This window comes from Providencia sp. PROV201 (genome assembly GCF_028479545.1).
GTDB lineage: Bacteria > Pseudomonadota > Gammaproteobacteria > Enterobacterales > Enterobacteriaceae > Providencia > Providencia huaxiensis.
This window is the reverse complement of record NZ_JAMPNW010000007.1, coordinates 57,672-115,342: the sequence shown is the minus strand read 5'-3', so window position 1 is coordinate 115,342 and position 57,671 is coordinate 57,672. Positions and strand designations below refer to the sequence as shown.

The window sequence follows — 57,671 nt, the reverse complement described above, 5'->3', positions numbered from 1 at the left end:
AGTAGCCTGCACGCATCATATTGATGACCATCGCATAACCGACAACGACAATCATACCACCCGCAATATTAAGGCCGTCGGTAACAACTTGTGGGATAGAATCCAACATTTGTTGTACTTCTGATGTACCAACAGAAATGGCGACAATTAACGCAGGTATTGCGATACGCATCGCTTGCAGTAATAAAGCTGAAATATGGATAAAGCCAATAGCAGTTAGATTACCATTGAGGGCGGCTTTATCAGCAGCATGTTGGAATGCAACCGTTACAGTACGAACAATAATGGTTAATACCTGTCCTGCTGCTGCGAGTGGGATGGCGATGGCAATACCTGCACCAATGCTTTGCCCACCAGCAATAACGAGGATCGTTGAAATGATGGATGCTAAAGCGGCATCTGGTGCAACGGCAGCACCGATATTCATCCACCCAAGTGCGATCATTTCTAATGTACCACCGATGATGATACCTGTTTTCATATCTCCCAGAACGATACCTATAAGCGTACAGGCAATGAGAGGACGGTGAAATTGGAATTCATCAAGGATTGATCCCATCCCCGCGATACACGCGACGATGAAGACCATTACTATTTGAACAACGGTAAGTTCCATTGTTTAATCTCCTGTAACCAAAAGTTTTAAAATCTGTTTTGAGTAATGGATTAAAATTAATATAAAAATTATTTTTTGAGCTTATTGATCAAGTCCATCATATAAACTTTGCTATCTGATGAGACTTTCCTAACTTCAAGTTCAATATTTTTGTCGTTCAAATAATTAAATGCATCAATGTCTTCTTGGTTGATAGATACGGCATTTGTGACCATGGTTTTGCCATCATGGTATGCCATACCACCAATATTAACGGACTTAATATCAACACCTTCTTCGACGATACGTTTAACATCAGTTGGATTAGTGAAAAGCAACATAACGCGCTCACCAGCGTATTTCGGGTTATTGTAGACGCGAATACATTTAGCCACATCGACAACATGCGCGGTGACACCGGGTGGTGCGACTTGCTTCAGCAATGTTGAACGAACTTGGTCTTTAGCTACGTCATCACTGACTACGATAATGCGCTTAACTTGGGTTTCTTTCGTCCAGCGTGTTGCGACTTGTCCGTGAATTAAGCGGTCATCAACACGAGCAAGTGCGATCACCATATGTCCACCGGGGCCGGCTTTCACTGGTGCTGGGGCGGGGGTGCTTGATGCGACAGGAGTCGGTTCTACTTCTGTTTCAGCTTCTTTGAATTTAAATGAACGAACACCACCGCGACCCGTTTCGAGTGCAACAGAGATAAGTTCATTCAATGATGGGTCATCATCACGGCACATGAAGGTTTCAACTAACATTGGAACATTCACACCAGTGATAATGTCATAATTATCATGCTCATTAACAATGCGACTAGCCGCGTTAAATGGACTGCCTCCCCATGTATCAACAAGGAATAAGACACCCTTTGATGTATCTAAATCAGTTAGCTTTTGGGTGTACTTATCAAATAGGGTGTCTGCGTTTTCCCCAGGGATAAAGTCAATAAACGACACATTATCTTGTTCGCCTATTAACATTTCGGTTGTTCGAAGAAGCTGCTCTGCAGCGACTCCGTGTGTACCAATCATAATAGCTATACTCACTATTTTTCCCTCATAGATAGATAAAACAAAACATTATCTGTCGATAAAATGGACACTTAAGTTAGGCGCCTTTTTATCAGTTTCCCCTGTATAATAATTTTAGCTGAATAATTACAAACATCTCATAATATTCATTAACTAGCTCATGGTGTTGTTAGTATCAATTACATTATTAGCATATCATCTTGCATTATCCTAAAAACTTGTTTCGCGTCAGAAAAATAAGAATATACCTAAAAATTGATATTGAATTGCATTTTGCTGCTGTTTATTTCAATTCAATAAAATTAATAATCTGAGTATTTTGTTTTTGTTAGTTTCTTGCTGTGTTATCGGTAACAAAAAAAGCAAATAAAATAGTGCGATATTGATTTTTAGAGCAAAAAACAACCAAATTTCAGTAGTGATTAGCTATCTCTTGTTCAGCTCAAAACAATCTTTAGCACAAAATAGTATTAATTTCGTTTTGATGTAACTTGTTGAATATAAGAAAACTGAGTTAATTCAATGGAAAAATTATGGGTAATTGATTAGGTGAATTGGATCATTTAGGAAGATAAAGGTGACTAAAGAATAACAAAAACTTTTTAATGCATATTAAAAAAGCACCCTCAAAATACTGTTTAAAGTGATAACAGAATAGAAAAGGGTGCTTAAGGCTTAAATTAATTGAGAATAAAATTAGTCACATTGTACTTTGATGGCTAACCCGCCTCGGGATGTCTCACGATATTTCGCATTCATGTCTTTCCCTGTTTCGTACATAGTTTCAATGACTTTATCGAGTGAAACCCGCGGCTCACTTGTTCTGCGTAGGGCCATACGTGTGGCATTCACCGCTTTAACGGATGCGATGGCATTACGCTCAATACACGGAACTTGCACTTGGCCTGCGACAGGGTCACAAGTTAAACCTAAATTGTGCTCCATACCGATTTCTGCAGCAATACACACTTGCTCAGGGCTGCCACCAAATAATTCGGCCAGACCAGCTGCGGCCATAGAACATGCCACACCGACTTCACCTTGGCAGCCTACTTCAGCACCTGAAATGGACGCATTCATTTTGTATAAAATACCAATAGCGCCTGAAGCTAAGAAATAGCGCATATATAACTCTGGCGTTACAGGTTCAATGCAATGATTATAATAAGCTAATACCGCTGGTACGATGCCGCAGGCACCGTTAGTTGGGGCAGTTACGACACGGCCGCCAGCTGCATTTTCCTCATTCACGGCTAAGGCATACATATTGATCAGATCAACCACATTCATCGGGTCATTAGATAGCTTACTTGATGAAGTGACCATTCGATTAAGTGCCGGCGCACGACGGGGCACACGCAATGGGCCCGGTAAAACACCTTCGGTGTTTAAACCGCGTTCAATACAGGCTTGCATCGTCTGCCATACATCAGCGAAATAGGCTTCAATCTCTTCTTTGGTATGAAGGTCTAACTCATTTTTCATCATTAAGCTAGAAATTGAAAGACCTGATTTTTTACAATTTAGTAGCAGCTCTTCCGCAGAGTTAAATGGATAAGAGACCGGTTTACTATCAAGCGCTGACTCGCCAAAATGCTCTGCATCTACAATGAAACCACCACCAATGGAATAATAGGTTTTGGTGTAAATTTCATCATTACCTGCAAAAGCATGGATTGTCATGCCATTTTCATGCAATGGCAGGTTGTCTTGACGAAAATTCATACCACCTTCATTAGGGAAGTCTACGACCTGAAGACCATTCGCTAATGATAACTTTTCTGTTTCTTCTACATTTTTGATAAAAGTTGGGATGGATTCAATGTCGACAGTGGCAGGTAAATTACCTGCTAGCCCCATAATAATGGCAATATCAGTATGGTGCCCTTTTCCAGTAAGCGATAATGACCCATAAACATCCACTGAAATACGAGTGACATTAGGTAATAGATTTTTGCTTACTAAATCATCGACAAATTCTTTCCCAGCCTTCATTGGACCAACGGTATGAGAGCTTGAAGGGCCTATGCCCACTTTAAACATGTCGAAAACGCTTATCACGCAGGACTCCTTAAAAAAAAGATGAAAATGTAGTGCATTATTTTAAAAGGCGCTACTTTACTGTTATTTAGTAGTGTTAACCAGTAAGTTTAAAGTATTTTTTGAAATAAGGTAGTTGCTGAAGGGTAATTGATTGTAAATAGCACAAAATGTCTGTGATGTGCTCAAAAAAGCAACAGGTGGTAGAGGTATATTTTGTCATATATGACGTCATATCTTGTTATCTTAAATAGATTTTACTGCAATACTGGCATCGTATGGTGAAAAGTTGTGTTAAGCGTTAATCCAATTGCAACGCAAGTTGGTGAATAATAGAGGCGGTTAGTCCCCACACTAAATGGCCATTATACCAATAGAAAAAGATGCGATTATGTCGCCCTGAACGCTTAATATCGACATACTTATGACGTTGTAATGAAAGCGCATCAAATAAGGGAACTTCAAAGATAGCGGCGACTTCACTCGGGTTGGCTTGGTATTGAATGTTATTTGGCACTAAGCCAACGATTGGCGTGACTTCATAGCCACCGTAACTTTGTAAGGGGCTTAACTGACCCAGTACTGTGACTTTTTCAGGGGGGATGGCCACTTCTTCATAAGCTTCACGCAAGGCGGTATTGACGAGCGTGCCATCTTCTGGGTCACTAGCGCCTCCCGGAAAGGCGACTTGGCCTGCATGGGAGCGTAAAAAAGGAGAGCGTTGTGTGAGAAGTAGCGTCGGATTTGGTTTATTGATAATAGGTAAAAGAACAGCCGCCGATTTACCCGCCTTGCGTTCAGACTGGCGGGTAGCCGGTAAAGTAAACTGAAAACGACTGATAAAGTTATTCAGTTCAGTCATCGGTATTGAGCGCTCCTAATAACGGTAAGATCAGGCTTAATTTATCAAAAGTTTCTTGATACTCTTTGTCTGCTTGGCTATCTGCAACGATACCGCCGCCAGCCCAGCAATAAACCTGCTTTTTATACGTCAGTAAAGTACGGATAGTGATATTGCTATCCATATTACCACTGAAACTAATATAGCCGATTGCGCCACAATAGCCATGTCGACGATGGGGTTCTAACTCTTCGATAATTTCCATTGCGCGCACTTTAGGTGCTCCGGTTATTGAACCGCCAGGAAAGCATGCACGTAACAAATCAGTTGCACGGTATGGGCTCTCGAGTTTTGCCGTGACGGTACTGACTAAGTGATGCACTGCAGGAAAAGCTTCAACAGCGAATAATTCAGGAACACTGACCGTGCCTGGTTTTGCAACGCGGCCAATATCATTACGTAGTAGGTCGACAATCATCAAGTTTTCTGCGCGGTCTTTTACTGAGTTCGCCAGTTTTTCTGCTTGTGCAAGGTCATCTTGTTCATTATCTAGGCGAGGTAGCGTACCTTTTATTGGGCGGGTTTGAATATTCCCATCTTGTAAACTGATAAAACGCTCAGGCGAAATACTGATAATTGCATTTTCTGGGAGGCGTATAAATGAAGAAAAAGGAGCTCCATTACGCTCAAGTAGCGCTAAAAATGCATTCCATTCATCGCCCTTATATTTGGCCTTGAATCTTTGCGCTAAGTTGATTTGATAGCAATCACCATTATGTAAATAGTCATGGATACGGGCAATATTATGATGATATGCCTCTTCTGACATATTTGATTGCCATGAGGTCGTTAATTGGAATTTGTTTTTACGGGGCTTCTTTTGGGCTTGTAGCCAAGCAAGCCGAGCTTCAACATCATCATAACTAATGAGTGTGGTGGTTTTATTATGATGGTCAACAATGAGTGCCCACAAGTAGATGCCAACTGCCATATCTGGAAATTGCAATTCTGTTGTTGCAATTTCAGGTAATTTTTCAATGCGTCGACCTAAATCGTAACTCCAAAGACCGAGGGCTCCGCCATTGAAGGGACATTCAGTCTCTTCCTGATGTTTCGGTTGGTATTTATCAAGCAATCCTTGAAGAAGTTCAAAAGGATCTGATTCAGAAACGATAGGAGCCTGATTTGGCTCTGAGATGGTTGTTTCAAGCTGATAAGTCGTCAGTGTTGCAATGGGGTCAGCAACAATAATGTCATACCTATTATGGGCGTGTTTTGCATTACCTGAATGCAGTAACATCGCCCATGGCTGGTGTGCCAGAGGGGTAAAATAATCAATGGCTGTGTTTGGGCTATAAGGTAATTGGATTTTTTTGATAACCATAATGATGAGTCTAAATTTCCGCAAGTGAATCAATACAGATTAACATATATTCTTATCTTAATAGTCGAAGAGATGTTAAAATCTTAATCATTGATTTTAGTCTTTTATACATGAGGTTTAAACCATGTTTTCTGGTATGCCAGCACTTAATCACCAAGAACAGCAAGAAGCAGTTGAAAAAATTCATCAATTGATGGCGGAAGGGATGAGTAGTGGTGAGGCAATTGCATTAGTCGCTCAAGAAATTAGAGAAAAGCACCAAGGTAAAGAGCAGATCCATGTTCGTTTTGATGATGAAAATTAATAATCCGTAAACATACTATTAACATCCATACATAAACCTGATAGATTAATATTAGTTAAGTCATTCTATTTATCAATGAAGACTAGGTAATAACCAGAAGATAACTGGTATCTAATAGGCTGAAATAAGCCGCTAAACTAATCAAAAGTCTTTACCTATTAATAGGTATCGGAGGATGGTATGGAAGCGAATCAAAAAATTGCTGTAGTTTTAGGTGCTTGTGCGCTGGTTTTTAGCTCTTTTGCGTTAAGCGCAAATAGTGAAGAAGGTAAAGCTGCACCTTTCGTCAGTTGTGGTACGTTAACTGAGCCACAAATTGCAGCACAAGTGAAAAGCGATTTTATGCATAATCGTTTACCTCGCTGGACGGATGAAAAAGCGGCTTTAGGCAAGAAAGCGGTTGCATGGGTCAATGATAGTGAAGTCACTAAAACCGAAACAGGTTACAGGGTACCGCTAGTTGTTCGTGGTGCAAAATCTGACTTACATTATTCAATTGCGGTAGACTGCCAAAATAACACCGTGACATATAATACGACGAAATAAATTTTTTAATCTTGAGAATCAAGGGGTAACCATTCAGGTTATCCCTTTTTTGCATCATTTTTTGTGTGTTCTTGGGGCTAGCGATTTCGCGGCTCATAAGGCATACGTGCAAAATTCTGTGATAGCTGGCGGTAGTATACTAGTCGCTCCCTGAAGTATTCTCTTAAATGTTCAGGTTGTTCTCGCTCAACAGCTTCAGCGATGATGGCAATATTATAGCGCTCTTTAAATGCAACACCGGAAGCCAAAAGGTCGACATTGACCTTATCCATTTCATCTTTAGGCAATAAAGCAAGATTGTGACTCATATTTGATCTCTACGGTTAAATTCATCCCTTATTATTGTAACTGGATAATGAGAAAAAATCTCAATACATTAATTGGAATAATGAAAAATAAGGGTTAAATTTATCCATTTATATATTTAGTTATTAAGAAAAAACAGGAAAAGATAATGAGATTGATTATTATTGTTTTTAACAAAAGTTATTAATTATCAGTAAATTGGATTTTTTTGTTTTAAGATTGTTTTAGGGTTTTAATTATTGTAATACTGTGCATAATATACTCATCAATGATTAACCGATAAGGCATAAATATGTTAACTACAGATATGGTCAAAAAATTAAACGAGCAATTAAACCTTGAATTTTACTCTGCAAACCTTTATTTGCAAATGAGTGCTTGGTGTAGTGACAAAGGCTATGAAGGCGCTGCTGCGTTCTTAAAAGCACACTCTCAAGAAGAAATGGAACATATGCAGCGTTTATTTGATTATCTTAGTGACACAGGTGCATTGCCACTGTTAGGGCAAATTGCAGCGCCACCAGTTGATTTCAAATCAATTAGCGATGTATTCAACCAAACGTACGAACATGAGCAATTAATCACCCGTGAAATTAATAAATTGGCTCATTTAGCAATGACAACACAAGATTATTCTACATTTAACTTCTTACAATGGTATGTTGCAGAGCAACATGAAGAAGAGAAATTATTTAAATCAGTTCTGGATAAACTGGATATGGTGGGTGAGTCTGGTAAAGCACTCTTCTTGCTAGATAAAGACTTAAAAAACCTGTCAGCAGCAACACATGTTTAATCGAAACACCAGTAAATAGAAACATCGTTTTTATTTCAACTTGATATAAAGCTCCCTAGACTTATGGACATGAATACGGTAATTCAATGTTCATAAGTCTTTTTCTTTTCATTTTGTGTGAAAACTCACAGGATAGGGCGATAAAACCCATTTTTAAGCGGTAAAATGGTTTGTTTTCCGTATAATGATTGGCAATTATTCTAAATTCACCTGCAAATTAAGAGGTTACTATGCCAATTAACCCTATTAAATCTTCATGGCGCAAACTCAGCGCAGTTGCCGTTCTTTTTTTAGGAATGTCTTTCCAGCAAGCATTTGCACATGCGCATTTAAAAGACCAGCTTCCTGCTGAAGGTACAGCAGTAGAACAAGCGCCAGAGTCTATCTCATTAAGCTTTTCTGAAGGTATCGAAGTTAATTTCACTAAAGTCAGTATTATTGGGCCTGAAAATAAAATTGTGAAAACGGGTAAAGCAATATTAGACCCAAGTAACGATACAAAAGTGATCGTTCCTGTTGAAGACAAGCTCATTGCTGGGAAATATGATGTTAATTGGAGCGTTGTTTCTGTCGATGGACACAAAACAAAAGGAACGTATAGCTTTACAGTGAAATAATATGTCACTAGAAGCTTTTTACACACTTATTCGCTTTGTTCATTTTATCGCTGCAATATTGATGTGCGGAATGTCAATATTTGCAGTGGTGCTTAGTCGCGGGTCATTTAATTATTTACTAAGCCGCTATCTGAATAAAGGCATTTTCTTCTGCGCCATCGTTACAGTGTTAACGGCCTTTAGCTGGATGCTTGCGCAAGCAGGTTTGATGGGTGATGGTTGGGAAGATAGTATCGACTGGGAGATATGGCAAGGGGTATTAGGGACGTCATTTGGTCAAATATGGCGTTGGGAACTTTTGTCATCCGTTTCATTACTTTTGGTTTTATTTGTAAAACCTATCAAATTACGATTAAAGTTAATATTGCTCTTTTCGCTAATCCTACTCGGTCTGCATGCTTTTATTGGGCACGCGGCGATGCATGATGGCGCAATCGGAATGCTTCATCGTATTAATCAGTTTGTTCATCTTATTAGTTCTGCCTATTGGTTTGGTGGTTTGTGGCCTTTTTTAATTTGCATTCAATTTTTACGCAATAAAAAAGAGATGGCTGAAGGGATGGATAAACAAATTGTGAATACCATGATGCGTTTTTCGCGTTTTGGCCATATCGCCGTTGCACTGGTTATTATAACGGGGATCATCAGCGCAGTAACTCTCTTGCCAGGCTGGCCATTAAACTACTCTGGGTCAGAATACCAATCACTACTTTGGTTTAAGATCATTTTAGTGGGGGGAATGCTTTTGTTAGCTATTATCAATCGCTACTACATTGTTCCGATCATTAGGCAAAAAGGGCGGGTAAATTACCTAATCATTAACAGTTGGGTTGAGTTACTGTTAGGCACTATGGCGATCCTTTCTGTGGCGATTTTTGCAAGCTACCAACCAATCTAGCTAAACTTTTATATTTAATTGATAATATGCAACGATATCTTCAATGTTTAATAAGGTCACTACCATGAAACTTAAACTCATTATTTGCTCTCTATTATTGGGTGGAACTGTGAGTACAGCTTTTTCTGCACCGTTAACATCCGTGAGTAAAAAACAATTTGGTGCTGATTGGCCATTTACTCGTGAGGAGGTCATGTTAGAGTGCCGCCATAATGGGGCTTTGGTCGTCATTAACCCGGCCACATTAATGCAATATCCACTCAATGAAATAGCGACTGAACTGATGAATAAGAAAGAGATAAAAGCGCAGCCTATTGATGTACTACTTAAGCCTATTGATAGCGCCAAGTCAGTAGAGGAAAGAATCTTGCCTATAAAAGAAGCCGCTGAAAAATTGTGTGTGGTCAATTAAGTGTATTGCCAATTAAAATTATCAGCCTATAGGAAAGTGGGGAATTAGAAAATTATCAATATTATTCAATATGTTGATTGATTGAAAGGTTTGAGTTATTGCATGCATAGGTTCAACCTATTAAACAAATAGTTCAACTTTAGAAAATTAAGAAATAAATTGTGTTAATAATATGTGAAATTATTGATAATAAACATGGTAAGAACGTGCATTGAAAGCTAGTATTAGAGTGTACTTTGTTACGTCTCAATGGCAATTTTAGCGCACGGCTCTGCCAGAGCCATTTCCCAAGGCCCGGTAATCGGAATCTACCAGGCCTCTTTTTTTGCCTATTATTTTGTTCGTTCTCATTTCATATCAGCTTATTAGTTCCTGCTCATTTATATGCTTAGCCACTCGCCTAAGTTTTAGTCACTCACCTAAGCATAGTAACAAAACGATTAAGCCAGTTTCATCACCCAATGATGATTTTCTTTGTCATAGCGATCACGGTAGAGTAAGACTGGTTTCTCATCTAAAGTTGCCGGAATACTTGTATGTTCGTCCCACCCATCAAGTTGCATGCAGAAGTCAGTATCAGAATCACATGGAATACTGACGGTATCGCTTTTGTGGGAAGCCATAATCGCATCATTAATTTCATAGGAAGATATTTTCAATTTCACAATACACATAACTGCACCTCACTTTATCCATTTTAACCATATATAATCAGCCCAACGAAGTTAAGCATAGTATAAATGGAATTAATTTCCAAAATAATTTTTATGGTGTGTGTTAGGAAAGGGTGCAATATGTGGTTAATATGCACCCTAATAGTGGTTATTTTTTAGGGATAGACGTTCCCCACGCCATGTAATCTTTAGGGGGTTCTAATTTTAGGATGAAATGCTGTTCAGGTTTAGCTTGTGGGGCTAAAGGCACTGATGGCGGTGTTGCAAGGGAGATACCACCACGCACAAACTGTTTGAACGTTCCGCTTTTGGCAACGCCACCCGTTAAGCCAAAGGAAAAATTAAAACCGGAGGATTGCCAAAACTCGGTATTGCTGCGAATAAGATATTGGTATTCCTTCCCAATACGTGTTGCAACATATACGCGATCGGAAAGCTCTCCCAAATATAGACCTGTAACGACACCGACTTCTAATCCTCTAAACAAAATAGGCGTGCCAACCTGAATGGCCCCGACATCACTAGCATCAAGGTAAATAGTTAAACCGTCGAGATAGCGCGAGTCTGTAATATTGGCGGTTTGTAATTCAAACTGATAACGGGTTTTATTATTCCGTCCCGGTTCTGCGCTAATATATGGTTGCAATATACTATCTAAATTATTTAAACCAGCGGGAGATAGTTCAGGGGTTACAACAGCGAAGCGACTTCCTAGTTTAGTAAAAGTACTGACATATTCAGGGTATAGGATCGCCTTTGCTTGCACTTCACGTTTATCAGATGACAATTTTAATGATTCAATTTGGCCAATATTTATACCTAAGTAACGGATTGGCATACCTTCGGAGAGTTTTGATGCATCAAATGTTGTCAGAGTAATGATGCTTCCTATTGCTTTCGCAGAGGTCTCATTTGGATAAAGTGTATGCTGTCGAGCAGTATTGGCGACGCTACCATCAAGGTTATCAAAGCTAATTGCACCGCTAATGGCTCGGCTCAGAGGGGCCGCTTGAACGGTTAAACCGTTACTATTAAGTTGAACTTTTGCGCCACCTTCAGCCCAAAACACACTGTTCTCAGTGAGTAAATGAAGATATTCATTTGAGATATTTACATTGATCGCAAACCCGACTTTGGTCGGTTTAATTGCAATGATTTTGCCGACGGCAAATTGGCGATAAAGAACAACAGAGCCAGCTTGAATGTCTGGTAATGTAGTCGTGTTGAGGGTGATAGTGGTGGGAGGTAAAGCCCCTAAAATACCCGCTTTTGCATTATCATCACTACGATATAAAGGAAACGTTTCGGGGAGTTTCTCTTTACTTTGTCCTGCAATTAGATGGATGCCGCCATCTAGCCATTCTTGAGGAGTAGCACCTTGGAATTGCACCCCATTAAGACCTAATTGGATATCCACCCGGCTATTAGCAACAAATTTACTATCTTCACGCACAAGGTGTTTGAACTCATCATATATCAAGATACTAAAATTGACTTTCTCAGTAGCCAAGTGACGCTGTAACACCTCGCCAATTTGAATGCCTTTATAAACAATCGGTTGACCTTTATCGACACCGTAAGTGTCATGTGCCCAAAGTGCTACCGTAAGGGGGGATTTACCGTCTTCCTCTTCGGTTTTGATTATCTTTTTGCTACTTTGTAGGACAAATTGTTGCCCTTCTTCTGCTTGTGGGCTGTTTTGCGGTGAATCAAAGGCAATAGCGCCATTGATAACTGCAGAAAGGCTTTCCATTTTTAGACTGGCACCAGACTTAAGGTCAAAATTGCCTTGAAGCCCTGATACATTCCAAAACTGGCTCTCTTTGCGGACTAAGTTAACATAAGGCTTTTTTACTACCGCAGAAATGGAAACACCCTTGTTATCAGGCAAAATAGTGTAGTCCGAAATATAACCAACAGGCACTTTCCGGTAATAAATAGGGGAGTTTTCATTCAATGAGCCTAGATCTGGAGCTGTAAGGTGAATAAGTAACTCACCTTTATCAATATTGAGTTGTGGGGGCGTATCTTGTGCAACAAAAGAGAACTGCTCTGTTCCTGTGCTGGGTAACATGCCAATGTAATTTCCACCAACCAGAGCATCAAGGCCAGAAACGCCAGCCAATGATGCTTTGGGGGTGACTAACCAAAATTTAGTGCCCGAATTCAAAGCCGGTCGCATGTCTTTATTCACACTAGCGGTCACAATAATGGTTTTCATATTTTTACTGATAGCAACAGATTGCACTAAACCAACTTCAACACCTTGGTATCGGATAGGCGTTCGATTGGCGACAACACCAGGTGCAGAGGTAAACTCAATCGTGATATCTGTTCCTCGTTCAACCCAATGCTGAAACAAAAGCCAGCCCGCAATGAAAATAGCGACTAAAGGCAGCAGCCAGAAAGGCGAAATTTGCTTGCGTTTACGTAATATGGCTTCTGATATTTCTTCAGAAGGTTCATTTTGCGGGGTTTGATTTTCCATAAGAATCCCAAATTAAACGGCTATCTAACCACTCAACAGCCAAAATAGTTAAAATAACGGCTGAACCAAAATACAGAGCAGCAGGCCCCATAGTAAAAGACATCAGCTGATCTCGATTAACGAGTGTCATCATTAAAGCAATGACAAATAAATCTAGCATGGACCAACGACCAATCCATGAAACAAACTTAAGTAATTTCATACGTAGAATAGGGTCAGTATTGCTTTTGAAATGGATAGAAAACAGTAGCAATATCATGATAATAATCTTAATAAATGGAACTAGTATACTGGCGATGAATACAATAATTGCTATTGGCCAGTTGCCTGTATCAATTAAAGAAACGACCCCAGAATAAATGGTGTCCTCTAAGCGCTGTCCATTGAGATAAAAAATAGAAATTGGCATTAAATTAGCAGGAAATAATAACACCATGGCTGCAATTAGTGCGGCCCAGGTTTTTTGTAAGCTATGAGGCTCCCGAAAATGTAGAGGACGATGGCATCGTCTGCATTTCCCATTCCAATTCGCAGGCCCAGTGTAATGACAGGCAGTGCAGGCTAGTGTGCTATCTTGCGCTTCTTTATTATTAGTGGGATAAAATTTGTGCCATAACTCATCTAGGTTCATATGGATGAGAATTAATAAACTGAGAAGAGACATAGTAATAAAAGCGACTAAGCCATGGCCAATAAATACACTCGCGTAATCTTGCATTTTAATGGCGGCAATACCCAATGCTATCAGGTAAACATCTAACATAACCCACTCTTTGATATGTCCAAGCACTAAAAGGATCGGCCGGAGATTCAAATTGATGCGCTGACCAATAGGTAACAATAAAATTAAAATTGGTAATAATAAGGGGGCGGCAATAGCACAAAAAGCCACTATACTGGCGGTAAATGGGTCCCCTTGTTGATTAATTAAGCGAATACCTTCAATGACATTTGCGTTGATTTGGCTTCCTAATAAATGAATTGAAATGAGAGGTTGCCAAAATGCAATGGGGGCAAGCATCAATAATGTGATAGCCAGTATTGATAAACGATTAAGTGACCAAGATCGCCCATCATTAAGTTGGCTAAAACAGCGAGGGCAAACAACGACTTGCCGTATGCTGAATTGAGGCGTTAGTAGCTTCTGATTGCAATGATTACAGCGTTGAAAAAGCAAATCAGTGTGATTAGTGTGGCTCATATTGACTCATTTTAGGTGGTTACCTAGATGTAATCTAGTGTAAAAGAATTTACCTCAAAGTGACAAATTGGTAATCTTAGGGCTATGCTTACAAATATTTGATTAATTGCTTGATTATTACAAGAAATAATTATGGATAAAAAGAAGTATTATCTTGAACTTTCAGACAATCTCTCTGCTCTACTTGCAGGTGAGTATGATTTAATTGCAACCTTAGCAAATACCAGCGCATTATTATATGAATGTTTAGAAGGTGTTAACTGGGCTGGTTTTTATCTCAGTAATGGGCAAGAATTAGTGTTGGGTCCTTTCCAAGGTAAAGTTGCATGTGTTCGGATCCCTTTTGGTAAAGGCGTTTGTGGAACAGCCTTTAGCAATAACCAAGTTCAGCGTATAGAAGATGTACATGCATTCCCAGGTCATATTGCCTGTGATGCAGCAAGTAACGCAGAAATTGTCTTTCCTTTGGTAGTTAATGGGCAAACTATAGGGGTTTTAGATATCGATAGCCCAAATATTAGCCAGTTCGACCAGGAAGACGAAAAAGGGTTACAACACCTTGTAAGCCAGCTGTGTCAACACTTGGCAATGTGTTCTATGCCTAAATATCATTAAATAATGGTCAGTTAAATTAATAGTAACGTGGCAATTGTCAGCAACACGATTATAATGTCGGCTTGTTCATGCCCGTGAGGTTGGCAAAATCGTTGTTATCAGGAAATTTCATGGAAAATCAACCTAAGTTGAATAGTAGTAAAGAAGTTATCGCATTTCTAGCAGAGCGTTTTCCTCGCTGTTTTATCGCTGAAGGCGAAGCACGTCCGTTAAAAGTCGGAATTTTTCAAGACATCGTAGGGTGCTTAAAAGAAGAAGATGGTATTAGCAAAACGCAACTGCGTTCTGCATTACGCATGTATACTTCTAGCTGGCGTTATCTTTACGGTGTTAAAGAGGGCGCTAAACGCGTTGACCTAAACGGTGAAGATTGTGGCGAATTAGACGCAGAACATATTGCTCATGCGCGCCAACAATTATCTGAGGCTAAAGCTCGCGTTCAAGCACAACGTGCTGAACAGAAAGCACAGAAACGCCCAGTTGCACAAAAAACGGGTGAAAAAACACCGCGTACTCAAGATGCAACTAAAGAAAGAGCACCTCGCCGCCGTCCAACAGAGAATAAAGAACGTCCGCAAAATACATCATCTAAGAACTCTCGTCGTAATACACCAGCTCCAGAGCAAAAACTGAAATCAGTGACTGATATCAACGCACTACAGATTGGCCAAACTTTGAAAGTGAAAGTGGGCACTAGTGTGATGGACGCCTCTGTGCTGGAAATTGCAAAAGACGGTGTTAGGGTTCAATTGCCAACAGGGCTGGCAATGATTGTACGCGCGGAACATTTAAAGTTCTGATACGGAGGTCAATCAGGTCATGAACAAACTTCTTAAAATTGCACTGGTGGTTAGTCTAGCGACTTTCGGCAGTGCAGTCGCTAATACTCAAGCAGTGGCTCCGGTCACTGCGGCTCAGTTACCTGTCTTAAAACAGAATGTACAACACGGTACAGTGAGTGAAAGAGTCACATCTCGGTTTACTCGCTCACATTATCGTCAATTTGATTTAGACAATGCGTTTTCTGGGAAGATATTTGACCGTTATCTTAATATGTTAGATTTCGGTCATAATGTTTTACTTCAATCCGATATTGACCAATACGCCAAAGATAAAGGCAAAGTCGGTCAATGGCTTGAGGATGGCAAATTAGATCCGTTTTATGACCTGTATAACCTGTCTCAGGAAAGACGTTTCGAGCGTTTTAAATATGCACTAGCTCGTTTAGAGCAACCCATCGATTTAAATGCGACTGATTCAATTGAAGTTGACCGTTCTAAATCACCATGGCCCAAAGACAAGCAAGAGCTTGATCGTCTTTGGGACCAAAAAGTGCGTTATGACTGGTTGAATTTAAAACTATCAGGGAAAGATGACAAAGAAATCAAAGAGAAACTGACAAAGCGTTATAACTTTGCGTTGAGGCGTTTAACGCAAGCGCAAAGTGAAGATGTGTTTCAATTGATCGTTAACTCTTTCGCTCGTGAAATCGACCCGCACACAAGTTATTTATCGCCTCGTAATACAGAACAATTCAATTCAGAAATGAGTTTATCATTAGAAGGAATTGGTGCGGTATTACAGCAAGATGACGAAAATACAGTTATCAACTCGTTAGTTGCTGGAGGCCCTGCGGCTAAAAGTAAAGAGCTAAAAGTTGGTGATAAAATTATCGGTGTAGGCCAAACGGGTAAACCGATTGTTGATGTGGTTGGCTGGCGTCTTGATGATGTGGTTGCTTTAATCAAAGGCCCGAAAGGAAGCAAAGTTCGGTTAGAAGTCGTTTCTGATACTAAAGGGGCGAAGCCACATATTGTCACCATAGTTCGGGAGCAGATCCGGCTAGAAGACCGAGCAGTCAAGCTGACAATCAAACAGCAAGGTAAAGATAAAGTTGCTGTTTTAGATATTCCTGGTTTTTATGTCGGCTTAACAAATGATGTTAAAACCCAATTACAAAACTTGGCAAAAGATAATGTTTCCGCATTGGTTATCGATTTACGCGGTAATGGTGGTGGTGCATTAACCGAAGCGGTTTCTTTATCTGGCTTGTTCATTCCGAAAGGGCCAATTGTGCAAGTTCGTGATAATAACGGCCAAGTTCGCCAAGATATCGATGATGATGACGTTGTTTACTATAAAGGTCCTCTTGTTGTTTTAGTCGACCGTTTTAGTGCATCCGCATCAGAGATCTTTGCTGCGGCAATGCAAGATTACGGTAGGGCGATGATTGTCGGTGAACCGACTTTTGGTAAGGGAACCGTTCAGCAACACCGTGGTTTAAGTCGTGTTTACGATCAAATGCTAAAACCAGAATGGCCTTCATTAGGTTCCGTTCAGTATACCATTCAGAAATTTTACCGAGTTAATGGTGGAAGTACACAGCGTGAAGGGGTGACTCCTGATGTGGTCATGCCTACAGGCCAGGATCCAGCTGAAACAGGTGAAAGTTTTGAGGACAACGCATTGCCATGGGATAGCATTCCACCGGCAAAATATACGCCTGTTGGTGATGTTTCTTCTGATTTATCGCCAATAAAAACGCAGCATTTGGCGCGTATTAGCAAAGATCCTGAGTTCAACTATATTGATGAAGATATTGCGCGCTATAAAGTTAACAAAGAGAGTAAGAATCGTATTTCACTCAACTATGCTGAGCGACAAAAAGAAGATTCAGAAATTGAAGCGACAAAATTGAAACGTATAAATGAACGTAATACTCGAGAAGGTAAACCATTATTGAAATCAATTGATGATTTACCTAAAGATTACGAAGGGCCAGATCCATACCTCGATGAAACGGTTAAAATGGCGGTCGATTTAGCGAATCAACATACTAAGTTATTATCAAATAATAAATAATTTCCTCTTATTATTTGTCAAATTAAGCCAGCGCCTAAGCTGGCTTAATTTTTTAAGTTTTCCTGTACCATCTTAATAGCTATCGCAAAATATAAGCTAAACATTAATGTATTGTTAATATGATATTTTTAGTAAATAGTCCCCAAATTAATGCAGTTTTATGCTTTGTTTACTTTATTTTTTAAAATGACTAACTGAAATTAATAATTAACTATAGGTTTCTTTACCTTTACTTAATTTATCCTAAACTTTTGGTATAGTTTCCTTATCAATGAGGCATTACCATGCGTAAATTATTTATAGGATTAATGGCTGTTAGTGTGATGATGGTTGCATCTATTAATACAGCGAATGCAAGAAATTACCCTTGTTCTGGAAGTAAAGGAGGAATTGACCGTTGTGACGGGGAGAAGTTTATCTGTAATGACGGGTCAACAAGCCGTTCAGAGCAAGTGTGTACGATAGAATTAAAAAACGATATTAACAGTAAAGCGAAAGCGGCTGGAGCGGTGATTGGCACAGGCGTTGTCAAGCAATCAAGTAAATCATCGGTTTCTGACTCAATAAAAAACAGTAGTGACAAAGCCAGTAAAACCGTTTCTGATAAAGCAGACAAGGCAAGTGATAAAGCATCTGGCACAGCTAAGACAGTAAAAGAGAAGGCCAGCAAAGCTGCGGATAAAGAAGTTAAAGACGTAAAAGATAAAGTTAGTAAAGGGACAGACAAAGAATCGGCAAAAGCCGTAAAAGAGAAAGCAACAAAATCGACTAAAGAGAAAACTAATTAGTTCGAAAATAAAACTGCAAATTACAATAAAACATAATAGTGCCACTTAATGTGGCATTATTTTTTAATAAAATAAAAGTAAAATTGAATATTCATTCATTTGACAAGCAAAGTGGATGATAAGATAGATAAATACACTAAATTGTTTTTGGTGATTGACAAACTAGCTTTATCGTTTCAATGAAAAATAACTTTAAATTTAGATGGTTATAAAATGAACCTAAAAAAACAAATGGTTAAAAATTTCACCATCAAAAGTTATCATTTAATTAGCAGATACCAATGAGTTTTGCATGTAGCTATGTAAAGTTATGTTATTTTTTAGGGTTTTCGCGTTAATGCACTTGAAAAAGTGTGAAAAAACCTTATTTATAAAGTAAATTCTACGTATATTTGTTTTTACCAAGGAATACATAAAAAATGATGAGAATTGCTTTATTCTTACTCACAAACTTAGCAGTTATGTTTGTGTTTGGGATAATCCTAAGTTTAACTGGGATCAGAGGGAGTAGTGTCCAAGGTCTTATGATCATGGCTGGTCTGTTTGGTTTTGGTGGTGCTTTCATATCACTATTAATGTCCAAATGGATGGCTCTGAAATCAGTGGGCGGTGAGGTTATCGAAACGCCACGTAACCAAATGGAACAGTGGTTAGTATCAACCGTTGAGCGCCAAGCACAACAAGTTGGTATTAAGATGCCACAAGTGGCTATTTATCATGCACCAGATATCAATGCGTTTGCTACGGGCGCGCGACGTGATGCTTCGCTTGTCGCGGTGAGTACCGGGTTATTAGAAAATATGAGCCGTGATGAAGCTGAAGCTGTAATTGCTCATGAAATTAGCCATATCGCAAATGGCGACATGGTAACGATGACCTTATTGCAAGGTGTGGTGAACACGTTCGTTATCTTTATTTCACGTATTATTGCACAGGTTGCGGCAGGTTTTATGTCCAACAGTGATAACGAAAGTGAAAGTAGCAATGGTAACCCAATGGTCTATTTTGCGGTTTCCATGGTGCTTGAAATCGTCTTTGGTATTTTGGCGAGCATCATTACTATGTGGTTCTCTCGTTACCGTGAGTTCCACGCGGATGCTGGCTCGGCAAAATTAGTGGGGCGTGAAAAGATGATAGCGGCATTGCAACGGTTAAAAACGAGCTATGAACCACAAGAAGAAGGTCGTTTGATGGCATTTTGTATCAATGGTCGTGGTAAAGCATTCAGTGAATTATTTTTATCGCACCCACCATTAGACAAACGTATCGAAGCATTACGTTCAGGTGAATATTTAAAGTAGCCTAAATAATCGTCTAAAGTTAGCTTTAAGTAGACAATAATTTTAGTATCTGCCCAGTAATTGTTTAATTACTGGGCTTTTTTATTGAAACAGTATGTGACACATATCCCCTCAAAAATATCAACCCATATTCAATTAACTCAATTTTAATGACGACTCGCAATTAATTGTATTTATAACTGCAATTGATAAATCACAAGTGAGCTTACTCACAATCTTTTATTTTAAATGATGAATTTTAGAAATTTTGTTCGCTTTTATTCTACTTTTAATCTTTATTAGATTGATAAGGAAATGTTATGAATTTTATTGATATGTTAATTGATATGAATTAATTGGGGGTAGGATGGATTTGATAACGACGTGGTTAAGTGAACTAAATGGTGTGGTGTGGGGAGTACCAATGCTTGTTGGGATCTTAGGCGTTGGCATTTATATGCAAATTCGGCTTGCATTCCTACCGATAAGAAAAATTGGAACAGGCTTTAAGCTATTGTTTCAAAAGAATGAGTCACGAGGTGAGGGGCAAATATCACCTTTTAACGCATTAATGACAGCGTTATCGGCCACTATTGGCACGGGGAATATAGCTGGGGTCGCAACTGCGGTCGTCATGGGAGGGCCTGGCGCGTTATTTTGGATGTGGATGACGGCTTTGGTCGGAATGGCAACTAAGTACTCCGAAGCCGTGTTAGCAGTTCGTTTTCGTGAAGTGGATAAATATGGTCAGTATATTGGTGGCCCAATGTACTACATTAAAAATGGGTTAGGCCCTAAATGGATTTGGTTAGGAACGCTGTTTGCCTTTTTCGGTGCATGTGCTAGCTTTGGTATCGGAAATACGGTACAAGCTAACTCTGTTGCAGATGTACTAGAAAGTAACTTTGGTGTGCATAAATGGTTGACGGCGGGGGTATTAGTTTTATTAGTCGGTGCGGTATTGATTGGTGGATTACGACGTATCTCTGATGTTGCAGGAAAACTTGTCCCATTTATGACTGTGGCTTATTTTGGCGCAGGTGTCATTGTGCTTGGTATCTATTTTAAGGAGATCCCAGGTGCGCTCTCTTTGGTCGTGACCTCAGCTTTTAACCCTGTCGCTGCTCAAGGTGGGTTTGCAGGTGCGGCGGTATGGGCTGCAATACGTTTTGGGGTTGCACGAGGCGTGTTTTCCAATGAAGCGGGTTTGGGAAGTGCACCTATCGCCCACGCTGCTGCAAAAACACAAAATCCTATTCGCCAAGGGCTTATTGCGATGTTAGGGACATTCATTGACACTATCATTGTGTGTTCTGTTACAGGATTAACCATCATTATTACTGGTGGCTGGCTGACCAGTGAAACCGGAGCGACACTAACCGCATCATCATTCCAAACAGCCATTCCAGGTGGAAATTACATTGTTGCTATTGCATTAGCCATATTTGCATTCACCACCATTTTGGGTTGGAGTTTCTATGGCGAAAAATGTGTGCAATATTTATTCGGGTTGCGAGCAATAAAACCGTACCGAGTTTTATGGTTAATAGCTTTACCTATTGGTGCAACGCAATCACTTGATTTTGTTTGGTTATTAGCGGATACACTAAATGCTATGATGGCGATCCCTAATTTAATTGCTCTGTTACTTTTAAGCCCTGTTGTTTATCGGTTAACACGAGACCATATAAAAGATGTGAACGCAGATAGCATTGATATGGCAAAACAGTTGTACGACAATAAATCATAATCGATTGATAATAAGCTTCATTTTAATGATGAAGCTTATTATTTCTTCAATATCCCCCTCTTATTCATAAAGCTTATCGATGGGTAATATATAAATCATCTATTTTTATCGGTAAAATTACAGAATGGCGTTAAATGCGCTATGCTTAGAAGAGAAGTTGTAAACCATGCGTATTTTATAAATTAAACAAGGGGATAGAATGGATATTCTGGAGAAAACGTTATTGTTTGGTAATGAATTTTTGACAACGACAAACCCCGCTAGGTTAGTTCCATTTAAATTTGAGATCTATCATTCTGAGCAAGGTTTTTACCATCGAGTCTATAAGCAAGTTGGCATGTCAGGGGCTAACTTAGGGCAAACATTTCAAGTGTGGGCTTTTGAAGAGCAGAAAAGCTGGGATAAACAAACCGCTGATACGACAGTTGATGAATATATTCAGCATTGCCAAGATATTTATAAGCGGAATAATGCATAAGTTGTAGAAAAAAAAAGCCCCCTTCATAGGGTTCTGAAGGGGGAGCTAAATGAATAAAGAATGGTTTAATTCATGAACAAAGATAGATGATTTTCATGATTAAAACTTAGTTATTTGTGCAGTTTAAACCACTCAATAGTATATATATCCTTAAAATAGCATTTATCGCTAAATAATCTATTGGCGATACCCTGTTTTTATTTGTTCTAACGTGTTTTTATAGGTTTCTGCCTGTTTTTCGTCTTCCATTTGTGCAATTTCACGTTGCATCTTGATTAAAATTTTACCTGCATCAGCTTGGCCGATAGCTTTTAACATATGCGTCAGTAAATTTTTTAGACAAGTAACTTCATCCGCTAAAGTATTAACGTTAGGTTCAGTAGGAAAATGGTTTTTCATTAAAAAGGTCCTTTAAGCATAAAAAATAATAGCAAGATTGTAGCATAGAAAGTAATACTATGTGTTTTCAGATAACTGAATGTTATAAATATTCAGATTAATGCGTTAAATTTGAACGAACGATTAAATAGGATGTAGGAGGCGCTAATAATTACTAGGCCCGCTGTTTTTCTTGCCAGTAGGTAGGAAGGAGTCTTTATGAACAATAAAAAATTGTGATACAATTCACAAAAAGAGTTATTGGCAACAGAGGTTGCTCAGTAACGACTCAATCCTGTACTAAATACCAATGTCTTTTTGCAGCAATTTTTACATCCAATTAAGCTGTTGGTATCTGTTATTTGTGGGAAAGTGAAGGCTAAAAGAAATATGACGCAAGTTTCTAGAAAAACAGCTTGGATCCGTGTAATAGCATTAGCGGTTGCTGCATTTGTTTTTAATACAACAGAGTTTGTACCTGTTGCATTACTCAGTGATATTGCAAAAAGCTTTGATATGACGGTCGCACATACTGGTTTGATGATAACAATCTATGCGTGGGTTGTGGCTTTGATGTCGCTACCTTTAATGTTATTAACCAGTAAAATAGAGCGCCGTAAATTATTAGGCTTCTTATTTGTTATCTTTATTATTAGCCATATTATTTCTGGTTTTGCATGGAGTTTTGATATTTTAATTGCAGGACGTATTGGTGTGGCTTTATCTCATGCTGTATTTTGGTCAATTACGGCATCGTTGGCTATTCGGGTTGCCCCCGCAGGTAAAAAAGCTCAAGCACTTGGATTATTAGCGACGGGGACTGCATTAGCGACAGTATTAGGTCTTCCCCTTGGCCGAGTGGTTGGGCAATTCTTAGGTTGGCGAGCGACATTCTTAGGTATCGGTGTTATTGCATTGTTTACTATGGTTGTCTTGATCCGTTTTTTACCTCGGTTACCAAGTGAACATTCCGGTTCGTTAAAAAGTGTGCCTATGCTATTTCAACGGCCGGCACTCGTTGGAATGTTTGCATTAACGGTGTTAGCAGTAACCGCACATTTTACGGCTTACAGTTATATTGAGCCTTTTGTTCGAGAAGTTGCATTACAAAGCCAAAATTTTGCAACTTTACTCCTGCTGATTTTTGGTGGAGCTGGTATTGTTGGCAGCGTCATATTCAGTCGCTACAGCAGCAAGTTTTCATTATCATTCTTACCCGCAGCAATCGCATTTATGACGATTTGTTTATTATTGCTGATGCCATTAGGCAGAGATGTTTGGTCTTTGGTGATGTTATCCGTGTTCTGGGGAATGGCAATGATGTGCATTGGTTTAGGGATGCAAGTTAAGGTGATTGATTTATCTCCAGATGCCACCGATTTGGCAATGTCAATTTTCTCTGGAATTTTCAACATCGGTATTGGTGCAGGGGCGCTGCTAGGTAATCAAGTTATTGTCCATATGGGGATGACTCAGATTGGTTACATTGGTGGTGTGATTGGTCTTATAGCTTTCGCATTATGTGTCTATTTATTCAGGCGCTATAGTGACACCCTTAGCGATAGAATAGGCGCTGCTGCAAATCACTAACTCGCATTTCATTATGACGTAAAGATGAAAGCTCTGTGTTATTTTAATGATAAACAGAGCTTTTTTGTTGTTACCTGAGTAACTCATTCTAATAATAAGGAAAGACAATGAAGGGTCTAGGTTTCTTATTGATGTCTATTATTGCTGAAGTCATTGCAACGACAACATTAAAAGCATCTGATGGTTTTAGTCGTTTTTGGCCGTCTTTGATTGTTATTATCGGTTATGCAGTCTCTTTTTGGGGGCTTTCACAGGTGGTGAAAACCATGCCATTAGGTATTGCTTATGCAATTTGGTCAGGTTTGGGAATTGTGTTGGTTTCCATCGCTGCAATTTATATTTACAACCAAAAACTCGATTTACCTGCAATTATTGGTATGCTATTAATTATTATTGGTGTCTTAGTCATCAATTTATTTTCAAAAAGTGGTGGGCACTAAACCGTTGGTGCAGGATATTCAGGCAGCATGATTGGGGAAACAAAAATGAGGCATCGGGTTAGTCAATTTTTAAAACCAGTAATAGCAATGTCACTTGCTGGGGTGATATCTGTCATGCTATCTGCGTGTGGTAGCTCAAACGTAGATAAGTCTGTGGAACATTCCGCGAGTCAGTATGCCCAGCAAGTGGTCAATTTAGGGCCTGGTGCGCAAGAAGCTTGTGTGTCAGCGGGGGGCTTACCTGCATTGACATTAGAATTAAATGGTTCACAAACTGCCGTATGTCAATTTGCGAATGGTAAACGTTGTGCTGTTGACATTATACAATCGGGCTCTTGCATATAACTCTTCTTTTTATGAAGTTAATTAACCTCCTATTAATTATTAATAAGAGGTTAATTAACGCTATATTCCCATTCTAATCTATTCTATTTTAATATTCCTATATTTCATTTTATTAATTATGTTTTTTATTAATCATATATAGGCCGTCTAATTATGAGCATCTATTTAGGTGTTTATTTTAATTATTGATATTTAATGACGAAATTACTAATATTAAATAATAAAGAATATTTTAGATAATTATAAAAGCACATATAAAGACGTTTACATTTATTAAAGAGTAATGCCTAATGAAAAAGAAAATTGAAGAGTATGATGGCCCCGCTGCAGGTTGGGGGGCTGTAAAAGCAGTTGCAGAAGCGTTACGCGGCCAAATGAAAGTCGGGCACGATATCATTGCGATGTTTGAAATGAATAAGGTGGACGGTTTTGACTGCCCTGGCTGCGCGTGGCCTGATCCTGTACACACAGCGTCATTTGATATTTGTGAGAATGGGGCAAAGGCAATTGCTTGGGAAGCGACATCTAAAAAAACAACCCCGGAATTTTTTTCTAAATACACCGTTACAGAATTACTTGAGTGGGATGACTTCCATTTAGAAGATGAAGGCCGTCTAACTCACCCGATGAAATATAATTCACAAACCGATAAATATGAACCTATCGAATGGGAAGAGGCCTTTCAGCAAATAGGTACGCGTTTACAAAGTTATTCAGACCCAAATACTGTTGAATTTTATACCTCCGGTCGAACTTCAAATGAAGCCGCATTCTTATATCAATTGCTGGCTCGTGAATATGGAACAAATAATTTCCCTGATTGTTCAAATATGTGCCATGAGCCAACGAGTGTTGGTCTTGCTGATTCCATTGGTGTTGGTAAGGCGACAGTATTGTTAGACGATTTTGATAAAGCGGACTTAGTTATTTGTATAGGTCATAACCCGGGGACTAACCATCCAAGGATGTTGAGTTCATTGCGCGAAGTTTCTAAACGCGGCGCAAAAATCATTGCAATAAATCCTTTGAGAGAACGCGGTCTTGAGCGTTTTGCCTACCCGCAAGACGTGGTAGAAATGCTAACGCTAGAGTCTACACCTTTAGCAGGGCACTATTATAAGGTTCGTATCGGTGGAGACACAGCTTTACTTAAAGGTGTCATGAAGTTGTTGATTGAAAAGCACCAAGCCGCTGTGGATGCAGGAAAAGAACCTATTCTCGATACTGAGTTCATATCAACTCATACACAGGGTTATGAAGCTTTAAAAAATGACTTACAGACAACAAGCTGGAAAGATATCTTGAGGGTTTCTGGTTTACCTCGTGAGTCTATTGAAGAGATTGCCGACCTTTATATTGAGGCAAAAAGCACTATTATTTGTTATGGCATGGGGATCACTCAGCACGAACATGGTACGCAAAATGTGCAGCAACTCGTTAATTTACTGCTACTAAAAGGTAATATTGGCCGCGAAGGTGCGGGTATTTGCCCATTGCGCGGCCATTCGAATGTTCAGGGTGACAGAACGGTTGGCATTACAGAGAAACCGTCAAAAAGCTTTTTAGACAAAATTGAACAACGATTTGGTTTTAAACCACCAAGTGAATTTGGCCATGCAGCAGTGGCTAGTATGCAAGCAATTTCTGAAGGAAAAGCCAATGCGTTAATTTGTATGGGTGGAAACTTAGCAGTTGCAATGCCAGATAGAGACGCTTGTTTTTCAGGTATGAAAAAGCTTGATTTAGCCGTCCATACAGCAACTAAACTAAATCGTTCTCATTTATTAACCGCTAAGCAGACATTCATATTACCTGTATTAGGGCGTAGTGAGATAGACAGACAAAGCAGTGGTGTGCAATGCGTTACGGTAGAAGACTCCATGTCGATGGTTCACGCATCAAAAGGTTTACTTAAACCTTGTAGCCCTTATCTTAAATCCGAGTGTGCGATTGTTGCAGGGATAGCGAGAGCGGCAATACCGCAGAGTAAAGTTGAATGGGATGATTTTATCGGTAATTACGACTTGATCCGCGATGCGATGGAAGCGGTACTGCCTGGTTTTGATGATTATAACGCACGTATTAAAATACCTGGAGGGTTCCATCTGACTAACGCTGCTTCTGAGCGTCGTTGGTTAACGCAATCAGGTAAAGCTAACTTTGTACCGACAGAGGGCGTTATTGAAGACCCGAATTCAGCGGTAAATAGCGAATTGATTTTGGCGACATTGCGTAGCCATGATCAGTACAATACAACAATTTATGGGTTAAATGACCGATACCGTGGTGTGTTTGGGCAGCGAGATGTTGTTTTCATCAGTGGTGCAGAAGCCCAAAAACAGAAGTTAGAGGCGGGGGATAAAGTTAATCTCATTGCATTAGATCGTGAGCAGAAACCGACAAAACGCCGTTTAGATAACCTCACTGTCGTGATTTATGATATGGCAGACCGCAGCGTTGCTACTTATTTTCCTGAAGCTAATAATCTAATTTCGTTAGATAATTTCGACCCGCAATGTGGTATTCCTGCGTATAAAAATATTCCCGTGAAATTAGAACGAGTTATTCAATAAACAGATTTAAGTTTTAGAAACCCCAAATGTTGAACGTAACATTTGGGGTCTTAAAGATTATTTTTTGGCTGGGAAGAACTGGCTGATGATAACAATGATGGCAACTAAGAGATAAGCCGCGAAGATGCCAATTAACCATTGTGGCATATCCAGCCCTAAGAATGCCCACTGCCTAACAGCACAGTCACCTGTCGCTTCAAACACTGCAGGTACCCATTCTTGTAATGGTAACCAATCAGGGAAATTAACGAAAAAATCACAAGAGGCAAATGGGGAAGGATAAAGCTGTAGCATGGTATGTTCCCATGCAAGATCTAAACCGCGCCAAGCAGAGTAAACCCAAATAAGCATGGCAACCCAGCGTATCACCATGTTTCGCGGTGCCACTGCGCCAATTATGCCAGCAACCATAATCCCAAGTAATGCAACGCGTTCATAGATACACATAACGCATGGTTGTAGCTTCATAACATGCTGAAAATATAAAGCAGCACACTCGAGTATAAAGGCAATAAAGGCCATAAGTAGCCAAGCGCCTCTTCCTTGTGAGCAGTAGTTAAAAAATCTGAACATACTTAGTATCCTAATTGAGTGATGCGCCCATTTTGCCTCTATCAGACCGATAAAAAAAGTAATTAAAGTGAAATAATGCAATTTTAGATAGGGCTTTACCTAATATTACAATTAGCCGTATTGGTGTACGGCTAATTGTTTTAAAGTATGGTTATTGAGCGAATGTTATCAACCCAATACTTTCCATCCAATGCGTGATTGGTACTAGCCAGAACTCTACCCCTAATAGCCCAACAATTGTCATTACGATGGTATATGGCAGCGCCATCCAAACCATACGGCCATAAGATAAGCGGATCAGCGGTGATAACGCGGATGTTAATAAAAACAAGAAGGCAGCTTGGCCATTAGGTGTTGCAACTGAAGGCAAGTTAGTCCCTGTATTAATTGCCACGGCTAAAAACTGGTATTGTTCCGTTGACACCAAACCGTCATTTGCCGCTTTTAAAGCCTCAGTAATATAAACTGTCCCTACGAAAACGTTATCTGATACAGCAGAAAGCAGGCCATTAAAGAGATAAAATAAGGAGAGTTGCGATGATTCAGAGGATTGCAATACAAACTGAATAAATGGGGTGAATAATTGCTGGTCAATAATAACAGCAACAATACTAAAGAAGACAGTTAATAAAGCGGTAAAAGGTAACGCTTCCTCGAAGGCTTTACCCAATGCATGCTCTTCTGTGATGCCACAAAATGCGGTAGCAAGTACGATAACGGATAGACCAATCAGACCAACTTCAGCTAAATGGAAAGCAAGGGCGACTATCAACCAAATACCAATTAATCCTTGAACAACTAACTGTGCAAGATCTCTTTTGGTACGTTTAGCCGTCTGTTTTTTATCGTGCTCAGTTAAAATTTGGCGTACAGAGTCTGGAAGCTCAGCACCGTAGCCAAATAGTTTAAATTTTTCAACGACAAAACAGACGACTAAGCCACAAACAAAAACGGGTATGGTTACAGGAGCCATACGGATATAGAAGGTAATGAAGTCCCAATTGACATGTTTTGCAATGATAAGGTTCTGTGGTTCACCCACCATGGTCATGACACCACCAAGCGCTGTACCAATACCTGCATGCATCATCAAGCTTCGTAAAAAAGCCCTAAACTGCTCGAGGGTTTGTTTTTGCTCTGCATTGTTAATGAAACCATCGTTTTGTAGGTCAGTGTTGCTGGACTGGTTAGAGGCATACTGGTGATAGATAGAATAAAAACCAATTGAAACGCTAATGACCACAGCAATAACGGTTAATGCATCTAAAAATGCAGATAAAAATGCACTCGCTATACAAAAAGCAAGGGAAAGAATTCGTTTAGAACGCACATTTATCAACAGCTTGGTAAAAACAAACAAAAGCAATTGCTTCATGAAATAGATACCCGCTACCATAAAAATCAGTAACAAGATAACTTCAAGGTTATTGCTAATTTCATGTGAAATTTGAGCAGGGGTCGTCATGCCAATGAGAACGGCCTCTATGGCTAAAAGACCGCCGGGCTGCAATGGGTAACATTTAAGTGCCATTGCTAATGTGAATATAAATTCAGCAACTAATAGCCAGCCTGCAACGAAGGGGCTGATAAAGAAAAAGACAATAGGGTTAATTATTAGGAATATAATAATTGCTAATTTGTACCAATCAGGCGAATTTCCCAGAAAATTTTTCAAAAAAGCTGTTTTTAAACTAAAATCCATTATGGTTCGTTATCCTCTTTTATGCGGATGTCGTGTACTGTGTTATACATACTACTCTTATCTCTTACAGATTTTAAGCATATTTGCTAATTGAGAGCGTATGAATTATATGGAAATTATATGATTTGCTTCACCCTTTATTTTTAGTCTAACTATATCAGGTGATGACAATCTGGTATGATTTGCTCAATATCCGTCTAAATGTTTGGAATAATAAAAATATGGTTATTAAAGCTCAAAGTCCGGCCGGTTTCGCGGAAGAGTATATTATTGAGAGCATATGGAACAACCGCTTTCCACCAGGTTCAATTTTACCCGCTGAGCGTGAGCTTTCGGAATTAATTGGTGTGACCAGAACAACCTTACGAGAAGTGTTACAGCGTTTGGCTCGTGACGGTTGGTTAACCATTCAGCATGGTAAACCAACGAAAGTGAATAACTATTGGGAAACGTCAGGTCTAAATATTTTGGAGACACTGGCTAGGCTTGATCACGATAGAGTGCCGCAACTCATTGATAATTTATTGGCAGTACGTACCAATATTGCGGCAATCTTTATTCGCACAGCCTTTCGGAATAACCCAGAGAAATCAATAGAAGTGTTAGCTGGGCGGGAAAAAGTGGAAGATAATTCAGATGCATTCAGTGATTTGGATTATAACATTTTCCGTGGGCTTGCATTTGCATCTGGTAACCCAATTTATGGTCTGATTATTAACGGGTTAAGAGGGCTGTATACCCGTGTTGGCCGCTATTATTTTTCGAACCCTGAAGCGAGGCGCTTAGCGTTGAACTTCTACCAACAATTAAGCCATCTTTGTCGTGAGCAAGCCTATGACCGTATTATGGATTGTGTGCGTACTTATGGAAAAGAAAGCGGAATGATTTGGCATAGTATGCAAAGTAATATGCCTTCAGATTTAGCACAAAGCCGCTAGTTAACTGACATTAATCCCATAAGGCCAGCATGTTGTGTTGTATCAGTATGCTGGTTTTTTATCATTAATCATTGACAGATTTTAGCCAAATAGCCATTGTTCACTTGAATGAAGTGAAAAACCAATCTTTATTTGTTTATTGGTATTTAATACCATCAAACGTCCTCTTCTTAGTTTAATAAAATAAATTGATTTTATTGGGCGCCTCACGTGAATCGATAGAAAATTCTAAATTAAGAAATAACTAAGAATTCATTTTTTTTATCCTATTGAATTTAAGTTAATTTATTTTTTGTTTGAATTTTAAGCTGGAATTTAATATCGACATGTAAAGAAAATGTGACCAAATTTAAATTTTTTAACTGTATTGTTAAAAGTGTTAATTCACCACATTGGCAAATATTTCCTAGAATATTATCCTAAAAGAAATGGTGCAGACTTTTATTTTGTGGGGAAGCGATGAAAATTCTAGTGTTAGGCGCAGGCGTTATCGGTGTGACAACCGCGTGGTATTTAGCACAAGAAGGGCACGAAGTGCTGGTGGTGGATAGGCAACATGATGTGGCAGAAGAAACAAGTGCCGCCAATGCAGGGCAAGTATCCCCTGGATATGCGACCCCATGGGGTGCACCTGGGATCCCTCTTAAAGCGGTGAAATGGATGTTTGAAAAACACGCCCCCTTGGCGATACGTCCAGATGGCACGTTATTTCAGCTGCGCTGGATGTGGCAGATGTTAAAGAATTGCGATATTCAACATTATGCAATGAATAAAAGCCGTATGGTGCGCATTGCAGAATACAGCCGTGATTGTATTCGTCAATTAAGAGCGGATACAGGTATTGAATATGAAGCCCGCCAAGGTGGTACTTTACAGATTTTCCGTACTGCTGAGCAGTTTGATAATGCAGCCAATGACATTGCGGTCTTACAGCAAGAAGGTGTTCCATACGAATTACTGACATCAAATGAACTAGTTAAAGCCGAACCTGCGTTAGAATTTGTTAAGCATAAGCTTACCGGTGGGCTGCGGTTACCGAATGATGAAACGGGGGATTGCCAGCAATTTACTAAAAAATTAGCCAAAATGGCACAAAACTCAGGCGTTAAATTCAAATTTGGTGGCCATGTTGAGCAGATTTTAACTGAAGGCAATAAGGTGAGTGGCGTCAAAATTGATGGTGAAATTTTGCAAGCGGACCGCTATGTTGTTGCAATGGGCTCTTACTCTACTTCAATACTACAAAGTTTGGTTCAAATCCCAGTCTATCCACTGAAAGGCTATTCATTAACCATGCCGATTATTGATGAGCAGCGTTCGCCAACCTCCACCATTTTGGATGAGACATACAAAATTGCAGTAACGCGGTTTGATGAGCGTATTCGCGTCGGTGGAATGGCTGAAGTTGTTGGGTTTAATTTGAATATACTGAAAAAACGCTGCGAAACATTGAAAATGGTGGTACAAGATTTGTATCAAGGCGGTGGTGACATCGAACAAGCACAATTTTGGACAGGGTTGCGTCCAATGACACCGGATGGTACTCCGATAGTTGGGCCGACTGCATACAGTAATTTATATTTAAATACAGGGCATGGGACATTGGGTTGGACAATGGCTTGTGGTGCAGGGAAACTACTGGCAGATATAATTTCAGGGAATACACCAGAGATAGCGTCTGATGATTTATCGGTATTTAGATATCTTGATGGTTTTAATACCAAGTTGGTTACGCATGGTGATTTAACGCCGGCACGCTAAGTATTTGATGTTTTGGCATCATTGTAATTTTAGAATTAATTAAATGTATTAAGGAATTTAAATGCCGCGCCCAATAAGTGCTGTTATTCATCTACAAAATTTACAACACAATTTGTCTATCGTACGGCAACATGTTGGAAAATCGAAAATTTGGTCAGTTATGAAAGCAGACGGTTATGGTCACGGTATCAAGCAGATTTGGTCAGCGCTGAAAGAAACTGATGGTTTTGGGGTGTTGGATTTTGACGAAGCAATTTTGTTACGAAAAGAAGGGTGGAAGGGGCCAATTCTATTGCTAGAAGGCTTTTTCCAGCCTCAAGACTTGCAATTGATTGACCAATATAATTTAACGACAAGCGTGCATAGTGAGTGGCAATTATTTGCCATTGAGAATGCTCAATTATCATCACCGATTTCAGTCTATATCAAACTAAATAGCGGAATGAATCGCTTAGGTTTTTCACCGAGCGAATACGAAAGTGTAGTACAACGGTTATTTAAAATGCCGAATATACGCCATTTAACGTTAATGAGTCATTTTGCGAATTCAGATACCAAAACAGGTGTTGTAGAACCGTTCCAACAAATTCAACAATTCGAACACTTATCGTTAGAAACCTGTATTGCAAATTCAGGAGCGACATTGTGGCATAAACAAACCCAATATGATTGGGTTCGTACTGGCATTTTGTTGTATGGCGCTTCCCCAAGTGGAAAATCTGCAGATATATTTGGGTTGGGTTTGAAAGCAGCGATGACATTGCAATCAGAAGTGATTGCTATCCATGAAATCCCAGCTGGGCAATCAATTGGTTATGGTAGCCGGTTTACATCAACTAAACCTATGCGTATTGCAACAGTCGCTTGTGGTTATGCAGATGGATACCCTCGGCATGCTGCAAATGGAACGCCGGTATGGTGCAAAGGAAAGCGCTGTGCACTACTGGGGGCTGTTTCGATGGATATGCTGACTATTGATATTAGTGATTGTGACGATGTTAAACTTGGTGAGCGAGTGGAGTTATGGGGGCAAAATTTACCGGTTGATGAGGTTGCACAAGCAGCGGGGACAATTGGTTATGAGCTACTTTGTGCGCTTGCGAAAAGAGTTCCTATTTCTTATGAAAATAAAGTAGAATAAATATTAACCAATCATACTGAAAATAGTAAAAATTTAGCTTTACGTGTGATTTTGGTTAAGAATGTTTGGATTGCAACTATATTGATATAACATATAGAATGTGATCTATTTCTCATTATTTTTAGGTTAAATATAATATGTCAAAAGCAATTAAATTAACGACACTTGCGATGGCTCTGAGTGTGTTATCTGGGGCCGCATTTGCAGGAACTTGGTCTGTTGGTGGTTCGGTATTAGCGCAGTCAACACCTTATAAAGGAATTAAGAGCCGTGATTATGTCACGCCAGTGCCTATTGTTAATTATGACAGTGAGAATTTCTATTTTCATACATTAGCTGCGGGTTATTATTTATGGAATGATACACAAGACCAGTTATCATTGGATGCTTATTATTACCCACAATTTTTTAAACCTAAAGACAATGATGATAAAGCGATGCGCGAGTTAGACCGCCGCCGTGATACGGTGATGACGGGGCTGACTTATCGTCATAAAGCTGATTGGGGTACACTGAGAACGAATATTTCTGGTGATATTTTAGGTATCAGTAATGGTATTCGTGGTGAGTTTGCCTACCTGTATGGCTTTGAAGGTGACAAATGGTCAATCACTCCAGGTCTGGGTATTAAATGGGATAGTAAGAACCAAAACCGTTATGAATATGGCGTGTCTTCTAAAGAATCACGTAATAGCGGTTTAAAACGCTATAACCCAGGTTCAAGTTGGACACCATACGTTGAGGTGACAGGGAATTACCGCTTTGATGAAAATTGGACGGTATTCGCAATGGGCCGTGTTGACCGCCTGCCAAGTGAAGTGAAAGATAGCCCAATGGTAAATAAAGATGTTTCTGCCATTATGTGGACGGGCGTCACTTACACATTCTAAGTTTGTTATAGAATATTAAATTATTTAGCCCCTGATATCATGATGATTATCAGGGGCTAATTTTATCTATCTAGAAATTTGATGTGCCTAGATCTTATATGCTTAGAATGGATAATTAATCTTGCGGCTTATTATCACGGCTGACCATCACTAATGAAAGGCGAGCAGGGTGCTGCGCATCACTTTTCATTGGGACGTTGATCCTTGCTGTTTCTACACAAACCATCTGTTTGTACCCATTATTTGGCATATCGCCCATACTGCATGATAATTCTGCCCAAGGGTTCCAACAGACAACATCACTATTATGGTAATGGTGAATTTCTATTGTACGAGCCCATCCGTCATCACGTAAGAGGCTGTATTCCTCTGGTTCTGAATAAATACGGTCGGTATGTTTATTAAATTTCAGTGGTTCATTTACATAAGCTTCTTTATCTGCGACTTTATCGAAATAGTGGCCACCTAATCCATATACAGTGGCTTTTTGAATATCGCTGATATTGAAATAACTGTGTAATGCAGCAGTCGTTTCGAAGTCCCCATAACTTTCTAGTTCAAGCTCACATGTTTCACCTAGTTTCATTCGTAGGATCAGGGTGAACTCATGGGGCCATAATTTACGGGTATATTCTGTATCTGTTAATGTGAAGGTTAAAATAACACCATCTTCATGTTCATTATGTGCAGTGAATTGCCAAGGTAGAATTCGTGCAAAACCATGACTAGGACTAGCTACAGGACCAAACCAAGGCCAACAAATAGGAATACCACCGCGGATAGCAACGCCTTCTTTAAAAGCACTCTCTGAACTTAGCCACAAGCAAGGTTTTTGCCCCGCAGGTTGCCAATCAATAAGTTGGGCGCCTTGTAAACTGACGGCCCCACGCACCTTAGGATGCGAGATAACAATGAGTGGAAGCTCACCAAGTTGGCGTTGAGTGATGTAAGCGGAGACTTGTTTGATGACCGGTAATGCAAAAAGTTTATCGTGCATGGTATTAGGCCTGTGTTAATGAAACAGAGTGAATACTCGTCATACATTAAACTGCAGCATTGTTGACGGTGTTCATTCACTTGAATTATTTAGAGTATCTGTCCGGCATACTTAAAGCCGCAGTGAATAGTATTCATTCTAAAATAAGTTGTGTTTATAGCGTATCCAATGAGAGATCAACCATAAGCGATATAGCAGAAAATATGAAGTGTTAATTTGTTATTGGATACGGTACAAAAGAGCCGCCAATTGGCGGCTCAGTTAGACAGATTACACGACAGCTCTTATTTAGAGATGTGAGCGATCAGGTCTAATACTTTGTTAGAGTAACCTGTTTCGTTGTCATACCAAGAAACTAATTTAACAAAGTTGTCGTTCAGTGCGATACCTGCTTTAGCATCAAATACTGAAGTCAGTTTTTCACCGTTGAAGTCAGTTGATACAACGTCATCTTCAGTGTAACCCAGAACGCCTTTCAGCTCGCCTGCTGCTGCTTCTTTGATAGCATCACAGATTTGAGTATAAGTTGCTGGTTTTTCTAAACGAACAGTTAAGTCAACAACAGAAACGTTAGGCGTAGGTACACGGAAAGACATACCAGTCAGTTTGCCATTCAGTTCAGGGATAACTTTACCTACAGCTTTAGCAGCACCGGTTGATGAAGGGATGATGTTTTGAGCAGCACCACGACCACCACGCCAGTCTTTATGAGAAGGACCATCAACTGTTTTTTGAGTTGCAGTTGTTGCGTGAACAGTTGTCATTAAGCCTTCAACGATACCGAATTTGTCGTTGATAACTTTAGCCAGTGGAGCTAAGCAGTTAGTTGTACAAGATGCGTTAGAAACGATTTCTTGACCTGCGTAAGCTTTGTGGTTAACGCCCATAACGAACATAGGAGTATCATCTTTAGAAGGGCCAGTCAGAACAACTTTCTTAGCGCCTGCTTGGATGTGTTTACGTGCAGTTTCATCAGTTAAGAAGATACCTGTTGCTTCAGCAACGACGTCAACACCGACTTCGTTCCATTTCAGGTTTGCAGGATCTTTTTCTGCTGTTACACGGATTTTTTTGCCGTTTACAACTAGGTGACCATCTTTAACTTCAACAGTACCGTTGAAACGACCATGAGTTGAGTCGTATTTCAGCATGTACGCCATATATTCTGCATCGAGCAGGTCGTTGATAGCAACGATTTCGATGTCAGAACGCTCTTGTGCAGCACGGAAAACGATACGGCCAATACGACCAAAACCATTAATACCTACTTTGATAGTCATAGTATTTCCACCAGCTATTTATTCGTGAATTAAGTTGTAGTTAAAGTTACCAAAACCTTGCCAGCCGTCAAGCGGAATCGTGTCAATTATTGAAAAAAATCAATTCTGATACCACCAATTGCTTATTTGTCAGCCACTTCAGCGGCAAATACAGCCGCACGTATTATCGGGATTGTACGGCATAATGAAACCATCTATCAGTGATATATGTGATACGGTTCACAAATCAAAACGGAAAGTAAGATGCATCTTAGTTTAGAATAGTTTTACAGAAAATGTTGTTAATTTTTTGTTGATTGAAATTGATGTATGATAACCATTAAACCGTTTAGTCATTTAAATATTTAGGGATGACATGTCAAATAAAGATAACCAACCTATTGATATCTCAAAGTTAAATGAGATGCAGCGTTATGTTACACAACAAGCCGGTACAGAGCCACCCTTTAGTGGTCAATTATTGCATAACCGTAAAGACGGTGTGTACGAATGCTTATGTTGTGGTACACCTTTATTTATGTCTGAGACCAAATTTGATGCAGGTTGTGGTTGGCCAAGCTTTTATCAACCGGTTAATGAAGAGGCCATCAAATACATTGAGGATTTCTCTCATGGAATGCATCGTATTGAGGTTCGTTGTCAACACTGTAATGCGCACTTAGGGCATGTATTTCCAGACGGTCCTCAGCCTACCGGTCAGCGTTACTGCATTAATTCAGCATCATTAAGCTTTATTGATGATGATAGCGGTGAAAAGACACGTGGATAAAGAGCTGAAGGTTGCTGAAGCTATTCTATGATAATAACAAAAACGATTCAGCTTTTGGCTGAGATCGAGAAAAATAAAATAATGTGCTAATTGTGTATTTGAAGGAGCCTTACCGTGAGCGTTGAAGTTAATCCAGAGCAGCTTGAACAATTGTTGGCAGTGATGACCCCCGAAATTTATGAGCGCCTAGTGACAGCAGTTGAACTCGGTAAATGGCCTGATGGGGTGATGTTAACACCGGAACAGAAAGAACATAGCTTACAAATGGTGCTATTGTGGCAGTCACGGAATAACCATGACCCGGAACATATGACGGTAGGGACTAACGGTGAAATTACGATGAAGAGCAAACAAGAGCTGAAAATGTTGTTTCAAGGTGAAATGTTAGCGACCTTAAAACCACAAAACAATGATGAATAACAGCTGCTTTACAAAAAGTTTGGTTATTCAATATGATGCTAAAGGGTGACAGGGTCACTAAAACAAGTTTTCTCAACTGATATGAGAAAACTTGTCAGCAAAGTATGAGCTAATGAAGGTCAGCTAAAGTGATTAACCTTGCGCCTTGCTTTTGCATTTCAGCTAAGGCTTCTTGGCTATCATTGGCCGCTAGGTTAACACCTCTACACCCATCGGCGAGAACATCCACGGAATAGCCTAGTTTTAACGCATCTAATACAGTAAATTTGACACAATAATCTGTCGCAATTCCCATAATAATTAAATGTGAGATATGCTGTTCTTGTAACCATGCGTGCAAACGAGTTTGGCTAATTTTATCGTTATCGAAAAAGGCACTATAACTATCAACTTGAGGGTTTTCCCCTTTGGTGAAAGTTTCACGAATAAGCGATTGGTTTAAATTCGAGTGTAACTGAGCGCCGTGTTCACCTTGTACGCAATGAATAGGCCACCAAACTTGTGTAATGCCGTTTAATTCACCGACTTCACCAATTTGAGTGTTTGAATTAGCAGCGAAGCTAAGGTGTGTCGCGGGATGCCAATCTTGACTTGCAATGATATCTATCCGTTTTTGTTGGCAAATAGCCATTGCTTTATTCGCAACATCAATAACATGTTCGCTTTCATTTACTGCCAATGTCCCGCCAGTGCAAAAATCGTTTTGTAAATCGACTAACAGTAAAGCTGTTTTCATTATGTCCTCAGTATTTTATCTGTTATTCATCAGCATAGCTCAACTCACCGCGTAAATTATTCTGCATTAATTCACGGATCAACGCAGGGGTATAATTTTGGCTAAGTAAGTAGTGCAACTTACTTAAGGCGGCTTCAAAAGTCATGTCATATCCACTGATCACACCAGCTTCAGCAAGGGCGTGTCCCGTGGCATAGCCTTCCATATTAACACGACCAGAAATGCATTGTGTCAGGTTCACCACAATAATTCCTCGGCTCGTTGCTTCGCGAAGTATACGGAGTAATTCAGGTTGCTGAGGGGCATTACCGACACCGTAAGAGCGTAAGATTAGTGCCTTAACAGGTTGCTGAAGAATATTGCGAACAATCTCAATTGAGAGCCCAGGGTAAAGTGTAACCACACCGATAGGTTGAGGTGTAATTTGGTGGCTTTTAAATTCACCGATACCAATAGGAGCAGGACATGTATTAAATGTGCGAATATTGATGCCAGCTTCCATTAGTGGTGAGCAGTTAGGCGAGCTAAAAGCATCAAAGCCATCAGCATGGGCTTTAACGGTGCGGTTACCGCGATATAATTTATTATTGAAAAATAGGCCGACTTCATTAACGGGGTAGTTTGCCGCTAAATATAATGCATTTAATAGATTCGTCTGCCCATCAGAACGCAATGCTTCTAAAGGTATTTGTGACCCTGTCACTATTACCGGTTTTTTCAAGTTTTCAAACATGAAAGATAACGCAGAAGCAGTAAAAGCCATGGTATCAGTGCCATGTAAGATGACAAACCCATCATAAAGTGGGTAGTTTTCACAAATGTCATCAGCGATAAGCTGCCAATCTTCAGGGGTAATATCAGATGAATCAATCAACGGCTGATGCTCTCGGATCGTAAACTCAGGCATTTCAGGACGGTGAAACTCAGGCATTTGAGCTAATTGAGCTTGTAAGTGACCGGAAACAGGCACATATCCCTGTGGTGAATGGCGCATGCCGATTGTTCCGCCCGTGTAGACAACATAAATTGATTTCTTCTGCATCTGATTACCTAATTTATCCAACTTATCGAAGGAGAGTGATTATCAGGATTTTGACGTATTTGTTAGCGTATTACTATCGTTAACTTACGAATAATTAGATTGATATGAGGTTATTGATGGGGTTATGAGAGAAATCCCCTTCACCGGTTCTGAAGGGGATTTAGCAATCAGTTAATTTCTGCGCAATTTAAGCAAAATGCATAACGGTTTTGCGGGTCATTCATTTTTAAGAAAAATTGAGCTTGCTGGCGGATGTCCGTCGCGACAGCTGGGGGTAAAAATACGTGTAGTACATCGGGCATTACGGCTTGGACGCTAGTTGTTAATTCAAGTAGCAATTGATCCATAAAGGTCAACTCAGGCTTCATCCAATCTAACTTAACATCAGTGAGTTTAGCGAGCTCAGCGGCTTTATCTACCGCATTATCAAAATCACCTAGCTGGTCGACAAGGCCATTTTTAAGTGCATCTTGCCCGATCCACACACGGCCTTGTGCAATTTTATCTATTTCTGCTGGCGTTTTATGGCGAGCTTTAGCAACTAAGCCAATAAATGTTTCATAGCCATTTTCAATAGTGATTTGCATCATGTCAGCAAATTGTGGGCTGATCCCTTTTGTCAAAGAAATATCTGCTAATGGTGATGTTGATACACCATCAGTATATACCCCAATAGAATCTAAGGATTTTTCAAAGGTATTGATCACACCAAATATACCAATTGAGCCAGTCAGTGTGTTTGGACTAGCAATAATATAGTCCGCGGGAGTTGATACCCAATAACCCCCCGATGCTGCCATGCCTCCCATAGAAACCACAACAGGTTTGCCCGCTGCATGGGCAGAAGCCAGTTCACTGCGGATCAAATCAGAAGCACTGACGCTTCCCCCCGGGCTGTTAACCCGTAAGACGATCGCTTTAATATTATCATCAAGGCGAGCATCGCGGATTTGTGCTGCAATAGTATCGCCCCCGGCAATTCCTGCTGTTTGCGGGCCATCCATGATGGCACCTTGAACAACAATCACAGCGATATTGCCGCCTTGATCCGTATTGATATCTGCTATTTTGGCAGAATAATCATAGATACTAATATTATTAAACTGTTTATCTTCTTTATTCCAACCAAAGTGTTTACTGAGTAAATCTTCAACTTGTTCGTTTGTATAAAGTTTATCAACCAACTTTTGTTTTAAAGCATACTGTGCGCTATCGCCTTTGACTGATCGTAATTGTTCTAAAATAGTATCAGCCCCAGGGAAAATTTGTGTACTGGTCGTATTACGGTTTTTGGCGATTTCTGCGAGGTAATTGTTCCAAAGGGCATCTAACCACTGTTTATTGGCTAAACGAGCCTCTGGGGACATATCATCACGCATTAACGGCTCAACTGCAGATTTATAAGTACCGACACGGAAAATATGGCTACTGACTTTGAGTTTTTCTAATAGTGTCTTGTAATACAGACCATTAGTTGCAAAACCATACACCCCAACAGCCCCTTGAGGAGTGAGGTAGATATCATCAGCGTAACTAGCAAGATAGTATTGTGACTGGTTATAACTGTTACCGATGGCGTAAACCTGTTTCCCTGAGCTTTTAAATTCGTTGATTGCTTTACCGATATAAGCTAAAGAGGGTTGATCAGCGCCAACTAAATCATCTAGGCGTAATACCATTCCTGTAATGCGGTCATCATTTGCGGCGGTGCGAATGGTGTCAACGATGTCGAATAGTGAATTCTCTTGCATACGGCTATTTGAAGTACCGAGTAGTTCACGGCTCATACGACCAAATGGGTCTGGAGCAGAAACTTGGTCTACAATAACGCCCTGCAAATCAACATATAAAGCACCAAAATAATTTTTTTCAGGTTGAGTATCTGTTTGGTAAAGGGCAATCGACCCAATAACGACAAAAAATAATACTAAGAAAATGGCGTTGAAAACGAATTCCCTAATAAAGTTGAGTGCTCGCCAGCTAATTCTAAAGATGGTAGCGATGATGTCCCATAGTTGACGCATGTTTTCTCCTATCCTGTATATTTTGCACCACACGGGTGTTGGCTTCTGGTACAAACTATTTTTGGATATCACATAAATATTTCTTTCTACAGCTGGGCTATTTCCGTCTGTAGCACGAATTAACAATAATATGCTCAAAAGCAAATCTGTTACCCGATCATCACTTCGAATGTTTGATATTAAAGTTATATCAATACAATTAGTTGCAATTGCGGGCTATTTTTATGCATAACAAAATTAAGATACGCAAGGTACAATGTTTCAATGATATTTTTCACATATGACAAATGATACAATTCAATGAATTTATAACGTAATTTTACCTAGCGAATCATTGTTATTGTTGTATTAGTGTAAGCGATTTTCCTTTAAGCTTAAACAATAGATAACGTGGGTATAATTATCTAATTGAATGATTATTACATCAGTTTACTCTTAAACGGAGACAATTATGGATGCTCTAACCCTTTTGTTGAACCGCCGTTCAGCTTCTAGACTCACAACACCAGCACCGCAAGGCGAAGAACTTAATAACATACTTGCAGCAGGGATGAGAGCACCTGATCACGGTGCGTTAAAACCGTGGCATTTTGTTGTTATGCAAAATGAGGGGATTAAACGCTTCAGTCAGTTATTAGAAAAAGCGGCAATTGAAGGACAGTTAGGTGCTGAGGTAGAAGAAAAAGCACGCAATGCACCTTTTCGTGCCCCATTAATTATTACTGTGATTGCGAAATTAAAAGACCACCCGAAAGTACCACAATGGGAGCAATTAGTTGCTGCGAGTTGTACTGTGCAGGCGATGCAAATGGCCGCTGTAGCTCAGGGTTTTGGCGGTATATGGCGCTCAGGGGCATGGACAGAAGATGCCGTGGTTCGTGCAGGACTAGGTTGTGGAGATAACGACCGCATTGTTGGATTTCTTTATTTAGGAACACCAGAGCTTAAAGCACCAACAAAAGTACAAGCGCCCGACATGACAGGTTTTGTGTCTCACTTCTAAAGAGAATAATAATGACTGAGAAAATTAGATTAACGCAATATAGTCATGGCGCAGGCTGTGGCTGTAAAATTGCACCGAAAGTATTAGAGCAAATCTTACACACAGAACAAGCAAAATTCTATGATCCACATTTGTTAGTTGGTAATGAGACGAAAGATGATGCCGCTGTTTATGATTTAGGTAATGGAATTGGCATCATCAGCACAACCGACTTTTTCATGCCGATTGTCGACTCCCCGTTTGAATTCGGCCGTATTGCCGCGACGAATGCGATTAGCGATATTTTTGCGATGGGCGGAAAGCCCATCATGGCAATCGCAATTTTAGGCTGGCCAATCGCTAAGCTACCACCTGAAGTGGCTCGAGAAGTGATTGAAGGTGGCCGTGCAGCTTGTGCTGATGCAGGTATTTCATTGGCAGGAGGTCATTCTATTGATGCACCTGAGCCTATTTTTGGGCTGGCGGTTACTGGTGTTGTCAATACGGCATATGTGAAGAAAAATAGTGCTGCAACAGCGGGTTGCGAACTGTTCTTAACTAAACCGCTCGGTATTGGCGTTTTGACAACGGCAGAGAAAAAAGGGGTACTTGCACCTGAACATCAACATTTAGCGGCAGAAACCATGTGCCAAATGAATAAACTAGGGGCGGTTATTGCGCCTTTAGATGGTGTGACGGCGATGACTGACGTGACCGGTTTCGGTTTATTAGGTCATTTAAGTGAGATTTGTGAAGGCTCTAACGTTCGCGCTGAAATTTCCTTTAGTAAAGTTCCTAAATTAGCGGATGTCGAAAAGTATATTGAAGCAGGCTGTGTTCCCGGTGGAACAACTCGTAACTTCGACAGTTATGGTCATCTTATTGGCCCTATGAATGATATGCAGCGCCAGCTACTGTGTGACCCGCAAACCTCTGGTGGCCTACTCATTGCAGTAAAACCTTCCGAAGTCTCTAAAATTAAAGAGATTGCACAGCAGCAAGGTGTTTTGTTACAGTCTATCGGCAAATTATTACCCCATCAGGATAATGTTCCTTTAGTTGAAGTGATAGATTAATTTATGCGTTTGTTTATTGCGGAAAAACCGAGCCTTGCAAGGGCCATTGCAGATGTATTACCCAAACCTCATAAACGAGGTGATGGTTTTATTCAATGTGGTGATGGCCAAACCGTAACATGGTGTATTGGCCACCTTTTAGAGCAGGCTGAGCCGGATGCCTATGAGCCTCGGTACGCACGCTGGAATCTTCAGGATCTGCCAATTATCCCTGATAAGTGGCAGTTGAAGCCCCGTCCCGCAGTAACTAAACAATTAAAAACTATTGAAACATTGCTGAAGCAAGCCTCAATTGTCGTTCATGCAGGAGACCCTGATAGAGAAGGTCAATTGCTGGTGGACGAAGTGCTTGATTTTTTAAAGCTCGACCCTGAAAAACGCAAAGAAGTAAAGCGTTGCCTAATTAATGACCTTAACCCTCAAGCGGTTGAGCGGGCAATTGACCGTTTAAGAGAAAATCGCGAATTTATTCCTCTTTGTGTCTCTGCTTTAGCAAGAGCGCGAGCCGATTGGTTGTATGGCATCAATATGACTCGTGCTTATACGTTATTAGGACAACGGGGTGGGTATCAAGGTGTTCTTTCTGTTGGGCGGGTACAAACGCCAGTTTTGGGGCTAGTCGTTAGGCGCGACGAAGAAATAGAGAACTTTGTTCCTAAAGACTATTTCGAGGTTAAAGCCCATATTGTTACGCCAAAGGATGAGCGTTTTGTGGCGATATGGCAGCCAAGTGACTCCTGTATTGATTACCAAGACGAAGAAGGGCGTTTGTTTCACCGACCGCTTGCAGAACATGTGGTATCGCGTATCGAGGGCAAACCTGCCATAGTGACGCAATATCAAGACAAACGCGAATCTGAAATTGCACCGTTGCCTTTTTCTTTATCGTCTTTGCAAATTGAAGCTGCTAAAAAGTATGCGTTGAGTGCGCAAGAAGTATTGGACATTTGCCAACGTTTATATGAAACGCACAAGTTAATTACGTACCCGCGTTCAGATAGCCGCTATTTGCCTGATGAACATTTTGCAGGGCGGCACAGTGTATTGAATGCAATTGCGGTACATCAACCAGATCTTACTGAATTTGAATTGACAGAGTTGGATAAAAAAAACCGGTGTTGGGACGACAAAAAAGTGGATGCCCACCATGCAATAATTCCAACAGCAAAAACGGCAGCAGCAAAGCTAACTGAGAATGAAAGTAAAATTTACCAACTGATTGCACGTCAATATATTATCCAGTTTATGCCTGATGCAGTTTACCGTAAGTGTACGATTGATCTCGAAATTGAAAAGGGTAAATTTATTGCAAAAGCTCGATTTCTTGCTGAAGTAGGTTGGCGAGTTGTTTTGGGTAATAAAGAGCGCGATGCTGAAAATGATGGTATGCCGCTACCCGTTGTGAATAAAAATGATGAGTTGCTATGTGAAAAAGGGGAAGTGGTTGAACGGCAAACACAGCCCCCGCGTCCTTTTACGGATGCGACGTTGCTATCCGCAATGACAGGGATCGCGCGTTTTGTGCAGGATAAAGCATTAAAAAAAGTATTGCGAGAAACGGATGGGCTTGGCACCGAAGCGACAAGGGCAGGCATCATTGATTTACTATTTAAGCGCCAATTCCTCTATAAGAAAGGGCGTTATATTCATTCCTCGCCTGCGGGAAGGGCTCTAATTCATGTTCTACCTGACATGGCGACTTTACCGGACATGACTGCCCATTGGGAATCAGTGTTAACTCAAATTAGTGAGAAACAATCACGTTATGATGATTTTATGCATCCACTAAGTCAAACTTTGATGCAATTAATTCACCATGCGCGCCAGTTTACAAATTTGAGGGCATTTCGAGAGCTGCCGGCCCCATCAGTAAAAACGGGGAAAAAACCAACAAAAACGGGTAAAAAAACGAAAAAGAAAGAAGACTAGTTGAGTCTGGTAAAACAATAAAAGGCGCTTAGAGCGCCTTTTTGCATTAGAACCCGAGATAAAAATTATTTTGTTAGGTCAAATTCAGACCATACAGGTGCGTGGTCTGACGGTTTTTCCATTCCTCTAATATCATAATCAATACCCGTTGCTATACAGCGCTCTGCTAACTTATTTGATGCAAGCAATAAGTCGATACGTAAGCCTCTATTATCATCAAAACCTTTAGAACGGTAGTCAAACCATGAGTAGCAATCAGCAACATCAGGTTTTTTCGCACGGTATGTATCAACTAAGCCCCAGCCTAATAATTTGGCTAACCATTCACGCTCCTCGGGTAAAAAAGAACATTTTCCGGTTTTTAACCAACGTTTGCGATTTACCTCGCCAATACCGATATCAAGATCTGTTGGGCTGATATTCATGTCACCCATAATGAGCAATTGGGACTCAGCAGTTTGTGTTGATGTAATATAATTTTGTAAATCTTGATAAAATTTTTCTTTTGCTGGAAATTTTGTTGGGTGGTCACGGCTTTCCCCTTGAGGAAAATAACCATTCACAACAGTTAATGGGCCACGCTCCGTTTGGATGTCAGCCATGATAATACGACGCTGTGCGTCATCATCGTCAGTTGGAAAGCCTTTACGGACAGCAAGAGGCTCATTTTTAGTTAAAAGAGCGACACCATAATGCGCTTTTTGGCCGTGATAAAAAACATGATAGCCGAGCTGACTAACTTCTTCATAGGGAAACATATCATCATGGACTTTTGTTTCTTGTAAGCCAATAACCTCAGGTTGATGTTTTTCGATGATTGCAGCGAGTTGGTGAGGGCGAGCTCGAAGGCCATTGATATTGAACGATATGAATTTCATGGTTTTTTATCACCTAGTTTTATGATTATTATGCTTATTCTACCAGATGGTAGCTGTACTGTAACCCCGCGTAGCATGTTTCAATGATTAGGTTGTTTTATAGTTAGTAATGGCTATGATAAAAACGGTCATGGCATAACTCACTCTTAGAACAATATCAAAATTCAGCGCTCAATATAAATATAATAATAATTTTAGTTAATCAAAAAATATTATTGTTAATTAAATTTATTATGAATGCTAGGGTATAATTTAATATTGAAATTAAATTAATAATTTCAATATTAACTAGTTTTAATTTCATTTAAAGTCAATTGGTTATTTATATTTTAATGTGATTTAATAGTGGAGGCATAAAAAATAATCAATCTAAACAGTATAATATATTGCTTTGTAATGATGGAAATTATAAAAATACTTTTATGAAATATTGTTAATCATTCAATAAAAAATCAAGTTTGATTTTTCATTTTATGAGTTAATTTCTGGGGTGATCAATATAATTATTAATGAGAAAACTAAGTATGTTGATTAACATTTTAATAAACGGAATGGGGTCATAGATATGTTCTTTTCAAGAAAATTAGAGGCGTTTATGGCGGTTGTTGAGAATGGCTCGTTAAGTAAGGCTGCAAGAGTGATGAACCGTACGACACCTCCCATCGCAAAGTCAATCAAAGACTTTGAGACAAGCCTAGGTAAACGGCTTTTTAAACGAGAAAAATTTGGAATGACATTAACTAAGGATGGCCAAGAACTTTATAACGATCTAAGAGATCTTTATTTACAGGAGAAGGAAATAACAAAAAAACATTTTTCAGGTTATATAATCAATGAGGCTAATATTTATTATGACTGGGGGAAGGAAAATCATTTAATTAATTTATATCAATCAGCACATCAAAATAATGTACAAGTAAATATATTAAGGTTTAATTATGACGAAGTAGATGAAATTGTCGATTATGATGGGAATACTCTTATACTTAGTTCAGAACAGGTAGTTAGTGAGCGATTTTCATTACAAAAAATAATAGAAAACTCACCATTAGGTATTTATTGCAGAAAAGAACTGTATGAAAAATTTCATTATGACCTGGTTACATTATTACAAAAAAGTACATGGCTATGTGATCCTGCATTTTATAAAAGTTCATTGATGAGTGATTTATTGGCAAAAATTGAAACGGTTGATAATAAAACAAGTGTAAGACAAATGGATAATATCGGCTGTTGCCAAAGTTTCATTCAAGAGGGTGATTTTATTGGCATTATAGACCATTATCCAGAAGAAGAGTTGATTGATAAGTCATTGATTTATATATCATTGAACAAAATCCTGGGGAAAAGTGTGTGTTATATCTATAAATCAAAATCACACTCAAGTGTGTTAAATCGTTTTATGGGGGTTGTTGACAAACTAGGAGGTGAAATCAATTAGATGGTGGTGGGAGAAGGATTCGAACCTTCGAAGTCTGTGACGGCAGATTTACAGTCTGCTCCCTTTGGCCGCTTGGGTATCCCACCAGATTTTGAATTGCTGTAATCGTTGACAGCGGGCGGCATCATATCAAATGACGCGCCGCTGTAAAGCATTAATTTTCAATAAAATGGTTGTTTGCTGTTTTTTTATTCTTAATGCGTGTTAAATCAACAAAGTGTTGTTAAATAAGCCACTACGTTGGCTTATAAAATAATGGTGCGATTACCATAGACAAATACACGTTGAGCTAAAACCCAATAGAGTGCATGGCTGAGGACATTTTTTTCGACATCACGCCCTGCACGCATCATATCATCCGCTGTGAATGTATGGTCTATATTAATTACATTCTGCGTAATGATTGGTCCTTCATCGAGGTTGTCATTGACAAAGTGCGCGGTCGCTCCAATAATTTTTACGCCACGCTCATAAGCTTGGTGGTAAGGGCGGGCACCAATAAACGCGGGTAAAAATGAGTGATGAATATTGATAATTTGGTTTGGATAATGCTGCACAAATGCAGGCGTTAATACGCGCATATATTTAGCTAACACAACATAGTCAGGCTGATATTGGTCAATCTGCGCTGTCATTTTTTCATCATGTTGTTCGCGAGTTAGGCCTTCATGGCTAATATGGTGGAATGGGATATCAAATTGTTCGACTAAGTTTTTTAGGGTGTCGTGGTTTCCAATAACCGCTGCAATTTCAACATCCAAACCATCATAAGCACTTTTCATGAGTAGATCGCCCAGACAATGAGCTTCTTTTGTCACCATAACGACAATACGACGTCGACCTGCTGTATTTAATTCGCGTTGAGATCCAACCGGTAATGCATCATCAAGGTCAGCTAATAATGTCTCATCGTTGAAAATACCCTCTAGCTCAGTTCTCATGAAGAAACGGCCGGTGTGGTGATCAACAAACTCATTATTTTGTACGATATTGAGTTGGTGCTTATAGCAAATATTGGTGATTTTCGCGATTAATCCTTTCGCGTCAGGGCAAATTGTCCTGAGAATTTTCTTCTGTACAATTTTGTGTTGCATGAAACAGCCTAATCCTTAACTAACAAAGCGATATAAAAAAGAAAATGACGGATTGAGTATTGCATGTGTCTTATTAGACAGATATCAAATAAAGGGTGATTAGTTTGGATGCCCACACTTTTTATATTTTTGACCAGAGCCACAAGGACACAAATCATTACGACCAACTTTGGGAGTAATGCCGTCTATATAAAACCAACACGAATCCATCTTAATAAAACGCGAACGTTCATGAATAAGCTGCTTATGATCAGCTTTTTCATCAATAAAGCAAGCCGAAAATTCGACATAAGCTTCATTAGGATTTTTGGCATAAGAAGAACTAATAACACGAAGGCCAAGCCACTGTGTCTTCGAGAAACTATTTACAATTTCTTGATACCACTCTTGGGCATGGCAATCAGGGTGCCAGGTTTTAATCAGATAATCGGCATTTTGCTGTACATAAGCGCTATATCTTGAGCGCATAAGCTGCTCTGGCGTCTGTGGGATCGATTTTTCTTGCAAAAAAGGGGCACAACATTGTTCAAATTGTGCTTCGTTACCACAGTAACACTTATCTTCTGCTTGAGATTTCATAACACTCCCTATAAAAATAAGTATAAGATTGAAAAATCACTATACTTAAATGATGGTGAATAAATGATTTTATCGTATGAATAATTGTATTGTTAATTAAACCAGGCTTTTGCAGTAGGTATCTTATGAAAAATAGAAAAGTACTCATAATAGAAGACGAAATCACCTTCTGTACAATTTTAAAAAACTACCTAGAAACACTGGGTATTGAGATCTATACCGCAGATAATGGTCAATTAGCAATAGAGATGTTAACAATAGACCGTATCAACCCTGATATCATTCTATGTGACTTAAGTATGCCGGTCATGAATGGTGAAGCATTTATGAGAGAGCTCGTTTCTCGCAATATCGATATTCCAGTCATTGTGATCACAGCAACAACAGATTTTACTCAGTTAGATAGAATGTTTCGTTTAGGGGCTAAGGATGCTTTATTAAAGCCAATAAAAAATTTAGATGAAGTTAAAGTGACACTCCTTTCAGCACTGTACCCTGAGCAAAGTAACCTAACAGAGTTGATTGACGAGGAAATTCATCAAATTTCTACATTAATGCAAGATCATACCCAAGATATGTTAGCGGTATTGAAACAGTTACAACCGCCAGTACACCAAATTATAAATAATTATCGAATTAACTATCGTCAACTTAATGAGGCTAGCCGATTTGGGTTATTATTAGACCTAGCGCCTATTTCAGATAGCCAAATAGGGTTCTACTGCATTGACACTGAACGTTCTCCCCAAGAAGGTATTATGGCGGCTTTTTTGATTCGAGTTGTGTTTAATGACCTTTTAAAAAGTGCGGTAAGCTACCCAGAAAAAAAACTACCGAATATTGACAGGATCATTAATCAAATAAATTATTTACTGGAGGATTCGGGGTTTAGTGGGCAATTTCCTCTATTATTAGGGTATTTTAATACACAGAATAAATCGATTATTATGGCGAGTGCGGGCTTAGAAGCGGAAATAACGACAGAAAATACACATGTTAAGTTACCTAGAAGCCTTCCTTTAGGCACGCTAAAATTTTATCAATCTAATCACTTAGAGGTAAAAGGAAATGCTTGGCAGTGTTTAATTCGTAATAATAGTCAGAAAATAAAACTTATGTTTAATCCCGAAACATAATTAATGCCTAAAATGCATACTCCTGTAATCTAAATACCCCTATTCGGACTCGTCGCTATTTATTCATGAATATTTCCTGATATACTTCTGCGCACTTAAAATGCCTCTTGGTACTTTAGTGAAATTAGAGAGGCTAAGATGATATCTGGAGTGATAAAAATGACACAGCGCAAGGTGCGTAAAGCGGTAATCCCTGTTGCAGGTTTAGGAACTCGTATGCTTCCTGCAACAAAAGCTATTCCAAAAGAAATGTTGCCAATAGTCGATAAGCCTCTGATTCAATATGTTGTTAACGAATGTATTGCGGCTGGGATCAATGAAATTGTTTTAGTGACCCATTCATCGAAAAATTCCATTGAAAACCACTTTGACACAAGCTTTGAATTAGAAGCTATTTTGGAAGCGCGTGTTAAACGCCAGCTATTGGATGAGGTTCAATCTATTTGTCCAAGCCACGTAACGATTATGCAAACACGCCAAGGAATAGCGAAAGGGCTAGGGCATGCTATTTTGTGTGCTAAGCCGTTAGTCGGTGAAGAACCTTTTGCGGTTATTTTACCCGATGTCATTTTAGACCGTTACAGTACAGACTTAACCAAATTTAATTTGCGTGAAATGCTAGAGCAATATGAGTCTACAGGAGCAAGTCAGATTTTAGTTGAGCCAGTACCAGAAGAAGATGTCTCTAGCTATGGTATTGTGGATTGTAATGGTGAAATGTTAGCGCCAGGGGATAGTAAAAGAATTATCCGTATGGTTGAAAAACCAAAACGTGAAGAGGCTCCATCTAATTTATCTATTGTTGGTCGTTATGTTTTATCTGAAAAGATTTGGGATGCATTAGCCAAAACAGCACCAGGTGCTGGAGATGAAATACAATTAACTGATGCCATTGCATTAATGATGGAAAATAATGAACCAGTAGAAGCCTACCACTTATGTGGTAAAAGTCATGACTGCGGAAATAAGCTAGGTTATATGAAAGCGTTTGTTGAATATGGAATGCAACATGATGCGCTGGGAGATGATTTTACCCAGTGGTTGAAAGAATTATCAGTATCATTGAATTCAGCAAAATAAAATTCCACAATGAATTTTTATTAAAGGCTAACTTAATTTGTTAGCTTTTTTATGCGTGAAAAAATAATTACTAACAATAGATATCAAATATTAAGGGGTATCGCTCTGATTTCGGCTGTTTTAGCCTGTACATCCTATAAGAGTATAGGGTGTAAAAATTAACAAACAACCTCATTACATAAATAAAATCACTGAACAATATTTAAATTTATCTAATTAAGCTTACATATCTTTACTACATATTTTTATTTATCATGATTATTTGTCGATAGCGTAATACGCCGCAAAAGCTTAAACAGGGCAGTTAATTGAAGCAGAGGGCAGTAGTTATGAGGCTTTCGTGCTGAAGGGGAGAGTTATAATAGCTAAGCACCTTTTCTTATTACAGGTTAATATAAAATAATATATAAAGCTTTAAAATAAAAACACCCTTATAAAAGGGTGTTTAGAATACATGTTGAGGCGATTAGATTAAGAAATCATCTAAAGATTTGCCTTGTTCTTCAATGGCAACTTTGATTACAGCTGGAGTACGGCCTTGGCCTGTCCAAGTTTTAGTTTCGCCATTTTCATCAACATATTTGTATTTAGCTGGACGTGCAGCACGTTTAGCACGGGTGCTAGTGCTTTTACCTGAGTCCATTGTTTGCAGAAGGTCATTTAAATCGACGCCTTGCTCAAGGATCATTTCACGAACTTTTTCCAATTTACGGTTACGTTCTTCTAATTCCGCGCGAGCTTGGCTCTCTTCATCACGACGTTCTTCAACAACGACGGTTAATTTTTCCAGCATTTCTTCTAAAGATTCTAAAGTTACTTCGCGAGCTTGAGCACGAAGAGTACGGATGTTATTTAACGCTTTTAATGATTCGCTCATTTTCCTGGTCTCAAATTATTAGTTGGCATGTGTACAGTAATAATAGAATGCTATTTTAAATTCTGCAATAGCTAAATTACTTCCTTAGTTTAAAAGTAATCTTTAGCGATTGCAATTTTTTTACAAAAGAAAAATAAACTTTTCGTAGATATATATATAGCTATTATCAATAACTGAACTAAACGAAAAATAGGAATAAGCTAAAATCGTAGTGATTAAATTATTCGAAAAAGAAGAGGAGAGTCTCATTTTACTTTTACGCAGAATGAATTGAAGGGATGGATTCCTTAAATTTTCTTTTTTTGATGATGATTTTTAGCGGAATGTGCTTTAATTGAAACTGTTTATAGTTAATATCAAATTGGTTTTTATTGCATACAAGCTAAGCAATATTTGCAATAAGGAACGAGTATAGTCGAAAAAAAAGTTAAATTTTCAATAAGTAAAGGACATACAGACCATTATTGTTAATCATAAAGTCTGTTTTATGGTAAAATTATTACGTATATTAATTTTGAGGGAACAGCCAAATGGCTCAGCTTTACTTTTATTATTCAGCTATGAATGCGGGAAAATCAACGTCATTATTGCAATCATCGTATAACTATAATGAAAGGGGGATGCGTACGGTTATTTTTACTGCAGAGATAGATAACCGTTTTGAACAAGGAAAAGTCTCATCGCGCATCGGTTTATCAGCAGAGGCGTTACTCTACTCAGCGACAACAAATATGGCCGAGCTGATTAAAAAAGAAAATAGCACACAAAAAGTGCATTGTGTTCTTATTGATGAGTGTCAGTTCCTAACAAAAAAACAAGTCGAAGAATTATGTGACATAGTCGATAACGAGGATATTCCAGTTTTATGTTATGGGTTGCGTACTGATTTTGCGGGGCAATTATTTGAAGGTAGCCAATATTTGCTTGCTTGGGCTGATAAATTAGTCGAGCTAAAAACAGTCTGCTATTGTGGCCGTAAGGCAAGTAAGGTTTTACGTATAGGAAGTGATGGGATACCTGTATATAAAGGCTTACAAGTCGATATAGGCGGCAATGAAAAGTATATTTCTGTTTGTCGTAAACACTATTCAGAAGCAATAAAACAAGCTCAATTGATGAATGAGGGTGTTATACCTAAACAGGCACTCCACTTTAGATGAATGGAAATCGTTTGGTGTAGGAAATAAAATAGCTCTCTGATATCAACCTATTATGACCAACTGTGAGATAAACTCAGCGAGTTGAATCGTTTTATATAATATCGATTTTATGTATTCTTACAGTAACTCATTTTTAATAACTAAACAAAAGGCACTGCAATAATTGCAGTGCCTTTATTTTAAATAATGTTTAATACATTATTTCTTAGTGCTTTTCTTTTCAGCTTCTTTTTTTACGGCTGTTTTTTTCTGAGGCGCTTTTTTTTCCTCTTTTTCAATCACGGGTACGTCTTGATGCTCAACGAACTCGCGACCATAATAAGAATCCAATAATAATTGTTTAATTTCAGAGATTAAAGGATAACGAGGGTTAGCACCTGTACATTGGTCATCAAATGCATCTTCAGAAAGTTTATCCACGCGAGCTAAGAAGTCAGCTTCAGTAACACCAGTCTCACGGATAGATTTAGGAATACCTAAATCGGCTTTTATTTCCTCCAACCATGCGAGTAATTTTTCAATTTTCTCAGCAGTACGATCACCGACTTTAGTGAGCCCTAAGTGATCCGCAATTTCTGCGTATTGGCGGCGTGCATGAGGGCGGTCGTATTGGCTAAATGCAGTTTGTTTTGTTGGGTTATCATTCGCATTAAAACGGATAACGTTACAAATCAGCAAAGCATTAGCAAGCCCATGAGGGATGTGGAACTCTGAGCCAAGCTTATGTGCCATAGAGTGACATACACCAAGGAATGCGTTTGCAAAAGCAATACCTGCAAGTGTCGCCCCGTTATGGACACGTTCTCTTGCTACAGGGTTTTTAGCCCCTTCATGGTAACTGGCTGGTAAATAATCTTTTAATAGACTCAGGGCCTTAAGTGCTTGGCCATCAGTAAACTCGTTAGCTAAAACAGAAACATAAGCTTCTAACGCATGGGTGACCGCATCTAAACCACCAAAAGCCGTTAAAGATTTAGGCATATTCATGACTAAGTTCGCATCAACAATTGCCATATTTGGCGTTAATGCATAGTCTGCTAATGGATATTTTTGGCCTGTTTTATCATCAGTCACTACCGCAAATGGCGTGACTTCAGAACCTGTTCCCGAAGTCGTTGTGATAGCAACTAATTTAGCCTTAACGCCCATTTTAGGGAAACGGTGGATACGTTTACGTATATCCATAAAACGTAATGCTAATTCTTCAAAATGAGTTTCCGGGTGTTCGTACATAACCCACATGATTTTAGCCGCATCCATTGGTGAACCACCACCTAATGCAATGATCACATCAGGTTGGAATGCTTGCATTTGGGCTGCACCTTTACGAACCACCGTTAATGTTGGGTCTGCCTCAACTTCAAAGAAAACGTCTGTTTCAATGTGATGTTTTTTGAGAACGCTAACCACTTCATCAACATAACCATTATTGAATAGATAACCATCAGTTACGATGAAAGCGCGTTTAGCACCGTCAGTTGCAATCTCTTCAAGGGCGATAGGGAGGCAACCACGGCGGAAGTAGATTGAGTTCGGAAGTTTATGCCACAACATATTTTCAGCTCTCTTCGCCACAGTTTTGGTATTGATTAGGTGTTTTGGACCTACGTTTTCAGAGATGGAGTTACCACCCCAAGAACCACAACCTAGAGTCAGAGAAGGGGCTAATTTAAAGTTGTACAGGTCACCGATACCACCTTGTGACGCTGGCGTATTGATTAAAATACGCGCTGTTTTCATTTTTTGGCCAAAATAGTTAACACGATCATGTTGGTTATCTTGGTCAGTATATAAGCAAGAGGTATGGCCAATCCCCCCCATTTCAACTAATTGTTCTGCTTTTGCAACTGCATCTTCAAAATTCTTACCACGATACATCGCTAATAATGGTGAAAGTTTTTCATGTGCGAACGGTTCTGACTCATCGATGGTTTTGACTTCACCGATTAAGATTTTAGTTGTTTTTGGAACGGTAATGCCGGCCATTTCTGCAATTTTATAGGCAGGCTGACCAACAATAGCAGCGTTTAGGTTGCCATTTTTTAAGATGATATCCTGAACCGCTTTAAGCTCTTTTCCTTGTAGCAGGTAGCCTCCATGGCTTGAAAAACGTTCGCGAACTTGATTGTAGATTTCATCCACAACCACAACGGATTGTTCAGAAGCACAAATAACACCGTTGTCGAATGTTTTTGACATCAAAATGGACGCAACGGCACGTTTAATGTCCGCTGTTTCATCAATAACGACAGGGGTATTACCAGCACCAACACCAATAGCAGGTTTACCTGAGCTATAAGCTGCTTTGACCATGCCTGGCCCACCTGTCGCTAGGATCAGGTTAATATCAGGGTGGTGCATTAAAGCGTTGGATAGCTCAACAGAAGGGGAATCAATCCAGCCAATAATGTCTTTCGGTGCCCCCGCTGCAATGGCAGCATCAAGCACGATTTGTGCTGCGCGGTTAGTTGCATTTTTAGCGCGAGGGTGCGGAGAAAAGATAATAGCGTTGCGCGTTTTTAAGCTAATCAGTGATTTAAAAATCGCGGTTGAAGTTGGGTTTGTTGTTGGAACAATACCACAGATAATACCAATCGGCTCAGCGATAGTAATTGTTCCAAATGTTGGGTCTTCAGATAGCGTGCCGCAGGTTTTTTCGTCTTTATACGCATTATAGATATACTCTGAAGCAAAGTGGTTTTTGATCACTTTATCTTCAATAATACCCATTCCAGATTCTTCGACAGCGAGTTTTGCTAGGGGGATACGTGCGTCAGCAGCAGCGAGGGCGGCGGCTCTAAAGATTTCATCAACTTGCTCTTGGGAGAAAGTTGCGAATTCGCGTTGAGCTTTTTTGACACGAGCAACGAGTTCATTGAGTTCGGTAACGTTAGTTACGGACATATAGATTACTCCTGATAAATGTTAAACTTTTTAAGCCAATGAGCAAAATGCATCTATAGAACTAGGAAATGCTTAAAGATGAAAGTATAGATGTTATCTATAATAACGCTGCTCATGATCGCTTATTGGCTTAAAAACCTTATTCAGTTTTGAGTTAATATCCTCATTAGCTCTGCCTATCAGTTAAGAGTAGATTAACAAAACGGTAATTAAATAAAGTGATCTATATCACGAAAACGCCAAGCTGACTCCTTTCAGCACGTGTATATATGCACAAGTTGAATAAATGTTGTTCATCTATTGCTTAATTTAATATTATCAAAACAATTTGTGCAGATAATTTATGTATACCTAACTAAATGCTAAGCAAATTTAGCAAGTTAAAGAAAATATTGTTTTGCTCAAGGAAATTAATAACATCGGTGGTAAAATCATAAAAGATATCAATGAATCTCTAAAGAGAACTGCTTAAGGAAATGAATGGGTGAGTAGCGCATTACTTGATTTATCGGGTTATATAAAATTCTTTATTGGCTTGTTTGCACTTGTGAACCCAGTTGGCATATTGCCTGTGTTTATTAGTATGACAAACTATCAAAGTAATGCCGGGAGAAATAAAACCAATACTATTGCAAATACATCAGTTGCTATCATTTTATGTACATCATTATTAATTGGTGACTCAATTCTGCAATTATTTGGTATTTCAATTGATTCTTTCCGTATTGCTGGTGGGATCTTGATCGTCACAATAGCGATGTCAATGATTAGCGGTAAAATTGGTGAAGACAAACAGAATAAGCAAGAAAAAACAGAAACTGCGGTTAGGGATAGCATTGGTGTTGTACCTTTGGCTTTACCCTTAATGGCAGGGCCTGGGGCAATCAGTTCTTGTATCGTTTGGTCATCTCGTTGGCATGGTTGGCAAAACTTTTTAGGTTTAGCCTTGACGAGTATCGCATTTGCTTTTTGTTGTTGGTTATTATTTCGTTCAGCGTCTTTATTGGTTCGTTACTTA

Annotated in this window: 53 protein-coding genes and 1 tRNA gene (2 of these 54 cut by a window edge); 31 read left to right on the top strand and 23 right to left on the bottom strand. The window is 39.3% G+C overall.

What is annotated here, in order from left to right; genetic code table 11:
• From PR809_RS08205 to pabB, 5 genes are all read right to left on the bottom strand, one after another.
• On the bottom strand, nt 1-616 hold the 5' portion of the coding sequence (locus PR809_RS08205; protein WP_004253851.1) for a PTS mannose/fructose/sorbose transporter subunit IIC. Its footprint begins 188 nt before the window's first position; only the first 616 of its 804 coding nucleotides appear in the window; it begins with the start codon at nt 614-616; its stop codon lies beyond the left edge, outside the window.
• Nucleotides 617-684: 68 nt separating this feature from the next.
• Nucleotides 685-1,653, bottom strand: a complete 969-nt coding sequence (gene manX, locus PR809_RS08200) for a PTS mannose transporter subunit IIAB (RefSeq protein WP_206276852.1) — start codon at nt 1,651-1,653, stop codon at nt 685-687.
• Between the two features lie 681 nt (nt 1,654-2,334).
• Nucleotides 2,335-3,699 carry an L-serine ammonia-lyase gene (locus PR809_RS08195; protein WP_166264833.1) on the bottom strand — a complete coding sequence of 455 codons (1,365 nt, stop codon included), beginning with the start codon at nt 3,697-3,699 and terminating at the stop codon, nt 2,335-2,337.
• Between the two features lie 280 nt (nt 3,700-3,979).
• Nucleotides 3,980-4,540, bottom strand: coding sequence for a CoA pyrophosphatase (locus tag PR809_RS08190; protein ID WP_102138689.1), 561 nt, complete (start codon nt 4,538-4,540; stop codon nt 3,980-3,982).
• Complete coding sequence (gene pabB / locus PR809_RS08185) at nt 4,533-5,903, bottom strand: aminodeoxychorismate synthase component 1 (protein ID WP_206276853.1); 1,371 nt, start codon at nt 5,901-5,903, stop codon at nt 4,533-4,535. The genes PR809_RS08190 and pabB overlap by 8 nt, the downstream gene beginning before the upstream one ends.
• Before the next feature lie 124 nt (nt 5,904-6,027).
• Between pabB and PR809_RS08180 the strand changes: the two genes are divergently transcribed.
• Both PR809_RS08180 and yebF read left to right on the top strand, forming a co-directional pair.
• Nucleotides 6,028-6,207 carry a YoaH family protein gene (locus PR809_RS08180; protein WP_004253877.1) on the top strand — a complete coding sequence of 60 codons (180 nt, stop codon included), beginning with the start codon at nt 6,028-6,030 and terminating at the stop codon, nt 6,205-6,207.
• A gap of 180 nt (nt 6,208-6,387) precedes the next feature.
• Nucleotides 6,388-6,753 (top strand): protein YebF, encoded by a 366-nt coding sequence (gene yebF, locus PR809_RS08175; RefSeq protein ID WP_206276854.1) that lies wholly within the window; start codon nt 6,388-6,390, stop codon nt 6,751-6,753.
• Nucleotides 6,754-6,830: 77 nt separating this feature from the next.
• Here the strand turns inward: yebF and PR809_RS08170 are convergent, their stop codons facing one another.
• Entirely contained in the window at nt 6,831-7,061 is a 231-nt protein-coding gene (locus PR809_RS08170) for a DNA polymerase III subunit theta (RefSeq protein ID WP_004253885.1), read from the bottom strand.
• Nucleotides 7,062-7,351: 290 nt separating this feature from the next.
• Between PR809_RS08170 and ftnA the strand changes: the two genes are divergently transcribed.
• The 4 genes from ftnA (at nt 7,352) to PR809_RS08150 (ending at nt 9,782) form a co-directional block, all read left to right on the top strand.
• Complete coding sequence (ftnA, locus tag PR809_RS08165; RefSeq protein ID WP_102138686.1) at nt 7,352-7,855, top strand: non-heme ferritin; 504 nt, start codon at nt 7,352-7,354, stop codon at nt 7,853-7,855.
• 230 nt (nt 7,856-8,085) lie between these two features.
• Entirely contained in the window at nt 8,086-8,472 is a 387-nt protein-coding gene (gene copC, locus PR809_RS08160) for a copper homeostasis periplasmic binding protein CopC (protein WP_102138685.1), read from the top strand.
• A 1-nt stretch (nt 8,473) separates the two neighbouring features.
• Entirely contained in the window at nt 8,474-9,370 is an 897-nt protein-coding gene (copD, locus tag PR809_RS08155) for a copper homeostasis membrane protein CopD (protein ID WP_166264842.1), read from the top strand.
• A 64-nt stretch (nt 9,371-9,434) separates the two neighbouring features.
• On the top strand, nt 9,435-9,782 hold the full coding sequence (locus tag PR809_RS08150) for a DUF2511 domain-containing protein (RefSeq protein ID WP_102138683.1): 348 nt from the start codon (nt 9,435-9,437) through the stop codon (nt 9,780-9,782).
• 440 nt (nt 9,783-10,222) lie between these two features.
• Here PR809_RS08150 and PR809_RS08145 read toward each other — a convergent pair whose 3' ends face one another.
• The 3 genes from PR809_RS08145 to yebS all read right to left on the bottom strand — a co-directional run bounded on the left by PR809_RS08145 (nt 10,223) and on the right by yebS (nt 14,145).
• Nucleotides 10,223-10,456 (bottom strand): DUF1480 family protein, encoded by a 234-nt coding sequence (locus PR809_RS08145; protein WP_102138682.1) that lies wholly within the window; start codon nt 10,454-10,456, stop codon nt 10,223-10,225.
• A gap of 148 nt (nt 10,457-10,604) precedes the next feature.
• The gene (locus PR809_RS08140; protein WP_181489768.1) at nt 10,605-12,944 is read right to left on the bottom strand and encodes a PqiB family protein; all 2,340 of its coding nucleotides are present in this window, start codon (nt 12,942-12,944) and stop codon (nt 10,605-10,607) included.
• Entirely contained in the window at nt 12,919-14,145 is a 1,227-nt protein-coding gene (gene yebS, locus PR809_RS08135; RefSeq protein WP_272524505.1) for a membrane integrity lipid transport subunit YebS, read from the bottom strand. Before yebS ends, PR809_RS08140 begins: the two co-directional genes overlap by 26 nt.
• Nucleotides 14,146-14,277: 132 nt before the next feature.
• On the opposite strand from yebS, the gene PR809_RS08130 reads away from it, so the two are divergent.
• The 7 genes from PR809_RS08130 (at nt 14,278) to PR809_RS08100 (ending at nt 21,918) form a co-directional block, all read left to right on the top strand.
• Nucleotides 14,278-14,760 (top strand): GAF domain-containing protein, encoded by a 483-nt coding sequence (locus PR809_RS08130; protein ID WP_102138679.1) that lies wholly within the window; start codon nt 14,278-14,280, stop codon nt 14,758-14,760.
• Nucleotides 14,761-14,870: 110 nt separating this feature from the next.
• On the top strand, nt 14,871-15,560 hold the full coding sequence (proQ, locus tag PR809_RS08125) for an RNA chaperone ProQ (protein ID WP_102138678.1): 690 nt from the start codon (nt 14,871-14,873) through the stop codon (nt 15,558-15,560).
• Nucleotides 15,561-15,579: 19 nt separating this feature from the next.
• Nucleotides 15,580-17,622 (top strand): carboxy terminal-processing peptidase, encoded by a 2,043-nt coding sequence (prc, locus tag PR809_RS08120; protein WP_102138677.1) that lies wholly within the window; start codon nt 15,580-15,582, stop codon nt 17,620-17,622.
• Nucleotides 17,623-17,906: 284 nt separating this feature from the next.
• On the top strand, nt 17,907-18,410 hold the full coding sequence (locus tag PR809_RS08115; RefSeq protein ID WP_206276134.1) for a cell envelope biogenesis protein TolA: 504 nt from the start codon (nt 17,907-17,909) through the stop codon (nt 18,408-18,410).
• A gap of 419 nt (nt 18,411-18,829) precedes the next feature.
• Nucleotides 18,830-19,711 (top strand): protease HtpX, encoded by an 882-nt coding sequence (htpX, locus tag PR809_RS08110; protein ID WP_166264854.1) that lies wholly within the window; start codon nt 18,830-18,832, stop codon nt 19,709-19,711.
• Nucleotides 19,712-20,057: 346 nt separating this feature from the next.
• Entirely contained in the window at nt 20,058-21,440 is a 1,383-nt protein-coding gene (locus PR809_RS08105; protein ID WP_102138675.1) for an alanine/glycine:cation symporter family protein, read from the top strand.
• A gap of 199 nt (nt 21,441-21,639) precedes the next feature.
• Nucleotides 21,640-21,918, top strand: a complete 279-nt coding sequence (locus tag PR809_RS08100) for a hypothetical protein (protein ID WP_102138674.1) — start codon at nt 21,640-21,642, stop codon at nt 21,916-21,918.
• Nucleotides 21,919-22,095: 177 nt separating this feature from the next.
• On the opposite strand, the gene PR809_RS08095 is transcribed toward PR809_RS08100, so the two are convergent.
• The gene (locus PR809_RS08095; protein WP_102138673.1) at nt 22,096-22,317 is read right to left on the bottom strand and encodes a DUF2594 family protein; all 222 of its coding nucleotides are present in this window, start codon (nt 22,315-22,317) and stop codon (nt 22,096-22,098) included.
• Between the two features lie 369 nt (nt 22,318-22,686).
• On the opposite strand from PR809_RS08095, the gene PR809_RS08090 reads away from it, so the two are divergent.
• The 4 genes from PR809_RS08090 to PR809_RS08075 all read left to right on the top strand — a co-directional run bounded on the left by PR809_RS08090 (nt 22,687) and on the right by PR809_RS08075 (nt 27,244).
• Nucleotides 22,687-23,886, top strand: a complete 1,200-nt coding sequence (locus PR809_RS08090) for a sugar transporter (protein WP_206276135.1) — start codon at nt 22,687-22,689, stop codon at nt 23,884-23,886.
• A gap of 107 nt (nt 23,887-23,993) precedes the next feature.
• A complete protein-coding gene (locus PR809_RS08085; RefSeq protein WP_102138671.1) occupies nt 23,994-24,326 on the top strand; it encodes a DMT family transporter in 333 nt (110 codons plus the stop codon).
• A 45-nt stretch (nt 24,327-24,371) separates the two neighbouring features.
• Nucleotides 24,372-24,671 (top strand): DUF333 domain-containing protein, encoded by a 300-nt coding sequence (locus PR809_RS08080; RefSeq protein ID WP_102138733.1) that lies wholly within the window; start codon nt 24,372-24,374, stop codon nt 24,669-24,671.
• 290 nt (nt 24,672-24,961) lie between these two features.
• Nucleotides 24,962-27,244, top strand: coding sequence for an FdhF/YdeP family oxidoreductase (locus PR809_RS08075; protein ID WP_206276136.1), 2,283 nt, complete (start codon nt 24,962-24,964; stop codon nt 27,242-27,244).
• A gap of 57 nt (nt 27,245-27,301) precedes the next feature.
• Here PR809_RS08075 and dsbB read toward each other — a convergent pair whose 3' ends face one another.
• Nucleotides 27,302-27,817 (bottom strand): disulfide bond formation protein DsbB, encoded by a 516-nt coding sequence (gene dsbB, locus PR809_RS08070; protein ID WP_102138669.1) that lies wholly within the window; start codon nt 27,815-27,817, stop codon nt 27,302-27,304.
• 151 nt (nt 27,818-27,968) lie between these two features.
• The gene (gene nhaB, locus PR809_RS08065; protein ID WP_166264869.1) at nt 27,969-29,519 is read right to left on the bottom strand and encodes a sodium/proton antiporter NhaB; all 1,551 of its coding nucleotides are present in this window, start codon (nt 29,517-29,519) and stop codon (nt 27,969-27,971) included.
• A 221-nt stretch (nt 29,520-29,740) separates the two neighbouring features.
• On the opposite strand from nhaB, the gene fadR reads away from it, so the two are divergent.
• The 4 genes from fadR (at nt 29,741) to PR809_RS08045 (ending at nt 34,249) form a co-directional block, all read left to right on the top strand.
• Complete coding sequence (fadR, locus tag PR809_RS08060; protein ID WP_102138732.1) at nt 29,741-30,457, top strand: fatty acid metabolism transcriptional regulator FadR; 717 nt, start codon at nt 29,741-29,743, stop codon at nt 30,455-30,457.
• Between the two features lie 459 nt (nt 30,458-30,916).
• A complete protein-coding gene (locus tag PR809_RS08055) occupies nt 30,917-32,218 on the top strand; it encodes a D-amino acid dehydrogenase (RefSeq protein ID WP_102138667.1) in 1,302 nt (433 codons plus the stop codon).
• A gap of 61 nt (nt 32,219-32,279) precedes the next feature.
• Nucleotides 32,280-33,359, top strand: coding sequence for an alanine racemase (alr, locus tag PR809_RS08050; RefSeq protein WP_206276137.1), 1,080 nt, complete (start codon nt 32,280-32,282; stop codon nt 33,357-33,359).
• Between the two features lie 137 nt (nt 33,360-33,496).
• A complete protein-coding gene (locus PR809_RS08045) occupies nt 33,497-34,249 on the top strand; it encodes a MipA/OmpV family protein (protein ID WP_102138665.1) in 753 nt (250 codons plus the stop codon).
• A gap of 115 nt (nt 34,250-34,364) precedes the next feature.
• Here the strand turns inward: PR809_RS08045 and PR809_RS08040 are convergent, their stop codons facing one another.
• Entirely contained in the window at nt 34,365-35,246 is an 882-nt protein-coding gene (locus tag PR809_RS08040; RefSeq protein ID WP_102138664.1) for a D-hexose-6-phosphate mutarotase, read from the bottom strand.
• Between the two features lie 284 nt (nt 35,247-35,530).
• On the bottom strand, nt 35,531-36,526 hold the full coding sequence (gapA, locus tag PR809_RS08035; protein ID WP_004911198.1) for a glyceraldehyde-3-phosphate dehydrogenase: 996 nt from the start codon (nt 36,524-36,526) through the stop codon (nt 35,531-35,533).
• A 355-nt stretch (nt 36,527-36,881) separates the two neighbouring features.
• Between gapA and msrB the strand changes: the two genes are divergently transcribed.
• Nucleotides 36,882-37,295 (top strand): peptide-methionine (R)-S-oxide reductase MsrB, encoded by a 414-nt coding sequence (gene msrB, locus PR809_RS08030; RefSeq protein ID WP_102138663.1) that lies wholly within the window; start codon nt 36,882-36,884, stop codon nt 37,293-37,295.
• A 114-nt stretch (nt 37,296-37,409) separates the two neighbouring features.
• Nucleotides 37,410-37,715 (top strand): YeaC family protein, encoded by a 306-nt coding sequence (locus tag PR809_RS08025; protein ID WP_102138662.1) that lies wholly within the window; start codon nt 37,410-37,412, stop codon nt 37,713-37,715.
• Between the two features lie 109 nt (nt 37,716-37,824).
• On the opposite strand, the gene pncA is transcribed toward PR809_RS08025, so the two are convergent.
• The 3 genes from pncA to sppA form a co-directional block, all read right to left on the bottom strand.
• Nucleotides 37,825-38,451 carry a bifunctional nicotinamidase/pyrazinamidase gene (gene pncA, locus PR809_RS08020; protein ID WP_102138661.1) on the bottom strand — a complete coding sequence of 209 codons (627 nt, stop codon included), beginning with the start codon at nt 38,449-38,451 and terminating at the stop codon, nt 37,825-37,827.
• A 22-nt stretch (nt 38,452-38,473) separates the two neighbouring features.
• Entirely contained in the window at nt 38,474-39,493 is a 1,020-nt protein-coding gene (gene ansA / locus PR809_RS08015; RefSeq protein ID WP_102138660.1) for an asparaginase, read from the bottom strand.
• Nucleotides 39,494-39,660: 167 nt separating this feature from the next.
• Complete coding sequence (gene sppA, locus PR809_RS08010; RefSeq protein ID WP_102138659.1) at nt 39,661-41,517, bottom strand: signal peptide peptidase SppA; 1,857 nt, start codon at nt 41,515-41,517, stop codon at nt 39,661-39,663.
• A gap of 451 nt (nt 41,518-41,968) precedes the next feature.
• Between sppA and PR809_RS08005 the strand changes: the two genes are divergently transcribed.
• Genes PR809_RS08005 through PR809_RS07995 form a run of 3 tightly spaced genes read left to right on the top strand, consistent with a single transcriptional unit; the run spans nt 41,969 to nt 45,504 of the window.
• The gene (locus PR809_RS08005) at nt 41,969-42,520 is read left to right on the top strand and encodes an NAD(P)H nitroreductase (RefSeq protein ID WP_166264875.1); all 552 of its coding nucleotides are present in this window, start codon (nt 41,969-41,971) and stop codon (nt 42,518-42,520) included.
• A gap of 11 nt (nt 42,521-42,531) precedes the next feature.
• Nucleotides 42,532-43,575 carry a selenide, water dikinase SelD gene (selD, locus tag PR809_RS08000; RefSeq protein ID WP_206276138.1) on the top strand — a complete coding sequence of 348 codons (1,044 nt, stop codon included), beginning with the start codon at nt 42,532-42,534 and terminating at the stop codon, nt 43,573-43,575.
• A gap of 3 nt (nt 43,576-43,578) precedes the next feature.
• A complete protein-coding gene (locus PR809_RS07995) occupies nt 43,579-45,504 on the top strand; it encodes a DNA topoisomerase III (protein ID WP_206276139.1) in 1,926 nt (641 codons plus the stop codon).
• A 65-nt stretch (nt 45,505-45,569) separates the two neighbouring features.
• Here PR809_RS07995 and xthA read toward each other — a convergent pair whose 3' ends face one another.
• Entirely contained in the window at nt 45,570-46,382 is an 813-nt protein-coding gene (gene xthA, locus PR809_RS07990; protein ID WP_206276140.1) for an exodeoxyribonuclease III, read from the bottom strand.
• Nucleotides 46,383-46,947: 565 nt separating this feature from the next.
• On the opposite strand from xthA, the gene PR809_RS07985 reads away from it, so the two are divergent.
• Entirely contained in the window at nt 46,948-47,823 is an 876-nt protein-coding gene (locus tag PR809_RS07985; protein WP_166264881.1) for a LysR family transcriptional regulator, read from the top strand.
• A gap of 1 nt (nt 47,824) precedes the next feature.
• Here PR809_RS07985 and PR809_RS07980 read toward each other — a convergent pair.
• The 3 genes from PR809_RS07980 to PR809_RS07970 all read right to left on the bottom strand — a co-directional run bounded on the left by PR809_RS07980 (nt 47,825) and on the right by PR809_RS07970 (nt 49,496).
• Nucleotides 47,825-47,909 (bottom strand) — tRNA-Tyr (locus tag PR809_RS07980).
• A gap of 159 nt (nt 47,910-48,068) precedes the next feature.
• Nucleotides 48,069-48,917: a formyltetrahydrofolate deformylase gene (purU, locus tag PR809_RS07975; protein ID WP_102138653.1), complete on the bottom strand. Its 849-nt coding sequence runs from the start codon at nt 48,915-48,917 to the stop codon at nt 48,069-48,071.
• Between the two features lie 99 nt (nt 48,918-49,016).
• Nucleotides 49,017-49,496, bottom strand: a complete 480-nt coding sequence (locus PR809_RS07970) for a YchJ family protein (protein WP_102138652.1) — start codon at nt 49,494-49,496, stop codon at nt 49,017-49,019.
• Between the two features lie 125 nt (nt 49,497-49,621).
• On the opposite strand from PR809_RS07970, the gene rssB reads away from it, so the two are divergent.
• Both rssB and galU read left to right on the top strand, forming a co-directional pair.
• Nucleotides 49,622-50,632: a two-component system response regulator RssB gene (gene rssB, locus PR809_RS07965; protein ID WP_102138651.1), complete on the top strand. Its 1,011-nt coding sequence runs from the start codon at nt 49,622-49,624 to the stop codon at nt 50,630-50,632.
• Between the two features lie 159 nt (nt 50,633-50,791).
• Nucleotides 50,792-51,712, top strand: a complete 921-nt coding sequence (gene galU, locus PR809_RS07960; RefSeq protein ID WP_102138650.1) for a UTP--glucose-1-phosphate uridylyltransferase GalU — start codon at nt 50,792-50,794, stop codon at nt 51,710-51,712.
• A 466-nt stretch (nt 51,713-52,178) separates the two neighbouring features.
• On the opposite strand, the gene hns is transcribed toward galU, so the two are convergent.
• Nucleotides 52,179-52,589 carry a histone-like nucleoid-structuring protein H-NS gene (hns, locus tag PR809_RS07955; protein ID WP_004254106.1) on the bottom strand — a complete coding sequence of 137 codons (411 nt, stop codon included), beginning with the start codon at nt 52,587-52,589 and terminating at the stop codon, nt 52,179-52,181.
• Between the two features lie 530 nt (nt 52,590-53,119).
• Here hns and PR809_RS07950 point away from each other — a divergent pair.
• Nucleotides 53,120-53,749, top strand: a complete 630-nt coding sequence (locus tag PR809_RS07950; RefSeq protein ID WP_102138649.1) for a thymidine kinase — start codon at nt 53,120-53,122, stop codon at nt 53,747-53,749.
• Between the two features lie 198 nt (nt 53,750-53,947).
• Here the strand turns inward: PR809_RS07950 and adhE are convergent, their stop codons facing one another.
• The gene (gene adhE / locus PR809_RS07945) at nt 53,948-56,653 is read right to left on the bottom strand and encodes a bifunctional acetaldehyde-CoA/alcohol dehydrogenase (protein WP_206276141.1); all 2,706 of its coding nucleotides are present in this window, start codon (nt 56,651-56,653) and stop codon (nt 53,948-53,950) included.
• A gap of 484 nt (nt 56,654-57,137) precedes the next feature.
• Between adhE and PR809_RS07940 the strand changes: the two genes are divergently transcribed.
• Nucleotides 57,138-57,671: the 5' portion of a YchE family NAAT transporter gene (locus PR809_RS07940; protein ID WP_004254112.1), read on the top strand. The gene runs 111 nt beyond the window's last position; the window shows 534 of its 645 coding nt (coding positions 1-534); it begins with the start codon at nt 57,138-57,140; its stop codon lies off the right edge, out of view.

Bases quoted from the DNA above. Each gene is read 5' to 3' on its own strand.
- PR809_RS08190 (WP_102138689.1), bottom strand. From the start codon at position 4,540: ATGACTGAACTGAATAACTTTATCAGTCGTTTTCAGTTTACTTTACCG.
- pabB (WP_206276853.1), bottom strand. From the start codon at position 5,903: ATGGTTATCAAAAAAATCCAATTACCTTATAGCCCAAACACAGCCATT.
- PR809_RS08180 (WP_004253877.1), top strand. From the start codon at position 6,028: ATGTTTTCTGGTATGCCAGCACTTAATCACCAAGAACAGCAAGAAGCA.
- yebF (WP_206276854.1), top strand. From the start codon at position 6,388: ATGGAAGCGAATCAAAAAATTGCTGTAGTTTTAGGTGCTTGTGCGCTG.
- PR809_RS08170 (WP_004253885.1), bottom strand. From the start codon at position 7,061: ATGAGTCACAATCTTGCTTTATTGCCTAAAGATGAAATGGATAAGGTC.
- ftnA (WP_102138686.1), top strand. From the start codon at position 7,352: ATGTTAACTACAGATATGGTCAAAAAATTAAACGAGCAATTAAACCTT.
- copC (WP_102138685.1), top strand. From the start codon at position 8,086: ATGCCAATTAACCCTATTAAATCTTCATGGCGCAAACTCAGCGCAGTT.
- copD (WP_166264842.1), top strand. From the start codon at position 8,474: ATGTCACTAGAAGCTTTTTACACACTTATTCGCTTTGTTCATTTTATC.
- PR809_RS08150 (WP_102138683.1), top strand. From the start codon at position 9,435: ATGAAACTTAAACTCATTATTTGCTCTCTATTATTGGGTGGAACTGTG.
- PR809_RS08145 (WP_102138682.1), bottom strand. From the start codon at position 10,456: ATGTGTATTGTGAAATTGAAAATATCTTCCTATGAAATTAATGATGCG.
- PR809_RS08140 (WP_181489768.1), bottom strand. From the start codon at position 12,944: ATGGAAAATCAAACCCCGCAAAATGAACCTTCTGAAGAAATATCAGAA.
- yebS (WP_272524505.1), bottom strand. From the start codon at position 14,145: ATGAGCCACACTAATCACACTGATTTGCTTTTTCAACGCTGTAATCAT.
- PR809_RS08130 (WP_102138679.1), top strand. From the start codon at position 14,278: ATGGATAAAAAGAAGTATTATCTTGAACTTTCAGACAATCTCTCTGCT.
- proQ (WP_102138678.1), top strand. From the start codon at position 14,871: ATGGAAAATCAACCTAAGTTGAATAGTAGTAAAGAAGTTATCGCATTT.
- prc (WP_102138677.1), top strand. From the start codon at position 15,580: ATGAACAAACTTCTTAAAATTGCACTGGTGGTTAGTCTAGCGACTTTC.
- PR809_RS08115 (WP_206276134.1), top strand. From the start codon at position 17,907: ATGCGTAAATTATTTATAGGATTAATGGCTGTTAGTGTGATGATGGTT.
- htpX (WP_166264854.1), top strand. From the start codon at position 18,830: ATGATGAGAATTGCTTTATTCTTACTCACAAACTTAGCAGTTATGTTT.
- PR809_RS08105 (WP_102138675.1), top strand. From the start codon at position 20,058: ATGGATTTGATAACGACGTGGTTAAGTGAACTAAATGGTGTGGTGTGG.
- PR809_RS08100 (WP_102138674.1), top strand. From the start codon at position 21,640: ATGGATATTCTGGAGAAAACGTTATTGTTTGGTAATGAATTTTTGACA.
- PR809_RS08095 (WP_102138673.1), bottom strand. From the start codon at position 22,317: ATGAAAAACCATTTTCCTACTGAACCTAACGTTAATACTTTAGCGGAT.
- PR809_RS08090 (WP_206276135.1), top strand. From the start codon at position 22,687: ATGACGCAAGTTTCTAGAAAAACAGCTTGGATCCGTGTAATAGCATTA.
- PR809_RS08085 (WP_102138671.1), top strand. From the start codon at position 23,994: ATGAAGGGTCTAGGTTTCTTATTGATGTCTATTATTGCTGAAGTCATT.
- PR809_RS08080 (WP_102138733.1), top strand. From the start codon at position 24,372: ATGAGGCATCGGGTTAGTCAATTTTTAAAACCAGTAATAGCAATGTCA.
- PR809_RS08075 (WP_206276136.1), top strand. From the start codon at position 24,962: ATGAAAAAGAAAATTGAAGAGTATGATGGCCCCGCTGCAGGTTGGGGG.
- dsbB (WP_102138669.1), bottom strand. From the start codon at position 27,817: ATGTTCAGATTTTTTAACTACTGCTCACAAGGAAGAGGCGCTTGGCTA.
- nhaB (WP_166264869.1), bottom strand. From the start codon at position 29,519: ATGGATTTTAGTTTAAAAACAGCTTTTTTGAAAAATTTTCTGGGAAAT.
- fadR (WP_102138732.1), top strand. From the start codon at position 29,741: ATGGTTATTAAAGCTCAAAGTCCGGCCGGTTTCGCGGAAGAGTATATT.
- PR809_RS08055 (WP_102138667.1), top strand. From the start codon at position 30,917: ATGAAAATTCTAGTGTTAGGCGCAGGCGTTATCGGTGTGACAACCGCG.
- alr (WP_206276137.1), top strand. From the start codon at position 32,280: ATGCCGCGCCCAATAAGTGCTGTTATTCATCTACAAAATTTACAACAC.
- PR809_RS08045 (WP_102138665.1), top strand. From the start codon at position 33,497: ATGTCAAAAGCAATTAAATTAACGACACTTGCGATGGCTCTGAGTGTG.
- PR809_RS08040 (WP_102138664.1), bottom strand. From the start codon at position 35,246: ATGCACGATAAACTTTTTGCATTACCGGTCATCAAACAAGTCTCCGCT.
- gapA (WP_004911198.1), bottom strand. From the start codon at position 36,526: ATGACTATCAAAGTAGGTATTAATGGTTTTGGTCGTATTGGCCGTATC.
- msrB (WP_102138663.1), top strand. From the start codon at position 36,882: ATGTCAAATAAAGATAACCAACCTATTGATATCTCAAAGTTAAATGAG.
- pncA (WP_102138661.1), bottom strand. From the start codon at position 38,451: ATGAAAACAGCTTTACTGTTAGTCGATTTACAAAACGATTTTTGCACT.
- ansA (WP_102138660.1), bottom strand. From the start codon at position 39,493: ATGCAGAAGAAATCAATTTATGTTGTCTACACGGGCGGAACAATCGGC.
- sppA (WP_102138659.1), bottom strand. From the start codon at position 41,517: ATGCGTCAACTATGGGACATCATCGCTACCATCTTTAGAATTAGCTGG.
- PR809_RS08005 (WP_166264875.1), top strand. From the start codon at position 41,969: ATGGATGCTCTAACCCTTTTGTTGAACCGCCGTTCAGCTTCTAGACTC.
- selD (WP_206276138.1), top strand. From the start codon at position 42,532: ATGACTGAGAAAATTAGATTAACGCAATATAGTCATGGCGCAGGCTGT.
- PR809_RS07995 (WP_206276139.1), top strand. From the start codon at position 43,579: ATGCGTTTGTTTATTGCGGAAAAACCGAGCCTTGCAAGGGCCATTGCA.
- xthA (WP_206276140.1), bottom strand. From the start codon at position 46,382: ATGAAATTCATATCGTTCAATATCAATGGCCTTCGAGCTCGCCCTCAC.
- PR809_RS07985 (WP_166264881.1), top strand. From the start codon at position 46,948: ATGTTCTTTTCAAGAAAATTAGAGGCGTTTATGGCGGTTGTTGAGAAT.
- purU (WP_102138653.1), bottom strand. From the start codon at position 48,917: ATGCAACACAAAATTGTACAGAAGAAAATTCTCAGGACAATTTGCCCT.
- PR809_RS07970 (WP_102138652.1), bottom strand. From the start codon at position 49,496: ATGAAATCTCAAGCAGAAGATAAGTGTTACTGTGGTAACGAAGCACAA.
- rssB (WP_102138651.1), top strand. From the start codon at position 49,622: ATGAAAAATAGAAAAGTACTCATAATAGAAGACGAAATCACCTTCTGT.
- galU (WP_102138650.1), top strand. From the start codon at position 50,792: ATGACACAGCGCAAGGTGCGTAAAGCGGTAATCCCTGTTGCAGGTTTA.
- hns (WP_004254106.1), bottom strand. From the start codon at position 52,589: ATGAGCGAATCATTAAAAGCGTTAAATAACATCCGTACTCTTCGTGCT.
- PR809_RS07950 (WP_102138649.1), top strand. From the start codon at position 53,120: ATGGCTCAGCTTTACTTTTATTATTCAGCTATGAATGCGGGAAAATCA.
- adhE (WP_206276141.1), bottom strand. From the start codon at position 56,653: ATGTCCGTAACTAACGTTACCGAACTCAATGAACTCGTTGCTCGTGTC.